This is a genomic window from Kitasatospora sp. YST-16 (genome assembly GCF_026802215.1).
GTDB classification, from domain to species: domain Bacteria; phylum Actinomycetota; class Actinomycetes; order Streptomycetales; family Streptomycetaceae; genus Kitasatospora; species Kitasatospora cineracea.
In genome coordinates this window covers 6,770,010-6,826,816 of sequence record NZ_CP113837.1, presented here as the reverse complement: position 1 = coordinate 6,826,816, position 56,807 = coordinate 6,770,010, and the positions used below count along the sequence as shown (strand labels likewise).

Annotated in this window: 51 protein-coding genes and 2 pseudogenes (2 of these 53 cut by a window edge); 9 read left to right on the top strand and 44 right to left on the bottom strand. The window is 73.4% G+C overall.

Features of this window, described 5'->3' with window-relative positions; translation table 11 throughout:
* The 6 genes from OU787_RS30715 to OU787_RS30690 form a co-directional block, all read right to left on the bottom strand.
* Positions 1-699: the beginning of a glycoside hydrolase family 36 protein gene (locus OU787_RS30715; RefSeq protein WP_063759553.1), read on the bottom strand. Its footprint begins 1,098 nt before the window's first position; only the first 699 of its 1,797 coding nucleotides appear in the window; it begins with the start codon at positions 697-699; its stop codon lies off the left edge, out of view.
* Positions 700-788: 89 nt separating this feature from the next.
* A complete protein-coding gene (locus tag OU787_RS30710; RefSeq protein ID WP_030458394.1) occupies positions 789-1,802 on the bottom strand; it encodes an ABC transporter ATP-binding protein in 1,014 nt (337 codons plus the stop codon).
* Positions 1,799-2,785: an ABC transporter ATP-binding protein gene (locus OU787_RS30705; protein ID WP_030458393.1), complete on the bottom strand. Its 987-nt coding sequence runs from the start codon at positions 2,783-2,785 to the stop codon at positions 1,799-1,801. Before OU787_RS30705 ends, OU787_RS30710 begins: the two co-directional genes overlap by 4 nt.
* Positions 2,782-3,771, bottom strand: a complete 990-nt coding sequence (locus OU787_RS30700) for an ABC transporter permease (protein WP_030458392.1) — start codon at positions 3,769-3,771, stop codon at positions 2,782-2,784. The genes OU787_RS30705 and OU787_RS30700 overlap by 4 nt, the downstream gene beginning before the upstream one ends.
* Positions 3,768-4,736, bottom strand: coding sequence for an ABC transporter permease (locus OU787_RS30695; RefSeq protein WP_030458391.1), 969 nt, complete (start codon positions 4,734-4,736; stop codon positions 3,768-3,770). Before OU787_RS30695 ends, OU787_RS30700 begins: the two co-directional genes overlap by 4 nt.
* Positions 4,737-4,752: 16 nt before the next feature.
* Positions 4,753-6,495, bottom strand: coding sequence for an ABC transporter substrate-binding protein (locus tag OU787_RS30690; RefSeq protein ID WP_030458390.1), 1,743 nt, complete (start codon positions 6,493-6,495; stop codon positions 4,753-4,755).
* Between the two features lie 241 nt (positions 6,496-6,736).
* Here OU787_RS30690 and OU787_RS30685 point away from each other — a divergent pair, with 241 nt between their 5' ends.
* On the top strand, positions 6,737-8,182 hold the full coding sequence (locus OU787_RS30685; protein WP_030458389.1) for an aminopeptidase P family protein: 1,446 nt from the start codon (positions 6,737-6,739) through the stop codon (positions 8,180-8,182).
* Between the two features lie 85 nt (positions 8,183-8,267).
* Here OU787_RS30685 and OU787_RS30680 read toward each other — a convergent pair whose 3' ends face one another.
* Positions 8,268-9,248, bottom strand: a complete 981-nt coding sequence (locus tag OU787_RS30680; RefSeq protein ID WP_442788658.1) for a nitronate monooxygenase — start codon at positions 9,246-9,248, stop codon at positions 8,268-8,270.
* Positions 9,249-9,681: 433 nt separating this feature from the next.
* Between OU787_RS30680 and OU787_RS30675 the strand changes: the two genes are divergently transcribed.
* Entirely contained in the window at positions 9,682-10,155 is a 474-nt protein-coding gene (locus tag OU787_RS30675; protein WP_030458387.1) for a carboxymuconolactone decarboxylase family protein, read from the top strand.
* 100 nt (positions 10,156-10,255) lie between these two features.
* Complete coding sequence (locus OU787_RS30670) at positions 10,256-10,702, top strand: hypothetical protein (RefSeq protein ID WP_030458386.1); 447 nt, start codon at positions 10,256-10,258, stop codon at positions 10,700-10,702.
* 73 nt (positions 10,703-10,775) lie between these two features.
* Here OU787_RS30670 and OU787_RS30665 read toward each other — a convergent pair whose 3' ends face one another.
* From OU787_RS30665 to OU787_RS34680, 4 genes and pseudogenes are all read right to left on the bottom strand, one after another.
* Positions 10,776-11,807, bottom strand: coding sequence for a hypothetical protein (locus OU787_RS30665; RefSeq protein ID WP_268661313.1), 1,032 nt, complete (start codon positions 11,805-11,807; stop codon positions 10,776-10,778).
* A 242-nt stretch (positions 11,808-12,049) separates the two neighbouring features.
* Positions 12,050-12,949 (bottom strand): AraC family transcriptional regulator, encoded by a 900-nt coding sequence (locus OU787_RS30660; protein WP_030458384.1) that lies wholly within the window; start codon positions 12,947-12,949, stop codon positions 12,050-12,052.
* 129 nt (positions 12,950-13,078) lie between these two features.
* The gene (locus tag OU787_RS30655; RefSeq protein WP_030458383.1) at positions 13,079-13,723 is read right to left on the bottom strand and encodes a response regulator; all 645 of its coding nucleotides are present in this window, start codon (positions 13,721-13,723) and stop codon (positions 13,079-13,081) included.
* 244 nt (positions 13,724-13,967) lie between these two features.
* Positions 13,968-14,411, bottom strand: a pseudogene (locus OU787_RS34680) (sensor histidine kinase); the annotation flags it as partial.
* 892 nt (positions 14,412-15,303) lie between these two features.
* On the opposite strand from OU787_RS34680, the gene OU787_RS30645 reads away from it, so the two are divergent.
* A complete protein-coding gene (locus OU787_RS30645; RefSeq protein WP_396261167.1) occupies positions 15,304-16,305 on the top strand; it encodes an FtsX-like permease family protein in 1,002 nt (333 codons plus the stop codon).
* Between the two features lie 29 nt (positions 16,306-16,334).
* Positions 16,335-17,042, top strand: coding sequence for an ABC transporter ATP-binding protein (locus OU787_RS30640; protein WP_051816593.1), 708 nt, complete (start codon positions 16,335-16,337; stop codon positions 17,040-17,042).
* Between the two features lie 74 nt (positions 17,043-17,116).
* On the opposite strand, the gene OU787_RS30635 is transcribed toward OU787_RS30640, so the two are convergent.
* From OU787_RS30635 to arc, 24 genes and pseudogenes are all read right to left on the bottom strand, one after another.
* The gene (locus OU787_RS30635; protein ID WP_030458379.1) at positions 17,117-17,836 is read right to left on the bottom strand and encodes a GntR family transcriptional regulator; all 720 of its coding nucleotides are present in this window, start codon (positions 17,834-17,836) and stop codon (positions 17,117-17,119) included.
* A gap of 148 nt (positions 17,837-17,984) precedes the next feature.
* Positions 17,985-18,887, bottom strand: coding sequence for an ornithine cyclodeaminase family protein (locus OU787_RS30630; RefSeq protein WP_268661311.1), 903 nt, complete (start codon positions 18,885-18,887; stop codon positions 17,985-17,987).
* Positions 18,884-19,933, bottom strand: coding sequence for a proline racemase family protein (locus tag OU787_RS30625; RefSeq protein ID WP_268661310.1), 1,050 nt, complete (start codon positions 19,931-19,933; stop codon positions 18,884-18,886). Before OU787_RS30625 ends, OU787_RS30630 begins: the two co-directional genes overlap by 4 nt.
* Positions 19,933-21,312 (bottom strand): aldehyde dehydrogenase family protein, encoded by a 1,380-nt coding sequence (locus OU787_RS30620; RefSeq protein ID WP_030458376.1) that lies wholly within the window; start codon positions 21,310-21,312, stop codon positions 19,933-19,935. The genes OU787_RS30625 and OU787_RS30620 overlap by 1 nt, the downstream gene beginning before the upstream one ends.
* Before the next feature lie 52 nt (positions 21,313-21,364).
* A complete protein-coding gene (locus OU787_RS30615) occupies positions 21,365-22,372 on the bottom strand; it encodes a proline racemase family protein (protein WP_030458375.1) in 1,008 nt (335 codons plus the stop codon).
* Positions 22,373-22,469: 97 nt separating this feature from the next.
* Entirely contained in the window at positions 22,470-23,333 is an 864-nt protein-coding gene (locus tag OU787_RS30610) for a dihydrodipicolinate synthase family protein (protein WP_107066474.1), read from the bottom strand.
* 541 nt (positions 23,334-23,874) lie between these two features.
* A pseudogene (locus OU787_RS30605) lies at positions 23,875-25,331 on the bottom strand (FAD/NAD(P)-dependent oxidoreductase).
* Positions 25,312-25,620 (bottom strand): (2Fe-2S)-binding protein, encoded by a 309-nt coding sequence (locus OU787_RS30600; RefSeq protein WP_030458372.1) that lies wholly within the window; start codon positions 25,618-25,620, stop codon positions 25,312-25,314. Before OU787_RS30600 ends, OU787_RS30605 begins: the two are co-directional and overlap by 20 nt.
* A gap of 46 nt (positions 25,621-25,666) precedes the next feature.
* On the bottom strand, positions 25,667-26,824 hold the full coding sequence (locus tag OU787_RS30595; protein ID WP_030458371.1) for an NAD(P)/FAD-dependent oxidoreductase: 1,158 nt from the start codon (positions 26,822-26,824) through the stop codon (positions 25,667-25,669).
* A 154-nt stretch (positions 26,825-26,978) separates the two neighbouring features.
* Positions 26,979-27,917, bottom strand: coding sequence for a twin-arginine translocase subunit TatC (tatC, locus tag OU787_RS30590; RefSeq protein WP_030458370.1), 939 nt, complete (start codon positions 27,915-27,917; stop codon positions 26,979-26,981).
* Between the two features lie 61 nt (positions 27,918-27,978).
* Positions 27,979-28,242, bottom strand: coding sequence for a twin-arginine translocase TatA/TatE family subunit (locus tag OU787_RS30585; protein ID WP_030458369.1), 264 nt, complete (start codon positions 28,240-28,242; stop codon positions 27,979-27,981).
* Positions 28,243-28,383: 141 nt separating this feature from the next.
* Positions 28,384-28,539, bottom strand: coding sequence for a hypothetical protein (locus OU787_RS30580; RefSeq protein ID WP_157852122.1), 156 nt, complete (start codon positions 28,537-28,539; stop codon positions 28,384-28,386).
* Positions 28,540-28,551: 12 nt separating this feature from the next.
* Positions 28,552-28,782 carry a hypothetical protein gene (locus OU787_RS30575; protein WP_051816592.1) on the bottom strand — a complete coding sequence of 77 codons (231 nt, stop codon included), beginning with the start codon at positions 28,780-28,782 and terminating at the stop codon, positions 28,552-28,554.
* Positions 28,783-28,787: 5 nt separating this feature from the next.
* Positions 28,788-29,714, bottom strand: coding sequence for a helix-turn-helix transcriptional regulator (locus tag OU787_RS30570; RefSeq protein ID WP_063759554.1), 927 nt, complete (start codon positions 29,712-29,714; stop codon positions 28,788-28,790).
* Positions 29,715-29,740: 26 nt separating this feature from the next.
* Complete coding sequence (locus OU787_RS30565; RefSeq protein WP_030458367.1) at positions 29,741-30,715, bottom strand: helix-turn-helix transcriptional regulator; 975 nt, start codon at positions 30,713-30,715, stop codon at positions 29,741-29,743.
* Positions 30,716-30,832: 117 nt separating this feature from the next.
* On the bottom strand, positions 30,833-31,204 hold the full coding sequence (locus tag OU787_RS30560; RefSeq protein ID WP_014139723.1) for an FKBP-type peptidyl-prolyl cis-trans isomerase: 372 nt from the start codon (positions 31,202-31,204) through the stop codon (positions 30,833-30,835).
* 59 nt (positions 31,205-31,263) lie between these two features.
* Complete coding sequence (locus tag OU787_RS30555; protein WP_268661309.1) at positions 31,264-32,541, bottom strand: FKBP-type peptidyl-prolyl cis-trans isomerase; 1,278 nt, start codon at positions 32,539-32,541, stop codon at positions 31,264-31,266.
* A gap of 113 nt (positions 32,542-32,654) precedes the next feature.
* Positions 32,655-33,653: an FKBP-type peptidyl-prolyl cis-trans isomerase gene (locus tag OU787_RS30550; protein ID WP_268661308.1), complete on the bottom strand. Its 999-nt coding sequence runs from the start codon at positions 33,651-33,653 to the stop codon at positions 32,655-32,657.
* An 82-nt stretch (positions 33,654-33,735) separates the two neighbouring features.
* Positions 33,736-35,097 carry a Pup--protein ligase gene (gene pafA / locus OU787_RS30545; protein ID WP_030458364.1) on the bottom strand — a complete coding sequence of 454 codons (1,362 nt, stop codon included), beginning with the start codon at positions 35,095-35,097 and terminating at the stop codon, positions 33,736-33,738.
* 97 nt (positions 35,098-35,194) lie between these two features.
* Complete coding sequence (prcA, locus tag OU787_RS30540; protein ID WP_030458363.1) at positions 35,195-35,947, bottom strand: proteasome subunit alpha; 753 nt, start codon at positions 35,945-35,947, stop codon at positions 35,195-35,197.
* Positions 35,948-35,979: 32 nt separating this feature from the next.
* Positions 35,980-36,825, bottom strand: a complete 846-nt coding sequence (gene prcB / locus OU787_RS30535; RefSeq protein WP_030458362.1) for a proteasome subunit beta — start codon at positions 36,823-36,825, stop codon at positions 35,980-35,982.
* A gap of 179 nt (positions 36,826-37,004) precedes the next feature.
* Positions 37,005-37,223 carry a ubiquitin-like protein Pup gene (locus OU787_RS30530; protein ID WP_030458361.1) on the bottom strand — a complete coding sequence of 73 codons (219 nt, stop codon included), beginning with the start codon at positions 37,221-37,223 and terminating at the stop codon, positions 37,005-37,007.
* 97 nt (positions 37,224-37,320) lie between these two features.
* Positions 37,321-38,832 carry a depupylase/deamidase Dop gene (gene dop, locus OU787_RS30525; protein WP_030458360.1) on the bottom strand — a complete coding sequence of 504 codons (1,512 nt, stop codon included), beginning with the start codon at positions 38,830-38,832 and terminating at the stop codon, positions 37,321-37,323.
* 115 nt (positions 38,833-38,947) lie between these two features.
* Entirely contained in the window at positions 38,948-40,714 is a 1,767-nt protein-coding gene (gene arc, locus OU787_RS30520) for a proteasome ATPase (RefSeq protein WP_268661307.1), read from the bottom strand.
* A 226-nt stretch (positions 40,715-40,940) separates the two neighbouring features.
* Between arc and OU787_RS30515 the strand changes: the two genes are divergently transcribed.
* Positions 40,941-41,228, top strand: coding sequence for a ferredoxin (locus tag OU787_RS30515; protein ID WP_030458358.1), 288 nt, complete (start codon positions 40,941-40,943; stop codon positions 41,226-41,228).
* A gap of 25 nt (positions 41,229-41,253) precedes the next feature.
* On the opposite strand, the gene OU787_RS30510 is transcribed toward OU787_RS30515, so the two are convergent.
* From OU787_RS30510 to OU787_RS30500, 3 genes are all read right to left on the bottom strand, one after another.
* Complete coding sequence (locus OU787_RS30510; protein WP_157852120.1) at positions 41,254-41,817, bottom strand: hypothetical protein; 564 nt, start codon at positions 41,815-41,817, stop codon at positions 41,254-41,256.
* Between the two features lie 146 nt (positions 41,818-41,963).
* Entirely contained in the window at positions 41,964-42,932 is a 969-nt protein-coding gene (locus OU787_RS30505; RefSeq protein ID WP_030458356.1) for a tRNA (adenine-N1)-methyltransferase, read from the bottom strand.
* Positions 42,933-42,977: 45 nt separating this feature from the next.
* Entirely contained in the window at positions 42,978-44,180 is a 1,203-nt protein-coding gene (locus OU787_RS30500; RefSeq protein WP_268661306.1) for a site-2 protease family protein, read from the bottom strand.
* A 147-nt stretch (positions 44,181-44,327) separates the two neighbouring features.
* On the opposite strand from OU787_RS30500, the gene OU787_RS30495 reads away from it, so the two are divergent.
* Complete coding sequence (locus tag OU787_RS30495) at positions 44,328-45,194, top strand: RecB family exonuclease (RefSeq protein WP_030458354.1); 867 nt, start codon at positions 44,328-44,330, stop codon at positions 45,192-45,194.
* Positions 45,195-45,866 (top strand): response regulator, encoded by a 672-nt coding sequence (locus OU787_RS30490; RefSeq protein ID WP_014139709.1) that lies wholly within the window; start codon positions 45,195-45,197, stop codon positions 45,864-45,866. It abuts the gene before it with no gap.
* Between the two features lie 86 nt (positions 45,867-45,952).
* Here the strand turns inward: OU787_RS30490 and OU787_RS30485 are convergent, their stop codons facing one another.
* The 3 genes from OU787_RS30485 to metH form a co-directional block, all read right to left on the bottom strand.
* Positions 45,953-47,548 carry an ABC transporter substrate-binding protein gene (locus OU787_RS30485; protein ID WP_030458353.1) on the bottom strand — a complete coding sequence of 532 codons (1,596 nt, stop codon included), beginning with the start codon at positions 47,546-47,548 and terminating at the stop codon, positions 45,953-45,955.
* A 340-nt stretch (positions 47,549-47,888) separates the two neighbouring features.
* The gene (locus tag OU787_RS30480; RefSeq protein WP_268661305.1) at positions 47,889-48,593 is read right to left on the bottom strand and encodes an HAD family hydrolase; all 705 of its coding nucleotides are present in this window, start codon (positions 48,591-48,593) and stop codon (positions 47,889-47,891) included.
* A gap of 189 nt (positions 48,594-48,782) precedes the next feature.
* A complete protein-coding gene (gene metH, locus OU787_RS30475) occupies positions 48,783-52,286 on the bottom strand; it encodes a methionine synthase (RefSeq protein ID WP_268661304.1) in 3,504 nt (1,167 codons plus the stop codon).
* Positions 52,287-52,433: 147 nt separating this feature from the next.
* Here metH and OU787_RS30470 point away from each other — a divergent pair, with 147 nt between their 5' ends.
* On the top strand, positions 52,434-53,546 hold the full coding sequence (locus tag OU787_RS30470) for a membrane protein (protein ID WP_030458350.1): 1,113 nt from the start codon (positions 52,434-52,436) through the stop codon (positions 53,544-53,546).
* A gap of 164 nt (positions 53,547-53,710) precedes the next feature.
* On the opposite strand, the gene OU787_RS30465 is transcribed toward OU787_RS30470, so the two are convergent.
* The 3 genes in view from OU787_RS30465 to OU787_RS30455 are tightly spaced (at most 52 nt apart) and all read right to left on the bottom strand, a layout consistent with a single transcriptional unit that may run on beyond the window.
* Positions 53,711-55,279: a glycoside hydrolase family 13 protein gene (locus OU787_RS30465; RefSeq protein ID WP_030458337.1), complete on the bottom strand. Its 1,569-nt coding sequence runs from the start codon at positions 55,277-55,279 to the stop codon at positions 53,711-53,713.
* Between the two features lie 52 nt (positions 55,280-55,331).
* The gene (locus tag OU787_RS30460) at positions 55,332-56,222 is read right to left on the bottom strand and encodes a carbohydrate ABC transporter permease (protein ID WP_030458336.1); all 891 of its coding nucleotides are present in this window, start codon (positions 56,220-56,222) and stop codon (positions 55,332-55,334) included.
* Between the two features lie 2 nt (positions 56,223-56,224).
* A protein-coding gene (locus OU787_RS30455; RefSeq protein WP_030458335.1) for a carbohydrate ABC transporter permease crosses the window boundary here: on the bottom strand, positions 56,225-56,807 show its 3' portion. Its footprint extends 371 nt past the window's final position; the window shows 583 of its 954 coding nt (coding positions 372-954); its start codon lies off the right edge, out of view — the gene reads right to left on this strand; it ends in the stop codon at positions 56,225-56,227.

Here is a 56,807-nt window from a genome sequence, read left to right as displayed (position 1 = left end):
GCCGTCGTCGACGATCAGCGTGCGGAAGCCGAGCGGGGCGGCGAGTTCGGCGAGCCGTTCGACGTCGGCGGCGGTCATCGCCAGGTGCAGTGCGTACCAGGTGCAGAACACCGGCTCGAAGGCTGCGTCGGGGACGGTCCGGGCGGGGGCGAGGGTGGCCCACCAGGCGGCGCAGTCCCTTACGGTGTCGGCGAAGTGGCGTCCGCTCAGGTCGAGGCGCAGGGCGAGGTGCGGGCCGTCCTGTTCGACCCACCAGCTGTAGCGGCCGGTCTCCTCGACGGCGCCCTCGCCGATGGTGACGGGGCGGACGGGTTCGCCGACCGCGAAGGTGCACAGGGCGGCGTCGCCGGGGCCGACCAGGCTGCCGACGGGGGCGCCCTTGGGCAGCGAGGCTTCCCGCGGCTTGGCCCAACTCGGGGGCAGCCAGCGGGTGTTGGTGTCGGGCGTCCAGTAGCCGGTGGCGCCGGTGCAGGGCAGTTGCCATTCGATCCGCAGCCGGGTGTCCGGGGTGTCGGCGGCCGCCTCGACCAGCAGCACGCCGGGGGACGGCAGTGCGGTGACGGTGACGGCGGGGGCGGTGTCGCTGCCGACGGCGGTGACCCGCAGGACGAGCGGTCCGGCGTCGACGGTGCGGGAGGTCTCGGGGCGGCCGGACGGCGGTGCGGAGCCGTCCCAGGACAGCGCGGCGTTTCCTTCCACGGGGCGGTGGTTCCTTTCACGGGGGTGGGCCCGCCCCGGCCGGCCGCGGAAGCGGTCGGACGGCCGGTCGGGGCGGGGGCGCGGTGGTGCTACTCCGGGAAGTGGCAGGCCGCTTGGCGGCCCGGGGCGGTGAGGGTGAGCAGGGGCGCTTCGGTCGTGCAGACGGCCTGGGCCTTGGGGCAGCGGGGGTGGAAGGTGCAGCCGCCGGGCGGGTCGGCGGGGCTGGGCGGGTCGCCGAGCAGGACGATGCGTTCGCGGGTGCGTTCGGCGGCCGGGTCGGGCAGCGGGACGGCGGACAGCAGCGCCTTGGTGTAGGGGTGCGCGGGGTGGTCGTAGACCTGCTGCTTGTCGCCGATCTCGACGATCCGGCCGAGGTACATGACGGCGACCCGGTGGCTGATGTGCTTGACCACGGCGAGGTCGTGCGCGATGAACACGTAGGCGACGCCGAGTTCGGCCTGGAGGCGTTCCATCAGGCCGACGATCTGGGCCTGGATGGAGACGTCGAGCGCGGAGACGGGTTCGTCGGCGACGACGAGTTCGGGGCGGGTGGCGAGGGCGCGGGCGATGCCGATGCGCTGGGCCTGGCCGCCGGAGAACTGGTGCGGGTAGCGCTCCAGGTGTTCGGGGGCGAGGCCGACCAGCCGGATCAGGTCGCGGACCTCGGAGCGGATCTTCTCCTTGGTCGCGCCCTGGGCGCGCAGCGGGGCGGCGATGATCTGCTGGACGGTCTGCCGCGGGTTGAGCGAGGCGAACGGGTCCTGGAAGATCATCTGGAACCGGCTGCGCAGCGGCCGCAGTCGGTGCTGCGGGGTCCGGGTGATGTCCTGGCCGCGGAAGTTGACGCTGCCGGCGGTCGGGTCGAGCAGCCGGACCAGCATCCGTCCGGTGGTGGACTTGCCGCAGCCGGACTCACCGACCAGGCCGAGCGTCTCGCCGGGGCGGACGTCGAAACTGACGCCGTCGACGGCCCGGATGCCGGCCTTGCGGCGCAGGGTGCCGCGCGGGCCGGGGAAGGTCATGCCGAGGTCGCGGACGCTGAGCAGGGCTTCGGGCGCGCCGGAGTCGGCGGCGTCGGCGATCGGGGCGGTCTCGGTGGTCATGCGGTCACCTCGTCGTGGACGCACGCGCTGCGGTGGCCGTCGGCGACGGTGCGCAGCAGGGGGCGGTCGCCGGTGCAGCGGGCGTCGGGCTCGGCCGCGTAGACGGCGCAGCGGGGGTGGAAGGCGCAGCCAGCGGGCGGGGCGAGCAGGGAGGGCGGGCTGCCGGGGATGGAGCGCAGTTCGGCGCCCTCTTCGGCGTCGAGGCGGGGCAGCGAGTCGAGCAGGCCGCGGGTGTAGGGGTGCCGGGGGGTGGTGAAGAGGGTGTCGGCGGGGGCCTGTTCGGCGGCGGATCCGCCGTACATGACGAGGACGTCGTCGGCGACCCGGGCGATGACGCCGAGGTCGTGGGTGATCATGACGATGCCGAGTCCGCGTTCGACCTGCAGGCGCATCAGGAGTTCGAGCACCTGGGCCTGGACGGTGACGTCGAGGGCGGTGGTGGGTTCGTCGGCGATGACCAGGTCGGGTTCGCAGGACAGCGCGAGGGCGATCATGGCGCGTTGGCGCATGCCGCCGGAGAACTGGTGCGGGTACTCCTCGGCCCGGCGGGCGGGTTCGGGGATGCCGACGTCGCCGAGGACGTCGACGGCGCGGGCGAGGGCGGCCTTGCGGCTGCCGCCGAAGTGTTCGCGGTAGGCCTCGGCGATCTGGTCGCCGACGGTGAAGTAGGGGTGCAGGGCGGTGAGGGCGTCCTGGAAGACCATCGCCATCCTGCGGCCGCGGAGCTTGCGGAGCCGTTCGGCGGGGGCGCCGATGAGTTCGGTGCCGTCGAGCCTGGCGGAGCCGGTGACGGTGGCGCCGCGGTGCAGTCCCATGACGGCCAGCGAGGTGACGGACTTGCCGGAGCCGGATTCGCCGACGATGCCGAGGGTGCGGCCGCGTTCGACGGTGAAGTCGACGCCCTTGACGGCCCGTACGGTGCCTTCCTCGGTGGTGAACTCGACGGCGAGGTCGTGCACGTCGAGCAGCGGGTGGGAGGTCATGACAGCCTCGCCCTCGGGTCGATCCAGGCGTAGACGAGGTCCACGACCAGGTTGGAGCTGACGATGAAGAAGGAGGCGAGCAGGGTGATGCCCATGATCACCGGCTGGTCGGCCTTGTTGAGGGAGTCGGCGAAGAGCTTGCCGATGCCGGGGAGGCTGAACAGCGATTCGGTGATGAGCGCGCCGGCCAGCAGCCCGCCGAGGTCCATGCCGAGCATGGTGGCGACAGGGGTGAGGGCGGGGCGCAGTCCGTGCCGGCCGACGACCCGGCGTTCGCGCAGGCCCTTGGCGCGGGCGGTGCGGACGTACGGTTCGGCCATCGTCTCGATGACGGAGTTGCGGGTCATCCGGGCGTAGAGGGCGGCGTTCAGCAGGGCGAGGGTGATCCAGGGGAGGATCAGGTTGGTGACCCAGCCGACCGGGTCCTCGCCGAACGCGATGTAGCGCGGGTAGGGCAGCAGTCCGGCGACGGTGACGACCAGGTAGAGCAGGATCATCGCGGTGAAGTAGACCGGCAGGGCGGCGATGCCGATGGTGCCGACCATCAGGGTGCGGTCGAGCCAGGTGTTGCGGCGCAGCGCGGAGAGCACGCCGGTGCCGACGCCGAGGACCAGCCAGAGCACGGACGCGCCGAGGGCGAGCGAGACGCTGGTCGGCAGCCGGTCCATCATCAGGTCCCAGACGGGCTGGGCGGACTGGAAGGAGTAGCCGAAGCAGGGGAAGTCGCACTGGACGGCGTACGGGCCGGTGCCGTAGGAGCGTCCGGCGAAGATCGCGGTGACGTAGTGCCAGAACTGGACGATCAGGGGGTCGGCCAGGCCGAGTTGCTGCCGGACGAGTTCGATCCGGTCGGCGGAGCAGTCCTTGCCGCAGAACTGGGCGGCGGGGTCGCTGGGCAGCAGGTAGAAGACCGCGAAGGTGAGGGCGCAGACCGCGAGCAGGGTGGCGGCCATCGCGAGGACGCGCCGGAGCAGGAATCCGATCACGTCCGGCTGCCCTTCGGGTCGAGGGCGTCCCGCAGGGCGTCGCCGACCAGGGTGAAGGCCAGGACCACCAGGAACAGGCAGGCGCTGGGCAGGATGAAGAACATCGGGTCGACCTTGTAGTAGAGCACCGCGTCGGAGATCATCTGGCCCCAGGAGGGCGTGGGCGGCCGGATGCCCACGCCGAGGAAGGACAGCGCCGCCTCGGTGCCGATCAGGCCGGGGACGGCGAGGGTGACGTAGACGATGACGGTGCCGGTGAGGTTGGGCAGGATCTCGCCGAACAGGATCCGGCGGTTGGTGGTGCCGCTGGCGCGGGCGGCCTCGACGTACTCGCGGTGCTTGAGCGAGAGGGTCTGGCCGCGCACCACGCGGGCGATGTAGGGCCAGGAGAACAGCGACATCACGCCGATGAGCAGGACCACCCGGTTGACGTTCCGGGCGACCGAGAGCAGCGCGATCATGAAGATCAGGCTGGGGAAGGACATCATGATGTCCATGAACCGGCTGATCACGGTGTCCACCCGGCCGCCGAAGTAGCCGGCGGTGATGCCCAGGACGGTGCCGATCAGGGTGATCAGCAGGGCGGAGACGAAGGCGACCAGCAGGCTGATCTGGGCGCCGTAGAGCAGCCGGGCGAAGATGTCGCGGCCGAGCATCGGTTCGACGCCGAGCCAGTGCTCGGGGCTGATGCCGCCGAGGGAGCCGCGGGGCAGGCCGCCGAGGTAGGGGTCGACGGCCTTCTTGTCGATGGCGTCCGGCGAGGTGCCGCTGATCGCGGTGAGCACCGGCGCCAGGACGGCCGCCAGGACGAAGAACGCGATGAGGGCGGCACCGACCAGGGCGGTCTTCTGCCGGCGGACGCGGTGCAGGGCGAGGGCCCAGGGGGAGGCGGGGGCGACGGAGGTCCTGGGAGTCTCCGGGGCCCCCGCTCCCCCGGCCGGGGCCGGGGCGAGCGGGGTGGTCATGTGGGGAACTCCCGCCTTACTTCACGGACTTGAGGCCGATGGTCGCGTAGTCGATCTGCGCGGACCAGATCGGCGAGCCGAAGGCGCCGGCGATGTTGGAGCCGACCAGCAGCGGCTTCTTCTGCCAGACCAGCGGGACGGCGGGCGAGGCGTCCATGATCTTGGCGTCCAGGTCGAGCCAGGCGGCGTTGGCCTTCTGCAGGTCCGACAGGCCGGCGATCCGGTCGAGCTCGGCGTTGACCGCGGGGTCGTTGAACCGGGTCATGTTGCCGTTGTTGCCCTTGTCGCGGACCTGGCGGCCGTCGTAGATCATCGGCAGGAAGGTGCCGGCCGACGGGTAGTCCGGACACCAGCCGAGCTGGGCCAGGCCGGGCTGCTTGTCCTTGTCGCCGACGATGGAGTTGACGGCGGTCGGGTCGACGGTGGTGATGGTGACGTTCACGCCGACCCGCTTGAGGGCGGCCTGGATCGCCTCGGCCTGCTGCTTGCCACCGGTGGAGGTGACCATCTCGGTGTCGAAGCCGTTCGGGAGGCCGGCCTCGGCGAGCAGCTGCTTGGCCTTGTCCGGGTCACCGGCGGGCTTGATCATGAAGTGGTCGACCGGGGCGCCGCTGGTGAGGGCCGGCGGCAGGTAGGTGGTGGCGATGTCGTTGAACGCCGGGCCGCCCATCGCGGCGGCGAAGGACTCCTTGTCCACCGCGTACTGCATGGCCCGGCGCACCGTGGCGTTGTCGAACGGCGCCTTGGTGGTGTTCATGTCGAGCATGGTGGTGCAGCCACCGTTCTCGCTGATCAGACGGGCCTTGACGTCCGGATTGGTGAGGACCTCGGACATCTTGGCCGGCGTCAGGTCGACGTACGAGACGGCGTTCTTGTCGTCGCCCTGGTCGGCGATCAGGCGGTCGGCGATGCCGGTGCCCTTGAGGGTCTGGTCGACGACGATCTTGTCCGGGTAGGCCTTGCGGACGGGGTCGGAGGCCGCGTCCCAGTGGGTGTTGCGGACCAGCACCATGCGCTTGCCGCGGTCGTAGGACTCGATCTTGTACGGGCCGGAGGAGACCGGGTGGTTGGAGTAGTTGGCACCGGTCTCCTTCGCCACCGGGACGGGCGAGAAGGTCGGCAGGGTGACGGTCTGGCCGAACTCGGCGACCGGGCGCTTGAGGTGGAAGACGATGGTCTTCGCGTCCGGGACCTCGATGGAGTCCTTGCCGAGGTGCTCGCCGGCCAGCGGGCCCTTGTAGCCGTCGACGCCGGCCAGGTAGCGGGCCGCGTAGTCGGGGCCGCCGGCCAGTTCGGCGGAGAACGAGCGCTCGACGTTGTACTTGATGTCGCCGGCGACGATCGGGGTGCCGTCCTCGTACGTGAGGCCGTCCTTCAGGTGGAAGGTCCAGGTCCTGGCGTCGTCGCTGGGGGTGCCGAGGTCGGTGGCCAGGTCGGGCTCGACCTTGAGGCCGTCGGCGCCGGGGGCCGCCTTGAAGGTGGTGAGGGTGCGGTAGAGCAGCCGGACGCCCACGTCCATGACCGGCATGGTCCAGTTGCGGGCCGGGTCGAGCTGGTCGAAGTCCTGGTTCGACAGGATGGTGAGGGTGCCGCCCTTCACGGGCGTCCCGCCGATGATGCCGTTGCCCTGGGTGGTCACGCCCGCCTGGTCGCCGTTGCCGCCGCCTCCGCTGTTGTTGCTGCTGCTGCACGCACCGAGGCCGAGGGTGAGGGATGCCGCGATGGCCGCCGCGAGGGCGACGTGGGAACGCCTGTTCATGTGCAACTCCGGGAATGGGGGCCGGTCTGCCGTTCAACGGGGGATCTGTGCCGCCCGGGGTCTGGCCCGCTCTGAGGTGTGACCCGTAACATAGTAATGTGAAATTGCACTACGCAATGAGGCGGCCGGACCGTTACCGAGCCGTGTCATTGCCACCCGCGGAGCAGGGCAAGTCCCCGCCCCGCCAAGCGAGTTGCCCCCTGCCCCCTTCCCCCCGCCCAGCTCGGAGGAGCCCCCGACGATGACCGACCAGCCCGCCCTGAACACCGGCAGCCACGACCTCCCCGTCACCCCCGCCCTGGCCGCCTACATGGCCGGCCAGTGGGCCGCCACCCCGCTGCCCGCCGAGGAGCGCGTCCCCGGCTACCCGTACTTCCCGGCCCGCCGCGCCAAGCTCGCCGCCGCCTTCCCCGGCGAGCGGCTGCTCGTCCCCGCCGGGCAGTTGAAGGTCCGCAGCAACGACTGCGACCACCGCTTCCGCCCGCACAGCGCCTACGCCCACCTCACCGGCCTGACCGGCGAGGAGCAGGTCGGCCACGTCCTGGTGATCGAACCCGACGGCGAACCCGTCCTCCACCTGCGCCCCCGCTCCGACCGCTCCGCCGGCTCCGCCGAGTTCTACCGCGACCGCCGCTACGGCGAGTTCTGGGTCGGCCGCCGCGCCGACCTGGCCGAGGCCGCCCGCCTCACCGGCCTGCGCACCGCCCACCTCGACGACCTGCCCAAGCTCCTCACCGGCTCCACCCCCACCCGGGTGCTCTCCGGCGTCGACCCGGCGCTCGACGCCCTGACCGGCCGCCCGTCCGCCGCCCACGCCCTGACCGACGGTCAACTCGCCGCCGCTCTCGCCGAGTTGCGCCTGATCAAGGACCCCTGGGAGGTCGAACAGCTCCAGCTCTCCGTCGACCACACCACCACCGGCTTCGCCGACGTCGTCCGCGCCCTGCCCGCCGCGCTCCGCCACCACCGCGGCGAGCGCTGGCTCGAAGGCGCCTTCAACGCCCGCGCCCGCGCCGAGGGCAACGGCACCGGCTACGAGACCATCGTCGCCTCCGGCGCCCACGCCTGCGTCCTGCACTGGATCCGCAACGACGGCCCGCTGAACCCCTCCGACCTCCTGCTGCTCGACGCCGGTGTGGAGACCGACACCCTCTACACCGCCGACATCACCCGCACCCTCCCGCTCTCCGGCACCTTCACCCCCGCCCAGCGCGACCTCTACGACCTCGTCCTGGCCGCCCAGGACGCCGCCATCGCCACCCTCCGCCCCGGCGCCTCCTTCCGCGACTTCCACCGGGCCGGCATGCGCGTCATCGCCGAGGGCCTCGCCTCCTGGGGCCTGCTCCCCGTCTCCGCCGAGGAGGCCCTGCACGAGGACTCCGGCCTCTACCGCCGCTACACCCTCTGCGGCAGCGGCCACATGCTCGGCCTCGACGTACACGACTGCGCGAAGGCCCGCGCCGAGACCTACCTGGACGGCGTCCTGGAGGAAGGCATGGTCCTCACCGTCGAACCCGGCCTCTACCTCCAGCCCGACGACCTCACCCTCCCCGCCGAACTCCGCGGCATCGGCATCCGCATCGAGGACGACCTCGTCATCACCTCCGACGGCGCCCGCCTGATGTCCGCCGCCCTCCCCCGCGAAGCCCCCGCCCTCGAATCCTGGATGTCCACCCTCCTGGGCTGACCGCCACCGCCCGGGACGCGCACCGACAGGGGCGCGGGGCACTGCGCGGCCGGATCGCCGCGCGGCCCCGCGCCCCTGCTCCCGCTCACCCCTCGCGCAGCGCGTCCCGCCACAGCTCCCGCGTCACGTCCGCCGCCCGGCCCGTCCGGGCCTTGCGGTGGGCCGTCCCCGCCCACAGGTGCATCGCCGCCAGGTCCTCCCGGCGCCCCGCGGCGGCCCTGAGCGGCTGGGTGAGGTGGTGCACCTCCGGGTACGCCGCCGGCGCGTGGGCGTCGTGCCGGTCGATGAACGCGTTGCGCAGCCCGCGCGCCGGACGCCCGGTGAAGGCCCGGGTGACGGTGGTGCCCTCCAGTTCGACCAGCGCCCTGCGGTGCGCGGCGGACGCCCCCGACTCCTCGGTGCGCAGGTACGCGGTGCCGAGCTGCACGGCCACCGCCCCGGCCCGGAGCGCCGCGGCGATCGCCGCCCCGTCCCCGAGCCCGCCCGCGGCGATCAGCGGCAGCGGCGTCACCTCCCGCACCGCGGCCAGCAGTTCGAGCAGCGGCAGCGTCCCCGGCCGGTCCTCGATGCGGTGCGTACCGCGGTGCCCGCCCGCCTCCGGGCCCTGGACGGTGAGCGCGTCGAAGCCCAGCGCGGTCGCCGCCCGGGCCTCCTCGGGACTCGTGACCGTCCCCACCTGCCGGATCCCCGCCGCCCGGACGGCAGCCGCCTCGGCCGGCTCGGGCAGCCCGAAGGTGTACGACACCCACTCCACCGGCTCCCGCAGCAGCGCCTCGATCTTGGCGTCCCAGTCGTCCCGGTCCGGCGCGATCGAGACCGGCAGCTCCACACCCCACTGCAACGCCTCGGGCAGCAGCCGCTCCCGGTACGCCGCCACCGGCCCCGGCACGGCGGCCGGCCCCGGCACGAACAGGTTCACGCCGACCGGACCGCCCGTCAACTCCCGCAGCTCCCCGATCTGTTGAAGCATCCCCAGCGCACTCCGGTAACCCGCCGCCAGGAACCCGAACCCCCCGGCCCCACCCACCGCCGCCACCAACTCCGGCGTCCCCGCCCCACCCGCCATCGGCGCAGCCACCAACGGCACCGCCCAGCCGAACTCCATCCCGCACTCCCTCGACCACACCCACCGACCCCCGCCCGCCCCACCCTACGCCGCCCGCCCGGCCACCCACTCGCACCTCACTCGCACGACCGACGCACCGACCACCACCGCGGCCGGACCGACCACCTACTCCTACGTCGGACCACCGGACATCCGCACCGCGGCCCGCGGACCGGCGCAGCGAGCACGTGGCGTGCGCGGGCGGGTCTCCCTGGTCCGGGAGGATTTCTTCGTGTGCGTCTTCTGCGACGGCGAGTTGCCTGCGCACTGGAACGTCGCTCCGCCGGTAGCGTGACGGGCGTCACATCCGGTGGCTGTCACATCGGGGGTGGCGGCGGGGTCAGAGCTTCGTCAGCACCCGCCACGCAAGCACGCACGACAAGGAGCCACCACCGTGGACGCACGTCTCAACTACTTCGGCAACCAGCTCGGCGCGAAGTTCCTGAAGTACATCAACTCGGCCGGCCACGCCCTGGGCCTGTCCTCGCTGCCGGCGGCGACCCAGGAGCTGGTGAAGATCCGCGCCAGCCAGATCAACGGCTGCGGTTTCTGCACCGACATGCACACCAAGGACGCCGCGCACGCCGGGGAGACCCAGCTGCGGCTCAACCTGGTCGCCGCCTGGCGCGAGGCCACCGTCTTCACCGAGGCCGAGCGGGCCGCCCTGGAGCTCACCGAGCAGGGCACCCGGATCGCGGACGCCGCGGGCGGGGTCTCCGACGCGGCCTGGGCGGCGGCGGCCGAGCACTACGACGAGGAGCAACTGACCGCCCTGGTCAGCCTGATCGCCCTGATCAACACGTACAACCGGATCAACGTGATCGTCCGCCAGCCCGCGGGCGACTACGTCCCCGGCCAGTACGCCTGACCCACCCCGCCCCGGGGGGCGGGCGTCCGCCCCGGACACCCGCCCCCGGCCGGCCCCGTCCCCCTCCGCACTGTCGGACGGCGCTGCCACAATCCCCGGCATGCCCCTGTGCGACTACTTCTCCGCCCTTGACGACGCCACCGCCGTCGCCGTCCTCGACGCCCCCGGCGGGCCGGGCGGGGCGGGTCTCGACACGGTGCCGCTGAAGGGCGTCGACCCGGTGGTGGTGATCGCCCGCCTGGAGGCCGTCCTGACCGGCTGCACCTACGAGGAGGCCCGCGCCCGGCCCCGCTCGGGCCGGTTGCTCTCCGACCCGCAGCACGACGAGGCGTTCGTCGTCAGCCTGACCGACACCCTGGCCGAGGCCCTCGCCGCCCTCCCGCCCGACCGCCTCCTCCCCGCCGCCACCGCCTGGTCCGCGACGGAGGAACTCCGCCTCGACGGCGCCACCCCCGACACCGCCGCCGCCATCCTGCACGCCCTGTCCACCCTCGCCCACCGCGCCCGCACCGACGGCCACCACCTGTACTGCTGGTGGTCGCTCTGACCCCGCGGCCACCCAACTCGACTGTCAGCAAGGAGGGTTGACCCCACCCTGCCCATCCCCCCGCGGCGAGCCGTCACCCCCGCCCGTCGCCGTCGCCCGTCGCCCCCGCCCGCCCCGCGCAGACCGGCCGGGTGCGGGCCGCGTAGGAGCGGGCGGCGACCAGGAGGCCGAGGCCCAGTCCGGTGAAGGCGAAGCCGCCGAAGGCGATCATCCAGATCAGGCCGGCGGCGTCGACGAAGGGCGGGGCGGGGGTCGGGCGCGGGAGGGCGCCGAGGGCGAGCAGGGGGGCGGTGGCGGTGAGGGCGAGGCCGTACAGGGTGAGCGGGACGCCGGTGAGCCAGGCCGGGACGAGCGGGAGCAGGCGCGGTACCCGGCGGCCGCCGAGCAGCGGGATCGGGCGGGGGAAGGTCTGGCCCCAGCGGTGGAGCAGGCCGAGCAGCAGCAGGACGCCGACCGCCGCGGCGAGCACCGTGAGGTCGATGCCGAGCCGGGCGAGTGTCCTGCCGGCGCCGGACGCCCCGTCCGAGGCGGTCGCCGCCCAGGCCGCGGCGGTGACGCCGAGCGCGTTGCCGCCCAGCGTCCAGAGGGTCTTGACGCCGGCCCAGGGCAGCAGGCCGAGCAGCAGCAGGTACGCGGTGGTGCGGGTGCGCCGGGTCGGCGGGGTGGGTGCGGGGTGGCGCAGCGGGCCGTCGGCGGGGCCGGTGTGGCGGTGTCCGCAGCGCGGGCAGCGGCCGGTGCGGTGGCGGTGGCGGGCGAGTGCGGTGAGGGCGAGCAGGGCGGCGCCGGCCGCGTCGAGGACGACCTGGGCCAGGCCGGTGGCGCTCTCCAGGCCGCTGAGGGTGGCGAGTTGGACGAAGTGCACGGGCAGTCCGACACCGCCCGCCGCGTACACGGGGATCGCCACCCACAGCACGACCCGCCCCCACCGGCTCCCGCTGCCGGCCCGGATCGCGGCGACGGCCAGGACGGCGAGCACCGCCAGCAGCGGGAACGCGGCGACCGGGTAGGCGAGGTGCGCGCTCCAGGGCACGGTGGTGCCGGTCGCCGCCCAGCCGAGCTGGACGGCCGCGTACAGCCCGGCCCACCACCCGCTCGCCCGGGCCACCGGCCGGGGCCACCCGTCCCCCGTCCCCCGCTCGGCCCGTCCTACCCGTCCCGCCCGTCCTACCCGTCCCGCCACGACTCCTCCAACACCCGTCCGACGCCTGTCCGTTGTCGGTCCGAGCCTCCCGCCGCCCCGCCCCCGGCCGCCTCCTCCCGCCGGACGGTCCGCCTCCCCCGCCCGGGTGACCGGGCGACCGGGCGGCGGACGACCGGGCGACCGCGGGCCGGGGCCGGGGCCCGGCGTCAGCCGGTCGTCCGCGTCACCGGGATCCACAGCTGCGCGGACGACTCCCCGGGGGCGTCCGGCGCGGGCCGGACTCGCAGGATCTCCGGGCCGGGCCGGTACTCGTAGGGGTTGGAGGGGATCCACCGGGCGGCCACCTCCGCCCACATCTGCTGGAGCGCCTGCGGGAACGGCCCGGTGTTCTCGAACACCGCCCAGCTGCCCGCGGGGCACTCCAGCACGTCGAGGTCGGCGGGCAGCCGTCCGGCGTCCGCCCCGCTGACCACCGCGTGGTAGTAGTCGAGCAGGCTGCCCTCCGCGAAGCCGTCCAGTCCGTCAGGACTCTCCTCGGGCAGCCGGACGGTCGCCGAGAGCAGGCCCTGCGGTTCCTGGTCGGACAGTTCGGTGATCCGCCGCACGGTGTCCGCCGGGATGCCCCGGACGTGTTCGGCGATGTGCGGGTTGACCCCTTCGTGGATCAACGGGACCCGGGCCTTCCTGCCCACGACCCGGAACGCTTCCTTCTCCACGATGCGGTACCGCATGGTGGTACTCCCTTCGACGACGAGGCGGAAGGAGAGCCGGGGCTGCGCGTTCAGCACCGCGCCGGAGCGCCGGGCCTCCCCGGGCCCGACCCCGTGCTGGGCCCGGAACGCCCGGGCGAACGCCTCGCCGGAGCCGTAGCCGTACCGGACGGCGACGTCCAGCAGCGACGGTTCCCCGGCCAGTACCTCGGCCGCCGCGACGGTCAGCCGCCGGCGCCGCACGTACTCGGACAGCGGCATCCCGGCCAGCGACGAGAACAGCCGCCGGAAGTGGTACTCCGACGTGGCGGTGATCCGGGCCAGTTCGGCCACCTCCAACCGCCGGTCGAGGTGCTCCTCGACGTGGTCCATCGCCTGGTTCAACCGCTCCAGCAACCCCGCTCCCCTTCCCTTTTCCGTGTCTTCGACCCTAGGGAGGGGCGAACCCCCCGCACCCGACATTCCCTGCCCGCTCCGGTCGGGTGGCCCCGCCAGTCCCCGCCGGGCCGCACCGGGCCCCGCCGCTCACCGCCCCGCAGGGCGGATCAGCCCGGCCGCGAGACCCGCGGCGATGGCGGAGGTCCGGGAGTCGACGCCGAGCTTGTCGTAGATGTGGACCAGGTGGGTCTTGACGGTGGCTTCGCTGATGAACAGGCGCTTGGAGATCTGCCGGTTCGGCAGGCCCTCGGCGAGGAGCTGGAGGATCTCCGCCTCGCGCGGGGAGAGCGAGGGGCGGCCGGCCCGGACCCGGCCGAGCAGGCGGGCGGCGACGGGCGGGGCGAGGACGGTCTCGCCGCGGGCGGTGGCCTGGATCGCGGCGGCGAGGTCCTCCGGCGGGGCGTCCTTGAGCAGGTAGCCGGTGGCGCCGGCCTCGACGGCGGCGAGGATGTCGGCGTCGGTGGAGTAGGTGGTGAGGACCAGGACGGCGGGCGGGTCGGGCAGCGCGGTGATCCGGCGGGTGGCTTCGACGCCGTGCATGCCGGTGCCCATCTGGAGGTCCATCAGGACGACGTCGGGGCGCCGGTCGGCGGGCAGCCCGGCGAGCAGGTCGAGTGCGGCGGCGCCGTCCGCGGCCTCGCCGACGGCGGTCACCTCGGGCAGGTCGTCGACCATGGCGCGCAGCCCGCGCCGGACCACGGGGTGGTCGTCCACCACCAGGACCCGGATCACCGCCGCACCCCCGCGAGCGCGAACCGCCGCCCGGCCGCCGCCCGCCACCCGGCCGCCGCCCGCAGCGCACCGCCGGGAAGCCGACCGCCGGGAAGCCGACCGTCGGCCGCCTCCCGGGCCCGGGCCGTTCCCCGGCCGCGTCCCCGGACGGCTGCGCCGCAGCGGCCGCCGGCGGGTCGATGGCGCGCAGCGGGAGCGTGGCGGCGACGGCGGTGCCCTCGCCGGGCGCGGATTCGACGGTGAGGGTGCCGCCGAGGGCGGCGATGCGTTCGTGCATGCCGTGCAGGCCGAAGGAGTCGGGGGCGGGTGCGGTGGCCGGGTCGAAGCCGGTGCCGTCGTCGTAGACGTCGAGGGTGACGGCGTCGTCGAGGTAGCCGAGGGTGACGGCGATGTGCGGGGCGGCGGCGTGCCGGACGGCGTTGGCGAGGGCCTCCTGGGTGAGGCGCAGCAGCGCGACCTCGGCCTCGACGGGCAGCGGGTACGGGTCGCCGTCGCGGTGGAAGGCGGCGTCGGCGCCGTCGGCGAGGCGGCGCAGCGCGTCGGGGAGGGTGGTGCCGTCGAGGGCGGGCGGGGTGAGGGCGTGGACGAAGCGGCGGGCCTCGGCGAGGTTGGCGGAGGCGGTGCGTTCGATCTCCTCCAGCAGCGGCGCGGCGTCGGGGGCGCTGCCGGCCTCGCGGGCCAGCAGCACGATGCCGGCCAGGCCCTGGGCGAGGGTGTCGTGGATCTCCCGGGCCAGGCGCTGGCGTTCGGCGAGGCGGCCGGCTTCGCGCTGGCTGGCGGCGAGTTCGTCGCGGGTGCGGACCAGGTCGTCGATGAGCTGCTGGCGGGCCCGGCTCTCCCGGTAGAGGGCGGCGTAGCCGTGGGCGGTGAGCAGGGCGACGGCGAGTCCGGCCAGCGGGCCGAGGACCTTGGCGGTGGTGAGTCCGCCGGGGGTGGTGGTCTGGGCGGCGACGACGGCGGCGGTGAGGGCCAGGACGGCGGGCAGCGCGAGGCGGCGCGGCAGGACGTGCAGGCAGACGAAGTACAGCGGGAAGGCGAGGTAGCTGAACTCGGGGTGCTGGAGGGTGAGTCCGATCCACAGGGCGGCGACGGCGAGCAGCCAGCCGGCGCCGAGGGCGCGCGAGGTGCGGACCGGCCGCAGCACGCCGCCGGCCGCGTAGCAGGCGGCGAGCGCCCCGGCGGTGGCCCAGCCGCCGGGGCCGAGCGCGCCGTCGGCGGCGGCCCGGGCCAGCAGGACGGCGAGCAGGGCGAGGAACAGCCCGTGCACGGCGAGGTTGGCCAGCCGCAGCGCGGGGGTGGGGCCGGTCGGGGAGCGGTGCGCGTCGGCGGTCGGGGTTTCGGTACGGGGCACGCTGTCCGAGGGTACGGGGCGGTGGCGGCGGCGGGCGGTGGCGCGGCATCAACCGTTCGATGGATTTCCGGCTGCACCTCTCGACGGGTGCGCACTCCCTCCGTCTCCCCGATGGCAGCGGGGCCTGCGCGGGCGAGTCTGGGGTGGTCTGCTCCGGTGTCCCTCCGAAAGGTTTCCCGTGTTCGTCGCTTTGCGTGACATCCGTTTCGCCCGTGGGCGGTTCGCCCTGATGGGAGCGGTGGTCACCCTGATCACGACCCTGGTGGTGTTCCTGTACGGCCTGACCGGGGGCCTGGCCTCGGCGGCGTCCTCGACGATCGCCGAACTCCCGGCGGACGGCGTGGTGTTCGGCGCGCCGGCGGGTGCGCAGGCGGAGGTGTCGTTCGCGTCCAGCACGGTCTCGCCGGCCCAGCGGGACGCGGTGGCGGCGGCGGGGGCGGGCGCGGTGCACCCGCTGGGGGTGGCGATGTCGCGATTGACGGCGGGCGGCGGCGCGGCCTCGGTGAGCGTGCTGGGCACCGACCCGGAGCTGCTGCCGCCGCTGGTCCGGGGCACCGCCCCGGCGGACGGCCAGCTCGCGGTCGGCACCGGCCTGGCCGCCGAGTACCACCTCTCCCCCGGCAGCCGGGTGAGCGTCGGCGCGCAGGAGTTGACGGTCTCGGCGGTCACCGCCGAGCGTTCGCTCTCGCACGCCCCGAGCGTGTGGACCACCCCGGAGACCTGGCAGCGGGTCTCCGGCCAGCATCAGCCCACCGCGCTCGCGGTCCGCGGCACCCCGCACGGCCTGCCCGCCGACCTGCGGGCGGTGTCGCTGGACGGCGCGCTGTCCGGCATCAACGGGTACGCGGCCGAGCAGGGCAGCCTGCAGCTGATCCAGGGCTTCCTGTTCGCGGTGAGCGCCCTGGTGGTGGGCGCGTTCTTCACGGTGTGGACGGTGCAGCGCCGCCCGGACATCGCGGTGCTGAAGGCGGTCGGCGCGTCCAGCGGCTACCTGGTGCGCGACGCGCTGGCCCAGGCGGCGGCCGTGCTGCTGGCGGGCGCGCTGCTGGGCGGGGCGCTGGGCGCGGCCGGCGGGGCGTTCGCGTCGGCCGCGGTGCCGTTCGACGTGGGCGTCCTGACCGTGGCCGTGCCGGTCGGCGCGATGGTGCTGCTGGGCCTGCTGGGCGCGGCCCTCGCGGTGCGCCGGATCACCGCGGTCGACCCGCTGGCGGCGCTGGGCGCCAACCGATGACCACCCACCCCACCCCGGAAGGCCCTGCCATGACCACCACCCCGACCGCCGGAACCGACCTGCGCACCGGCCTCGCGCTGCGCGGCGTGACGCTCGGCTACCCGGACGGCGAGAGCCGGCTGATCGCCCTGGACGAGGTCGAACTGTCCGTCGCCCCGGGCGAGTTCACCGCCATCGCGGGGCCGTCCGGCTCCGGCAAGTCCAGCCTGCTGGCGGTCGCGGCGACGCTGCTGCGACCGGACCGCGGCGAGGTGCTGGTCGACGGCGTGGACGCGGGCGCGCTGGACGAGCGCGAGCGCACCGCGCTGCGCCGCGAGCGCCTGGGCATCGTCTTCCAGCAGTCGAACCTGCTGGCCTCGCTGACCGCCGTCGAGCAGCTGCTGGTCCTGGAGTCGGTGCGCGGCCGCCGCCCGGCCCGGGCCCGTGCCCGGGCCGAGGAGCTGCTGGAGTCGGTCGGCCTGGCGGGCGCCAAGCAGCGCCGCCGCCCGCACCAGCTGTCGGGCGGCGAGCGCCAGCGGGTGAACATCGCCCGCGCCCTGTTCGGCAGCCCGTCCGTCCTGCTGGTGGACGAGCCGACCTCGGCCCTGGACCACGAGCGCGGCGCCCAGGTGGTCGACCTGCTCGCCGAGGTGACCCGCACCCACCGCACCGCCACCGTGATGGTCACCCACGACCGCGACCTGCTGGGCCGCGCCGACCGCGTCCTGACCATGCAGGACGGCCGCCTGCACGCCTGACCGCCCGGCCGGCCGACCGCCCGGCCCGCTACCGGTCTGCCGACCCGCTGACGTCCTGTCGGCCCAACAGCCCGTCAGCGGGCCGGCAGCCGCAGCGCGCTCTCCGGCTCGGCGGGCCCGGCGGCGGGCTTGCCGCCGGCCGCCCACAGGTGGCGGATGTGGCCGAGGTGCCGGGTCATGCAGGCTTCGGCGGCGTCGGCGTCGCCGGTCAGCAGCACGTCCAGCAGCTCCAGGTGCTCCTCGGCGGAGCTGACCAGTTCGCCCTGCTGGTCGAGCCGGTTGAGGCCGTACAGCCGGGAGCGCTTGCGCAGGTCGCCGACGGTCTCGACCAGGCGGGCGTTGCCGGCCAGCGCGAGCAGGTCGAGGTGGAACTGGCGGTCGGCCTCCAGGTAGCCGATCAGGTCGTGCTTGCGGGCGGCCTCGACGATCGCCGCGGCCTGCGGGCGCAGCGCCTCCAGCTGTTCGGCGGTGGCGGTCCGGGCGACCTGGCCGACAGTGGGGACCTCGATCAGCGCGCGGATCTCGGTGAACTCGTCGAGGTCCCGGTCGGAGAGCTCGGTGACCCGGAAGCCCTTGTTGCGGACGGCTTCGACCAGGCCCTCGCGGGCCAGGTCGAGCATCGCCTCGCGGACGGGGGTGGCGGAGACCCCGAAGTCGGCGGCCAGCGTCGGGGCGGAGTAGACCACCCCGGGGCGCAGTTCACCGGAGATGAGTGCCGCACGCAGGGCGTGGGCGACCTGGTCGCGCAGCCGCTCCTGGACGGAGATGAGGTTGCGGGGCTTGAGGTCGGCCATGGTGTTCCTCCGGAGGTTCAAACAGGGCCCCATTGTACAATGTCACGTTGCGGAGAGTGAATGCCCTGCGTACAGCCGTCGCTGTCCGTGTCCCGGGCCTCCAGTCCCCGGATCCGACCCCGGGTTCCCGTCCCCCCGCCGCGGCGCCCTACCTCCCGGCCGACGCGTACTGCGCCGCCGCCACCGCCAGATCCTGCCACGCCATCCCGACGCTCTTGAAGAACCTGGGACGATCATGGCGGACGGCGGCCCGGCCCGTGACCAGTTCCGCCAGATTCGCCATCCGCTCCGCCCCGGCCCCCGCCAGCAGCAGGTCCCCGGCCTCGCGCAGCGCGACCTGCCGGGCCTCCACGAACAGGTCGGCCCGCGCCACCAGCCGGGCGTCCACCTCACGGGCGTCCGGCTCGTGCGAGCCGACCGCCGCGACCACCGCCCGGTCCGGCACCAGGCGGCCGTCGAACAGCGGGGTGCGGGCGGTCGTGCAGCACACCACCACGTCAGCCTGCGCCACCGCCTCCGGCCCGCCGACGGCCGCTGCCAGGCCCAGCCCGGCCGCGTACGCCGCGACCTCGGCGGCCGGGCCCGGCCGCGCCACCACGGTGGCCCGCTCCAGGCCGGGCAGCACGGCCCGCAGCACCGCCAGGTGCCCGACCGCCTGCGGCCCGGCCCCGAACACCACCAGCTCCCGGGCGTCCGGCGCCGCCAGCGCCCGCACCGCCAGCGCGGTCACCGCGGGCGTCCGCAGCGCGGTCAGCGCGGCCCCGTCCAGCAGCGCCAGCGGCTGCAGCGTCGGCCCGTCCAGCAGCAGGTAGGACCCGGTGATCCGCGGCAGTCCGAGCGCCGGGTTCCCGGGCGCCACCCCCGCGACCTTCACCCCCGCGAAGCCCCCGGCCGCCGCGGGCATCAGCAGCAGCTCCCCCGCCGGCACCGCCACCCCGACCCGCGCCGGGCACCCCTCCACGTCCAGCCCGCCCAGCAGCACCCGTTCCAGCGCCGCCACCGCCTCGACGGGCCCGAGCGTCAGCGCCGGCTGCGCGAGGCCGCCGGTCACAGCAGGAACCCCGGGCCCAGGGCGTCCTCGGGGTCGAGGACGAAGCGGTGCTCGCCGGTGCGGTGGGCGGTGCCGGTGACCTCGGTGACGGTGCCGTCGGCCCGCGGGGCGCGGACCCGGCCGGTGAAGACGGTGCCGATGACCGAGTCGTGGCGCAGCGTGCGGCCGGGGTCGATGGCGCCCTCGGCGGCGAGCAGGGCGAGCCGGGCGGAGGTGCCGGAGCCGCACGGGGAGCGGTCGATCTGGCCGTCGGCGAAGACGGTGACGTTGCGCTGGTGCGGGCCGGACGGCGTGTCGGGCAGTTCGTCGTACAGGATGACGCCGTAGACGCCGTCGCGGTGCCCGGCGAGCGCCCGGTGGCCCGCCAGCGCGGTGCGGATCTCCCGTCCGGCGGCGGTGAGTTCGGCGATCCGGTCGGGGACGACGGACAGGCCGAGCGCGGCGGCGGGCAGCGAGGCGTAGACCGCCCCGGAGTCCGCCAGGTCGACCCGGACCGTCCCGCGCGGGGTGGCCAGCTCGACCCCGCGGGCCAGCACCCGGGTCGGCACGTTGCGGAAGGTGACCGCGGTGGTGCGGCCGCCGCTGCGGTGCACGGTGGCGCCGACCCGGCCGGAGGGGACGTCGATGCGGACCAGGGCGGTGCCGTCGTCGGGGGCGGCGACCAGGCCGGTGTCGACGGCCCACGCGCCGAGCGCCATGGTGCCGTGGCCGCACGCGGTCGAGTAGCCGTCCTTGTGCCAGAACAGCACGCCGAGGTGCGCCTCGTCGTCGTCCGGCGGCACCACGAACCCGCCGTACATGCCGGCGTGCCCGCGCGGCTCCCGGGTCAGCAGGCGGCGCACGTCGTCCAGCGCGCTCGGCCGCGGCGCGGTGGCCCGGCCGCCCGCGCCGATGGCGATCGAGCGGCGTTCGGCGACGGTGTCGCCGGGCACCGGCGGCAGGCCCGCGACGACGATCCGGAACGGCTCGCCCGCGGTGTGGTAGTCGACGGTGGAGACCAGGTTGATCAGCTCCCCGCCACGGCGGGCGGTGGGGTGACGGTCCATCAGCACTCCCCGGCGGGCAGCACGCTGACGGTGCGCGCGGCGGTGTAGAAGTCGAGCGCGGCCCGGCCCTGCTCGCGGGCGCCGTACGAAGCGCCCTTGGCGCCGCCGAACGGCAGGTGGAAGTCGACGCCGCTGGAGGGCGCGTTGATCCGGATCATGCCCGCGTCCAGCCGGTCCGCGGCGGCCAGCGCCACGTCCAGGCTGCGCGAGTGGACGGAGGCGGACAGGCTGTGCCGGGTGTCGTTGGCCAGCGCGAGCGCCGCGTCCAGGTCGGCGGCGGGCAGCAGCACGGCGAGCGGGCCGAAGAACTCCTCGGTCAGCAGCGGGTGCCCGGCGGGGACGTTCTCCAGCAGGGTCGGCTCCAGGAACCAGCCGGCCCGGTCGGCCCGCGCGCCGCCGGCCAGCACGGTGGCGCCGCCCGCCCGGGCGGTGTCGATCGCCCCGGTCAGCCGCTCCAGCGCCGGCCCGCCGATCACCGGGCCGCAGACGGTGGCCGGGGCGGCCGGGTCGGCGGCGGGGGTCTGCCCGAGGGCCTTGGCGAGGGCCTCGGCGAGCGGCTCGTAGGCGTCGCCGACGGCGATCACCCGGCTGGTCGCGGTGCACTTCTGGCCCGCGTAGCCGGCGATGGCGTTCGCCAGGTGCGCGGCGGCCTGCGCGATGTCGGCGTCCGGCAGCACCAGGGCGGCGTTCAGGCCGCCCATCTCGGCCTGCACCGGGATGCCGCGCCCGCTCGCCCCGGCGACCACCGAGCGGCCGACCCCGGTCGAGCCGGTGAACGAGACGACGTCCGCGCCGTCGATCAGCGCCGTCCCCGCCTCGGCGCCGCCCGGCACCACCGTGAGCACGCCCTCGGGCAGGCCCGCGAGTTCGGCCAGCCGCAGCGCGCAGGCCACCGCCTCCGAGGACGGCTTGAGCACCACCGCGTTGCCGACGGCCAGCGCGGGCGCGGCCTTCCAGGTCGGGATCGCCAGCGGGAAGTTCCAGGGCGTGATCAGCCCGGCCACCCCGTACGGGCGGCGGCGGGTCAGCAGCAGGCCCGGCCCGGCGGCGGGCTCGTGCACCTCCCCGGCGGGGGCGAACGGCGCCTGCGCGTAGTAGCGCCAGATCGCCACCGTCCGGGCCACCTCGCCGCGCGCCTCGGCCACCGGCTTGCCGACCTCGCGCACCGCCAGCGCGACCAGTTCCTCGGCCGCCGCCTCGATCGCCGCCGCGGCCCGGCCCAGCGCCAGCGAACGCCCGGCCGCCCCCAGCGCCCACCACCCGCGCTGCGCCTCCCGGGCCCCCGCGATCGCCGCCGCGACCTCGGCGGCCCCCGCCGCCGGCACCGAGGCGACCAGGTCGTCGGGGTCGGCGGGGTTGTACGAGTCGATGGTGCTCATGCTCAAGGGCCTTTCGCGGAGGGATGGTTGACGGAGCCGGGGCGGCCCGGCGCTACAGCAGGAAGCCGGCCGGGAACGGGTCCGTCGGGTCGAGGAAGTACTGCGCGGTGCCGGTCACCCAGGCCCGGCCGGTGACGGTCGGGACGACGGCGGGCAGTCCGGCGACGGTGGTCTCCTCGACCAGGCGGCCGGTGAAGGTCGTCCCGATGAAGGAGTCGTTGCGGAACTCGGCGCCGATCGCCAGCTCGCCGCGCGCGTGCAGCTGCGCCATCCGCGCCGAGGTGCCCGTCCCGCAGGGCGAGCGGTCGAACCAGCCGGGGTGGATGGCCATCGCGTGCCGGGAGTGCACCGCGTCCGAGCCGGGGGCGAGCAGCTGGACGTGGTGGCAGCCGTGGATGGACGGGTCCTCGGGGTGCACCGGCCGGTGCGCGTCCGAGGCGTTGACGGCGTCCATCATGGCCAGCCCGGCGGCCAGGATCTCGTCCTTGCGCCCGCGTTCGAACGGCAGGCCGAACTGGTCGAGCGGCAGGATCGCGTAGTAGTTGCCGCCGTACGCGAGGTCGTAGGTGACCGTCCCGTACCCGGGCACTTCCAGCTTCCGCTCCAGCGCGACCGCGTACGAGGGCACGTTGCGGATGGTGACGCCGACCGCCGCGCCGTCCCGCACCGCGACCTCGGCGACCACCAGCCCGGCGGGGGTGTCCAGCCGCACCGTGGTGACGGGTTCGACCACCGGCACCATGCCGGTCTCCACCAGCACGGTGGCCACGCCGATGGTGCCGTGGCCGCACATCGGCAGCAGCCCGGACACCTCGATGTACAGCACGCCGAAGTCGGCGTCCGGCCGGGTCGGCGGCTGCAGGATCGCGCCGCTCATCGCGGAGTGGCCGCGCGGTTCGTACATCAGCAGCGTGCGGAACTCGTCGAGGTGCTGCTGGAAGTGGGTGCGCCGTTCGGCCATGGTGGCGCCGGGGACGGTGCCGAAACCCCCGGTGACCACCCGGGTGGGCATGCCCTCGGTGTGCGAGTCGACGGCGTGGAAGACGTGACGGGTCCGCATCGCGGTGCTCTCTCCAGTCGGCTGACAACGGGTCCTGGCCTGCGGCGGCCCGGACCGGATCCCCCCGGGTCCGGCCCGGACCGCCGTACGGCGACGGCTACTTGTGGCCCTCGGCGAGCGCCTTCCCGGTCGCGGCGCGCACCGCGGCCTCGATCTCCGGGACGAGCGGCAGGCGCGGGGCGCGGGTCGGTCCGCCGGGGCGGCCGGCGATGTCCATCGAGAGCTTGATCGACTGGACGAACTCGGTCTTGGAGTCCCAGCGCAGCAGCGGGTGCAGCGACTTGTAGAGCGGCACGGCGGTGGCCAGGTCGCCGGAGACGGCGGCGTGGTACAGCTCGGCGCAGGTCGCGGGCAGCGCGTTCGGGTAACCCGCGATCCAGCCGACCGCACCCGCGAGCGCCAGCTCCAGCAGCACGTCGTCGGCCCCGATCAGCAGGTCCAGCCCGGGCGCCAGCTCACCGATCTCGTACGCCCGGCGGACGTCGCCGGAGAACTCCTTGACCGCCACGATCGAGCCGTCCGCGTGCAGTTGGGCGAGCAGCGCGGGCACCAGGTCGACCTTGGTGTCGATCGGGTTGTTGTACGCGACGACCGGCACCCCGACCCGCGCCACCTCGGCGTAGTGGGCCCGCACCGCAGCCTGGTCGGCCCGGTAGGCGTTCGGCGGGAGCAGCAGCACCGACCCGGCCCCCGCCTCGGCGGCCTGCTCGGCCCAGCGCCGGGACTCGGCACTGCCGTAGGCGGCCACCCCGGGCATCACCCGGGCCCCGTCGCCGGCCGCCTCGACCGCGGTCGTGACGACCTTGGCGCGCTCCTCGGGCGTCAGGGTCTGGTACTCGCCGAGGGAGCCGTTGGGGACGACGCCGTCGCAGCCGTTGTCGATCAGCCAGCGGACGTGCTCGGCGTAGGCGTCGTAGTCCACCGTGAGGTCGTCACGGAAGGGCAGGGTGGTGGCGACCATGATGCCGCGCCAGGGACGGGCGGGGTCGTGCGGGGTGCGGGTCACGGGGGATCTCCCTTGATATGATGTGTGACATTTTACAAGTGGGCGACGCGGCTCCACAAGGGGGACCCGCCGCCCGAGTCGATCCGGCACCCGCCTCCCGACGGGCCGACCGAAAACCTTCCCGAGCCCCGACCCGCCAACAGGCGGGCCGGGAGCCCGATTTTCCCGCCGAGGACGGCACCCCGCCCCGGCGCCGACCGCGCACCGGACCCGGGCCCGGCACCGGCCACGCTCTGCCGGACCACCCGGCCCCGGCCCGCCCGACGGACGGCCCCGGAGCCCCGGCCCCGCCGAAGACGCCCCCGGCAGCGGCCAGCCGGCCCGGCACCGCGCCGGAGGCAGCCCCGGCACGGCCCCTCCCGACCGCCCGAAGCAACCCGGCCCCGGCCCACCCCGGAAGCCGCGCTTCCCCGCCGCCGCCCGGCCGAAGCACCCGGCCCCACGCCGAAGACGGCAACCGCCCTCCCCGGCACCGGCCCGACTCGGCCGCCGCCCGCTAGTCCGGTTCCGGCCCCGCCCGCTCCACCGACCGCACCGGCTCCGCCAGTTGCGCCAGCGGCACCGGACAGGACAGCGGCCGACTGTCCGGCCGCCCCGCCGCGCCCCCGCTGCCGCCGGACAGGCAGGCCACCGCGGGCCCGCACATCCGGCCCTGGCACCAGCCCATGCCGGCCCGGGTGAGCAGCTTGACCGTCCGGGCGTCCCCGGCGCCGAGTTCCGCGACAGCCTCCCGGATCTCCCCGGCCGGGACCTCCTCGCACCGGCAGACGTCGGTGTCGTCGGTGACCCAGCCGGTCCAGTCCGGCCCGGGCGCGTGCGCGGCGGCCATCAGCGCGGCGAACGCGCGCCGCCGCCGCCGGACGGCCGTCTCCCGTCCCCCGTCCGGGCGTCCGGCGATCGCCCGGGCGGCCAGCACGCCTTCGGCCAGCGCCAGGTCCGCGCCGCCGACGCCGCAGGTCTCCCCGCCGCCCACAGCCCGGGCACGCTGGTGCGCTGCCGGGCGTCGACCTTCAGGGCGACCGCGCCGTCCGGCCCGGTGACCGTCTCGGCGCCCAGTTCGGCGGCCAGTTCGATCTGCGGCACCAGCCCGTGCCCGATCGCCACCGCGTCGCAGGCGATCCGCCGTTCGCTGCCGGGCACCGGTTTCCAGCGGGCGTCGAGCCGGGCGACCGTGACGGCGGTGACCCGGTCGGTGCCGTGCGCCTCGACCACCGCGCTGCTGCGGCGCAGCCGCACCCCGTGCCGCAGCAGCCGGGCACCGTGCGCGGCGCCCTCGGCGAGCTTGCCGGGGTTGCCGGCCAGGACCGGCAGCCCGCGGGCGTAGCCGAGGTACGAGGTGGCCTCGACGATCGCGGGGACCTCCGCCCCTGCCGCGACCAGCGAGGAGGCGGCGGCCAGCAGCAGCGGGCCGCTGCCGGCCACCACGATCCGGCGGCCGGGCAGCACCAGGGAGGACTTGAGCATCGCCTGCGCGCCGCCCGCGGTGACCACGCCGGGCAGCGTCCAGCCGGGGAAGGGCAGGTGCCGCTCGTAGGCGCCGGTGGCCAGCAGGACGGCGCGGGCCCGGACGGTGGCCCGGTCGGCCGCCGCGGGGCCGCGGGTGGCGTGCAGGCGCCAGGGCCGCCGCTCGTCGCCGGGGACGCCCGCCTCGGCGGCCCACACGTGGTGGCCGGGCAGGTGGTCGACCAGCGGCGAGGCCGCCAGCCGCGCGCGCAACCGGGCGAAGACTGCCCAGCCGTGGTGCAGCTTCTCCGGCCGGGCCGCGCCCAGTTCGGGTGCGGGGTGCCGGTAGTACTGGCCGCCGGGGCGGCTCCCGGCGTCCAGCAGCGCGACCCGCAGGCCGAGTCCGGCGGCGGTGTCGGCGGCAGCCAGTCCGGCGGGGCCGGCGCCGACCACCGCGAGGTCGTACACACCTTCGCGGCCGGCGCCCGGCTCAGACTTCGAGGTCGGCATGGCCGTGCCCCTCCTGGGTGGTGACGGTGTCGCCGGGCTCGGCGGGCAGCAGGCACAGGCGCTGGTTGGGGCGGCCGTTGACGGTGGCCAGGCAGTCGAAGCACTGGCCGATCCCGCAGAACGCGCCGCGCGGGCGCCCCCCGTTCCGGGTGGTGCGCCAGGCGAGCACGCCGTCGGCCCACAGCGCGGCGGCCAGCGTCTGCCCGGGCAGCGCGGGCACCGGCCGGCCGTCGAACAGGATGGTGCGGGCGGGTCCGGGTTCGGCGCCCACCAGGTCGAGCGGGTCCATGGCTACTCCTCTCCTCCACGACGTGTGCGGCACCGCACCGGCCCCCTCAACGCTCACCCTCCCCGTCCCCGAACCGCTCCGGCCGGAACGGTGCCAGGTCAAGGCCGGGGTCGGCCCCGGTGAGCTGGCGGCTGATCAGCAGCCCGGTGGCGGGCGCCAGCCCGATGCCCGCGCCCTCGTGCCCGCAGGCGTGGTAGAGCCCGGGCACCCGGGCGTCGTGGCCGAGGGCGGGCAGGTGGTCGGGCAGGTAGGGGCGGAAGCCCCGGTAGTAGCGCTGCACCTGGACGGTGCGCAGCACCGGGAAGAGCGCGGCGGCCTGGGCGGCGAGCCGGTGCAGCACCTCGGGGGCGAGGGTGCGGTCGAAGCCGACCCGTTCGCGGCTGGCGCCGATCAGCACCGGTCCGGCGGGGGTGCCCTCGACCACGGCGGAGGACTGCAGGTCGGCCGAGCCGGAGGCGACGTCGGCGACGTAGTCGGCGGCGTAGACCTTGTGCCGGACGATCCGCGGCAGCGGTTCGGTGACCAGCACGAAGCCGCGCCGGGGCAGCACCGGCAGCCGGACCCCGGCCAGCGCGGCGATCTCGCCGCCCCAGGTGCCGGCGGCGTTGACCACGGCGGGGGCGGCGATCTCGCGGCGTCCGGTGACCACGCCGGTGACGGCGCCGCCGGGGCCGCGCAGCAGTCCGGTGACGGCCTCGCCGAGGTAGCGGTCGGCGCCGGAGGCGCGCAGCAGGTGGGCGGCGGCCAGGGCGGGCTGCACCTGGGCGTCCTGCGGGTACAGGTAGCCGCCGGGCAGGTCCTCGGCCAGGTGCGGTTCGAGGTCGCGCAGTTCGCCGGCGGCGACCGGGACGGCCTCGACGCCGGCGGCGCGCTGGGCGGCGGCGAAGCCGTGCAGCAGGTCGAGTCCGGCGGGGGCGGTGGCGACCACCAGGCCGCCCTTGGGCTCGTACTCGACGCGGTCGCCGAGTTCGGCGGCGAGTTCGCGCCACAGGCCGGTGGAGAGCAGGGCGAGGTCGAGTTCCGGGCCGGGTTCCTTGTCGGAGACCAGCAGGTTGCCCTCGCCGGCGCCGGTGGTCCCGCCGGCCACCGGCCCGCGGTCCACCACGGCGACCGCCAGGCCGGACCGGGCGGCGTAGTAGGCGCAGGCGGCGCCGACCACGCCGGCCCCGACCACCACGACGTCGTAGGGGTTTCGCTTGAGCACCTCAGTAATATGTCACATGGCTCGAACCCCGGGCAAGCCCCCCACCAGCGCCGATCACCCCCCACCCGGAAGCCCGGCCGCCCCCGGAAACGCCGGACGGCCCCGGACCGCAGGGGTCCGGGGCCGTCCACCGCCTCGACGGGCAGTCAGCTCATCAGGTGATGTCGTCGTCGATCTGGTCGCGGCGCGCGGCCGGGACCGGCGCCGGGGCCTCCACCGCCTCGACCCCGCCGACCGACTCGGCGTCCGCCACGTCCTCGACCGTCAGGTCGACGTGCGAGGCCTCCTCGTCGCTCAGCCCGGCGTCGGGGTTGCGGGCGGCCTTGCGCTTGTCGTTGAGCAGCGCGAAACCCGCGGCCAGGAAGTACAGCGCCCAGATCGGCGCGGCCAGCGCCAGCATCGACAGCGGGTCGGTGGACGGGGTGGCGAAGGCCGCGAACACCGTGATGCCCATGACCATCGCGCGCCACCAGCCGAGCAGCCGCTTGCCGCTGAGCACCCCGACCAGGTTCAGCATCACCAGGAACAGCGGCAGTTCGAAGCCCGCGCCGAACACCAGCACCATGCGGGTGATCAGGTCCAGGTAGGTCTCCACCGGCACGATCGAGGTGACGCCGTCCGCGGTGAAGCTGATCAGCATCTCCGCGGTCAGCGGCATCACCACGTACGCGAGCACCGCGCCGGCCAGGAACAGCGGGGTGCCGAGCAGCAGGAACGTCACCGAGTAGCGCTTCTCGTGCTGGTGCAGGCCCGGCGAGACGAACTTCCACAGCTGGTACAGCCAGACCGGGGTGGCGGCCACCGCACCGGCCGTGAGGCTGACCTTCAGCATCACGGTGAACGGGGTGGTCAGGCCGATGTTGGAGATCTGCGCGCAGTGCTTCAGCCCCTCCGGCAGCGTGCCGTCCGGGTGGCAGGCGGGCAGCGGCTTGATCAGGAAGTCCAGCAGGGCCTTGTGGTAGAGCGCCGCGACGATCGTGAAGACGATGATCGCCAGCAGCGACTTGACCAGCCGGTTGCGCAGTTCGCGGAGATGGTCGGCGAGCGCCATCCGCCCCTCAGGGTCCTTGGCCTCTTTGGTCGTCTTGCTCAACCCGGTCCTCGAATCGTGCGCTCGTCGTAGTCGGAGTGGTGCGGGAGCCCGACGTGAGTGTTCAGGCACCCCGGTCGGTGCGGGACGCGCCCGGGGCGGCCTTGACCACCCGGTCCGGTTCGGCGGCGGGCCGCGCGGCCGGGGCGGGGGCAGCCGGCGCCTGCCGGCCGGAGTCGAACTCCCGGCGCAGCGCCTTGCCCTCGCTCTTGAGGATCCGCAGCGACCGGCCCAGCGCCCGCGCCGCGTCCGGCAGCCGCTTGCCGCCGAACAGCAGCACCGCGAACACCGTGATCAGCAGCAACGAGCCGGGCGAAAGGAGACGCATCTCCGGAGCACCGCCTTCCTTGTCCGGGAGGTCCGGGAGGTCCGGGAGGCAGGGCTCCCCCTCTGCGGGCGATGGTAGCCGCTCGGAGTGTCGCCGCGGGAACCCGGTACCCAACGATCGGATACCGGTCCTCCCCCGCCCTCAGCCGCCCTCGCCCGCCCGCTGCAGCGCGCCGACCGCGCCGTCCACCTCGCGGGCCAGCGCCCGGACGTCCAGCCACAGCCGCAGCGCGAGCACGCCGAGCACCAGCAGGCCCGCGGTGGAGAGCAGGACGGCCCCGACCAGGGTCCAGTTCACGTGCGGGCCTTCCTATCCGTCCACCGGCAGCAGCCGCATGGTGTGCACGCCGGCCTCGGTGAGCGCGGCGACGATCTTCTCCCCGGCGATCTTGCGGACGACCGCTCCGCAGGCCGGGCAGGTGAAGCTGTAGAAGGTGCGCTCCTTGCTGGCGCCGAGCGCCAACCGGAACTCGGGGGCCGGGAGTTCGACCTTCTCCCGGCACTGCGAGCAGTACACCTTGAATCTGGTGCCGTCGGCCACGTGGTTCAGACCTGTCCGTCCCGGTAGTGCTCCAGCGCGGCCAGCGCGGCGGTGCGGGCCTGCTCGGCGAGCTGGGCGGGGGCGGTGATCCGGCCGTCCCGGCCCAGCCGCAGGGCCAGGGTGCGCAGGCCGGACGGCTCCGCGGAGCGCAGGGTGATCCGCAGGCCGCCGTCGGGGAGTTCCTCGGCGCTGTCGTGGGTGTAGTACTCGGCGACCCAGCGGCCGCCGGGGCCGACCTCGACCACCACCTCGGGGTCGTCGGCGGTGGGGGCGACCAGCCCGGCGGACAGGTCGCGGGGCTGCAGCCGGGGCGGGTTGGCGGGCTCGTCGAGCACCTTGATCTCGGCGATCCGGTCGAGCCGGAAGGTGCGCCGGTCCTCGGAGGTGCGGCACCAGCCCTCCAGGTAGGTGTGGCCCTCGGTGACCAGCCGGATCGGGTCGACCTCGCGCTCGGTCAGCTCGCCGCGGCCGTGCGACCAGTAGCGCAGCCAGATCAGGCGGCCCTCGCTGAGCGCGCGGTCGATGTCGGCGAAGACGGTGCCCTCGGCCTCGAAGGTGACGCCGACCCGGGCCGCGGACTCGGCGCTCTCGCCGGCCGCGTCCTCGATCTTGGCGACGGCTCGGGTGAGCGCCTGCCGGTCGCGCTCGCGCAGCCCGGGCAGCCCGGCCACCGCGCGGGCGGCGACCAGCAGCGCGGTGGCCTCGTCGGCGGCCAGCCGCAGCGGCTGGGCGACGTCGTCCACGTTGTGCCACCAGATCCGCTCGCCGTCGGTGTCGATGTCGAGCAGGTCGCCGCCGCGGAAGGAGGTGCCGCACATCGGCAGCACGTTGAGGTCGCCGATCAGTTCCCGCTCGGTGATCCCGAACGCCCGTGCCACCTCGGCCACTTCGGCCCCGGGCCGCTCGCGCAGGTAGGTGACCAGCGACAGCATCCGGCGCGTCTGGTCGATCGCATTGCTCACTGGGAAACCTCCGCGAGGCCGGCGACGGCGCGCAGCCGGTCGATGACGTCGGCCCGCAGGTCCTCGGGGCCGATCACGATGACGTCGGGGCCGTACTCGGCCAGGTCGGCGCCCAGGCCGTTGCCGTACGGGATGTCCAGCTCGTCCCAGTCGGCGTCCACCGGCCGGGTCTCCAGGGCGCGCTGGCGCACCGGGTAGGCGGCGCCGGAGCGCACCTTGACGGTGGCGACCGCGGTGGCGCCCTCGCCGGCGAACCGGGCCACCACGGCCCGGACGTCCACGTGCTCGGGCACCTCGCCGGTGAACGCGCCGGCCCGGGAGCGGACCTTGCCGGTGATCCGGGAGAGCCGGAACACCCGGGCCGAGCCGCGGTCGCGGTCGTAGCCGGCCAGGTACCAGTGGCCGCGCCAGCACTCCAGCGCCCAGGGCTCGACCGAGCGCGGCCCGGCGGTGGCGGCGCCGGCCTTGCGGTAGTCGAAGGTGACCGGGCGGCGGTCCCGGGCCGCGGTGAGCAGCGGCTCGAACGCGGCCTCCCGGCCGGGGATCCGCGGCTCCAGCGCGCCGTGCTCGCGCTCCTCGGCGAACGGGACGCCGGCCGCGCGCAGCTTCTGCAGCGCGCCGCTGGCGGCGCCGGACATCTTGGCCTGCTGCCAGACCCGGGCGGCCAGCGCCAGCGCGGCGGCCTCCTCCGCGTCCAGCGCGATCTCCGGGAGGCGGTTGCGGTCGCGGCGGGCGAGGTAGCCGACCTCGCCGTCGAGCGCGTTCTCGTCCACGTCGATGATCAGGCCGAGTTCCCGCAGGTCGTCCTTGTCGCGCTCGAACATCCGGTTGAAGGCGTCCTCGGAGCCCTGCTGCCAGGCCTCCCGGTACGCCTCGACGGATTCGCGCAGCTCTTTCTTGGAGAGCGGACGCCGGGTGTTCATCAGGCACAGGGCGAGGTTCATCAGCCGCTCTGCCTTGGCGATCGCCATCGGTGACCCTTCCTCCGATCGGGGGTGACCTGCCTGACCGTACCGGTACGGGCACGTTCAGAGAAAGCCGCACCCCCGGCTCCTGGCGGAACCGGGGGCGCGCGGGTGCGTCCGAGGTCAGACGCCCAGCAGGTCCACCACGAAGATCAGGGTGGAGCCGGCCGGGATGAGCGGGCTCGGCGACTGGTTGCCGTAGGCCAGGTGCGGCGGGATGACCAGCTCGCGGCGGCCGCCGACGCGCATGCCCTCGACGCCCTGGTCCCAGCCCTTGATGACCCGGCCGCCGCCCAGCGGGAAGCGGAAGGTCTGGCCGCGGTTCCAGGAGGCGTCGAACTCCTCGCCGGAGGCGAAGGTGACACCGACGTAGTGGACCTCGACGGTCGCCCCGGCCTTGGCCTCGGCGCCGTCGCCGACCACGATGTCGCGGATCTGGAGCTCGGTCGGGGCGTCGCCGCCCGGGAAGTCGATCTCCGGCTTGGTCAGGCTCACGATTGCTCTTCTCGTTCGGTTGCGTGAACGGGACTCATCCTAGGCGCACCCGGGGTGCGTCAGCCCTCGCTGCCGCCGACCCCGGCGTCCAGGATGTCGACCACGAACACCAGGGTGGAGTTGGCCGGGATGCTCTCACTGGCCTGGTCCTTGTAGCCCATCGAGGCGGGGATGACCAGTTCGACCCGGCTGCCGATGTTCTGGCCGACGATGCCCTTGTCCCAGCCCTCGATGACGCTGCCGGCGCCGGTGGTGAAGGTGAACGCCTGCCCGCGGTCGAGCGAGGAGTCGAACTTCTTGCCGTCCTTGTACAGCGCGCCGGTGTACTGGACCAGCACCTTCTCGCCGGACTCGATCTTGCGGCCCTTGCCCTGGATCAGCACGTGGCTCTTCAGCTCGGTCGGGTCGGCCGCGCCCTTGACCGGGGTGATCTCGGCGGGCTTGGTGCCGTTGTCCTTGACCTGCGGGAAGTCCGCGGGCGGCGCGGTCACGTCACCGGAGAGCACCGCGTTGGGAGCGGTGGCCTGCCGGATGTCCAGCACGAAGACCAGGCTGTCGGTGCCGGCGATGCCCAGCTGGGTGTTGCCCTGCGCGCCGAACGCGGCCCCGGGCGGGGCGACCACCATCAGCCGGCTGCCGGCCTTGTGGCCCTCGACGGCGTTGTCCAGCGCGGGGATCAGCGACCCGCCGCCGGCCTGGTAGAGCTGCGGCTTGCCGTTCTGCTCCCCGTACGAGCCGGGGATCTCCTTGCCGGTCTGCCAGTCCATCGCCGTGTAGTCGACGGAGACCCAGTTGCCCTTCTCGACCTTCGCGCCGCTGCCCGCGGACAGCTCCTTGACCACGAACGTCCCGTCCGGGGCGTCCTTGGGCAGCGTGATGGTCGCCTTGGAGCCGAAGTCCCCGGCGACCGTCGGCAGCACCTTGGCGCTGTCCTTGATCGGCGGCACCGGCTCCTGGCTCGGGGCCGAGGCGCTGGGGCTGGCCGAGGCCGAGTCCGCCTTCGCGGTCGGCTTGCCGTCGTCCTTGTTGACGTAGTACATCGTCACCGCGGACGCGACCAGCAGCACCGCCAGGACCGAGCCCAGGATCACCCCGAGCCGGCCCGCCCCGCCCGGGTCCTCGTCGTAACCCGCCTCGGAGAGCGGCGCCTTGCGCTGGTTGGACGCGAAGACCTGCGGTGCCTGCTCGGTCCTGGCATCGGGACCGGCGGGGGCGGTGGGCGGGGCCCAGCCCGCCTGGGTCAGCATCTCGGCGGGGACGACGATCGACTCGCGGTCCACCGAAGGCTTGTTCCCGGTGTTGTCGGCCTCGCCCGGGCTCGACGCTTTCTCAGACATGACTCCCCATTCGACTCGCCCGACGACGCGTGTACCACTGGTGCGGGGCAGCAGTATGTCAGGTCGGCATGAGAGCGGGTCAGCCCGGCCCTGGCCGGGCTGTCAGGCGGTTCTCAGACGGCTTCCAGGATGTCGATCACGAACACCAGCGTGGAGTTCGCCGGGATCGCCCCGCTGGCCTGGTCGCCGTAGCCCAGCGACGGCGGGACGACCAGCAGCACCCGGCTGCCGACGTTCTTGCCGACCAGTCCCTGGTCCCAGCCCTTGATCAGGCTGCCGGTGCCGACCTGCAGGGCCTGCGCGCCGCCGTGGTTCCACGAGGAGTCGAACTGCTTGCCGTCCGCCCAGGTCACGCCGGTGTACTGGACCACCAGGGTCTGCCCGCTCTTCACCTCCGGGCCGGTGCCCTTGACCAGCACGTACTGCTGCAGGTCGGTGGGCGGCTGCTGGCCGGAGGGGATGGTGATGGTCGGCGCGGCCTTGCCGTTGTCCTTGACCTGCGGGGCGCCTGCGGGCGGCTGGGTGAGGTCGCCGGGGATGGTGGTGTCCTGCGGCACCGCGCTCATCACGTCCAGCACGAACACCACGGTGTCGTCCTTGCCGACGCCCAGCGCGCTGGAGCCCTGGCTGCCGAACCCGGCGGCCGGCGGGGCCACCACCAGCACCCGGCTGCCGGTCTTCTTCCCCACCACGCTCTGGTCGAAGGCGGGCACCAGCTGCCCGCTGCCCGGCTGGTAGAGCTGCGGCTTGCCGCCGGAGTCGTAGGAGCTGGACAGGTCCTTGCCGCTGGTCCAGTCCTTGACCGTGTAGTTGACGGTCACCCAGTCGTTCTTGTTGACCACCGCCCCGGAGCCCTCGCTCACGGTGCTCACCACGAACTGCCCGGACGGCTGCTGCCCGGCGGGCAGCGTGATGGTCGCCTTCGAGCCGAACTCGCCGGAGACCTCCGGCATCGGCGAGGCGGACGCCACCGGGCTCGGCACCTGGGCCGCGGACGCCGAGGAGGCCGCCGGCGCCGTCGCGGCGGACTTGCCGGAGCCGCCCGAACTGCTGCACCCGGCGAGCAGCGCGACGGTCAGGGGAACGGTGAGCAGGCAGGCGGTTCGACGCATGGCGTCAGCCTATGACCCGATTCGTCCGGTCCGTCGGAGGCGCTCGGCGCGCCCCCGACGGACCGTCAGCGGGCCGTCCCGGTCACATCCCGGCGATCAGCTTCTCCACCCGCTCGTCCACCGAGCGGAACGGGTCCTTGCACAGCACGGTGCGCTGCGCCTGGTCGTTCAGCTTGAGGTGCACCCAGTCGACGGTGAAGTCGCGGCGCTGCTCCTGGGCGCGGCGGATGAAGTCGCCGCGCAGCCGGGCCCGGGTGGTCTGCGGGGGCACCGACTTGCCCTGGAAGGTCAGCAGGTCGGTGGTGACCCGCTGGGCCTGGCCGTTCTTCTGCAGCAGGTAGAACAGGCCGCGGCGGCGGTGGATGTCGTGGTAGGCGAGGTCGATCTGGGCGACCCGCGGGTTGGACATGGTCATCTGGTGCTTGGCCCGGTACTTCTCGATCAGCTGGTACTTCATGATCCAGTCGATCTCGGTGCCGACCTTGGCCAGGTCCTCGCTGCGCACCGCCTCCAGGGTGCGGCCCCACAGGTCCAGCACCCGGGCCACGGTGCCCTCGTTGAGGCCCTTGCGGTCGGCGAACTCCAGCGCCTTGGTGTAGTACTCCTCCTGGATCTCCAGGGCGGAGGCCTCCCGGCCGTTGGCGAGCCGGACCTGGTGGGTGCCGGTCAGGTCGTGGCTGACCTCGCGGATCGCCCGGATCGGGTTCTCCAGCGTCAGGTCGCGCATCACCACGCCGGCCTCGATCAGCCGCAGCACCAGGTCGGTGGCGCCGACCTTGAGCAGCGTGGTGGTCTCCGACATGTTGGAGTCGCCGACGATGACGTGCAGCCGCCGGTAGCGCTCGGCGTCGGCGTGCGGCTCGTCCCGGGTGTTGATGATCGGCCGGGAGCGGGTGGTCGCGGAGCTGACGCCCTCCCAGATGTGCTCGGCGCGCTGGCTGACGCAGTAGACCGCGCCGCGCGGGGTCTGCAGCACCTTGCCGGCGCCGCAGATCAGCTGCCGGGTGACCAGGAACGGGATCAGCACGTCCGCCAGCCGGGAGAACTCGCCGTGCCGGGCCACCAGGTAGTTCTCGTGGCAGCCGTAGGAGTTCCCGGCCGAGTCGGTGTTGTTCTTGAACAGGTAGACGTCGCCGGCGATGCCCTCCTCGTGCAGCCGCCGCTCGGCGTCCACCAGCAGCCCCTCGAGGATCCGCTCGCCGGACTTGTCGTGGGTGACCAGCTCGGTGACGTCGTCGCACTCGGGGGTCGCGTACTCGGGGTGGGAGCCGACGTCGAGGTAGAGCCGGGCGCCGTTCTTCAGGAAGACGTTGCTGCTGCGGCCCCAGGAGACGACCCGGCGGAAGAGGTAGCGGGCCACCTCGTCCGGCGACAGCCGGCGCTGGCCGCGGAAGGTGCAGGTGACGCCGTACTCGTTCTCGATCCCGAAAATTCGACGGTCCATGTGCGACTCTTCTCTGTTCGAAGCTCGGTGGAACCCCTCGGTGGCGGTCGGTGGACCGTCGGGCGGCCCGCTGCCGGCAGCGGGCCGCCCGGGTCGGTCATTCGGTGTCGGCGCCCTCGTCGTTGCCGTCCTCGGCGGCGGCCGACTCGTCGCCGCTGAGCAGCCGGGCCAGCTGGCCGCCCAGGATGCGCTTGAACTTCCGCTGCTGGGGGCGCTTGCGGTCCAGGACGGCGACCTCCAGCTGCTCCGGCGTCATGGTGCGGGGGCTGCCGCCGTTGGGGTCGCGGGCCAGGCCGTCCACCGCCAGCTTGAGCGCCTCGGCCAGGCTCAGCCCGGCCCGGTGGCGCTGGCCGAGGTAGCTGCCGATGGAGTCGGCGTTGCCGCCGACCACCACGGCGTTCTTCTCGTCCACCACCGAGCCGTCGGGGGTGAGGCGGTAGATCTGGTCGTCGGCGTCGCTCCGGCCGACCTCGGCGACGATCAGCTCGACCTCGTAGGGCTTCTCCCCGACCGAGGAGAAGATCGTGCCCAGGGTCTGGGCGTAGACGTTGGCCAGGCCGCGGGCGGTGACGTCGGCCCGGTCGTAGGAGTAGCCGCGCAGGTCGGCGTAGCGGACGCCGCCGATCCGCAGGTTCTCGAACTCGTTGTAGCGGCCGACCGCGGCGAAGGCGATCTTGTCGTAGATCTCGGAGACCTTGTGCAGGGCCCGGGAGGTGTTCTCCGCGACGAACACGATGCCGTCGGCGTAGGTGAGCACGACCACGCTGCGGCCGCGGGCGATGCCCTTGCGGGCGTACTCCGCGCGGTCCGCCATGGCCTGCTGGGGCGAGACGTAGAACGGCGTGGACACCGCCGGTCTCCCTTCAGTGATGTGGGGCGGACTCAGAGGAGCGGGGCCTGCGGCCCGTTGGGGTGCTCGCGGCGCTGGTCGGTGATGGAGACCGCGATCTCGGCGACCTCTTCCTCGGTGAGCCGGCGGAAGCCGTCCTCGGTGATCAGCGTGACGATCGGGAAGATCTTGCGGGCCAGGTCGGGGCCGCCCGTCGCGGAGTCGTCGTCGGCGGCGTCGTACAGCGCCTGGACGGCGAGGGTGGCGGCCTGCTCGCCGGTGAGGCCGTCCCGGTAGAGCTTCTTCATCGAGCCGCGGGCGAACACCGAGCCCGAGCCGGTGGCGGCGAAGCCGGCCCGCTCCTCGGAGCGGCCGCCGGTGACGTCGTAGGTGAAGATCCGGCCCCGGCCGAGGTCGAGGTCGTAGCCGGCGAAGACCGGGACGACCGCGAGGCCCTGCATGGCCATCGCCAGGTTGGAGCGGATCATCGTGGTGAGCCGGTTGGCCTTGCCCTCGAAGGAGAGCACGGCGCCCTCGATCTTCTCGTAGTGCTCCAGCTCCAGCTGGAACAGCCGGACCATCTCGACCGCCAGGCCCGCGGTGCCGGCGATGCCGACGGCGCTGTACTCGTCCGCCGGGAAGACCTTCTCGATGTCCCGCTGGGCGATGACGTTGCCCATCGTGGCGCGGCGGTCGCCGGCCAGCACCACGCCGCCGTCGAAGACCGCGGAGACGATGGTGGTGCCGTGCGGCGCCTCGACCGTCATCCCCTCCGGGAGGGGGCGCCGGCCGGGGAGCAGCTGGGGCGCGTGGCTGTCGAGGAAGTCGAGGAACGAGGAGGAGCCGGGGGTGAGGAAGGCGGCCGGCAGACGCCCGGTGCCACTGAGGTTGGCTTCCACACGTGTCCTTCCGGATCGAAGATCGAAAGTTGCTTGGTGCCCCGGACCCTACCCGCTTCCGGGGCCGGTTCCACGCGCTGCGCGCAGGAGCTTGCGGGAACACGAGGCCGCAGGCGCGCTCAGGGCACACCTGCGGCGCTCGTGGTGCTCTTTTCGGTGGCGGAGGGGGTTTCCCCCTCTCACTCACCGCCCTTCTGCACGAATCCGCGCACGAAATCCTCGGCGTTGGATTCCAGTACCTCGTCGATTTCGTCGAGTACCGAGTCGACGTCGTCGCTGAGCTTTTCCTGGCGCTCCTTGAGCTCGTCCGAAGCCTGCGTTTCCGCGGCCTGCTCCTCGACCTCCTCGGAGGAGCGGTTGGCCCGCTGCTGGCCGCCGCCGGTGTCCTTCTCCGCCATTTCCCTCACCCCGCTCGTTCGGTGTTCTCGTTCAACGCTGGCTGCTCACCGGAATGATTCCCCGTCCGGGAAACGTTCACCCTCGGTGATCGAAAAGTTACCCGCCGGAGAGGACGCGCACCAGGTCCTCGGCGGTGCGGCACCGGTCCAGCAGGTCCTTCACGTGCGCCCGGGTGCCGCGCAGCGGCTCCATGGTCGGGACGCGCTGGAGGCTGTCGTGGCCGGGCAGGTCGAAGATGACGGAGTCCCAGGAGGCCGCGGCCACGTGGTCGGCGTACTGCTCCAGGCAGCGGCCGCGGAAGTAGGCCCGGGTGTCGTCGGGGGGCTGGGTGACGGCCCGGCGGACGTCCTCCTCGGTGAACAGCCGCTCGAACCGCCCGCGCGCCTCCAGCCGGTTGTACAGGCCCTTGTCGGCCCGCACGTCGCTGTACTGGAGGTCGACCAGCTGGAGCCGGGGGCTGTCCCACTGCAGGGCGTCGCGCTGCCGGTAGCCCTCCAGGATCTCCTTCTTGGCGATCCAGTCGAGCTGCCGGGACAGGCTCATCGGGTCCCGCTCCAGCCGGCCCAGCACGTCCTCCCAGCGGGCCAGCACGTCCATGGTCTGGTCGTCGGCGTCCTGCCCGTAGCGGTCCTCGACGTACTTGCGGGCCAGCTCGCAGTACTCCAGCTGGAGCTGGACGGCGGTCAGCTTGCGGCCGCTGCGCAGCTGGACCAGCTGCTTGAGGTCGGGGTCGTGGGAGACCCGGTGCAGGGTGCGCACCGGCTGGTCGACGGCGAGGTCGACGGCGATGAAGCCGTCCTCGATCATCGACAGGACCAGCGCGGTGGTGCCGAGCTTGAGGTAGGTGGAGATCTCGGAGAGGTTGGCGTCGCCGATGATGACGTGCAGCCGGCGGTACTTCTCGGCGTCGGCGTGCGGCTCGTCCCGGGTGTTGATGATGGGGCGCTTGAGGGTGGTCTCCAGGCCGACCTCGACCTCGAAGTAGTCGGCGCGCTGGCTGATCTGGAAGCCGTGCCCGCCGCCCTCCTGCCCGATGCCCACCCGGCCGGCCCCGCACACCACCTGGCGGGAGACGAAGAACGGGGTGAGGTGGCGGACGATGTCGGCGAACGGGGTGGCCCGCCGCATCAGGTAGTTCTCGTGGGTGCCGTAGGAGGCGCCCTTGTTGTCGGTGTTGTTCTTGTAGAGCAGGATCCGCTGCCCGTTGGGCAGTTCCAGGGCGCGCTCGGCCGCCTCCGCCATGATCCGCTCGCCGGCCTTGTCCCAGAGCACCGCATCGCGCGGGTTGGTGACCTCGGGCGAGGAGTACTCGGGGTGCGCGTGGTCGACGTAGAACCGGGCGCCGTTGGTGAGGATGACGTTGGCCAGGCCGATGTCCTCGTCGGTGAGCTGGCTGGCGTCCGCCACGTCCCGGGCCAGGTCGAAGCCCCGGGCGTCGCGCAGCGGATTCTCCTCCTCGAAGTCCCAGCGGGCGCGGCGCGCCCGGTGCATCGCCGCGGCGTACGCGTTGACGATCTGGGACGAGGTGAGCATGGCGTTGGCGTTCGGGTGGCCGGGCACGGAGATGCCGTACTCGGTCTCGATCCCCATCACGCGCCGTACGGTCATGCGGCCCTCCTGACCTGTGGGTACTGCTGGGTGCTGCTCGGTACTGCCGGTGCAGACGCGCCGTCCGGCTGCGGTGCCCTGCCGAGCGCCGCAGCCGGACGGGATGGTGCGCGTGCTACAGGTACTGCCCGGTGTTGGCGACGGTGTCGATGGAGCGGCCGGACTCGGCGCCCTGCTTGCCGGTGACGAGGGTGCGGATGAAGACGATCCGCTCGCCCTTCTTGCCGGAGATGCGGGCCCAGTCGTCCGGGTTGGTGGTGTTGGGCAGGTCCTCGTTCTCCTTGAACTCGTCCACGCAGGCGGCGAGCAGGTGGGAGACGCGCAGGCCCCGCTGGCCGTGGTCGAGGTAGTCCTTGATGGCCATCTTCTTCGCCCGGTCGACGATGTTCTGGATCATCGCGCCGGAGTTGAAGTCCTTGAAGAACAGCACTTCCTTGTCACCGTTGGCGTAGGTGACCTCCAGGAAGCGGTTCTCCTCGGTCTCCGAGTACATCCGCTCGACCACCGACTGGATCATGGCGGCGACGGTGACCGAGACCGAGCCGTCGTGCTCCTTGAGGTCGTCCGGGTGGAACGGCAGGGTGTCCCTGAGGTACTTGGAGAAGATGTCCTTGGCCGCCTCGGCGTCCGGCCGCTCGATCTTGATCTTGACGTCCAGGCGGCCGGGCCGCAGGATCGCCGGGTCGATCATGTCCTCGCGGTTGGAGGCGCCGATGACGATGACGTTCTCCAGGCCCTCCACGCCGTCGATCTCGGCGAGCAGCTGCGGGACGATGGTGTTCTCCACGTCCGAGCTGACGCCGGAGCCGCGGGTGCGGAACAGCGACTCCATCTCGTCGAAGAAGACGATGACGGGCGTGCCCTCGCTCGCCTTCTCCCGGGCCCGCTGGAAGACCAGGCGGATCTGCCGCTCGGTCTCGCCGACGTACTTGTTGAGCAGCTCGGGGCCCTTGATGTTCAGGAAGTAGCTCTTGCCCTGCGGCCGGCCGGTCACCTCGGCGACCTTCTTGGCCAGCGAGTTGGCCACCGCCTTGGCGATCAGCGTCTTGCCGCAGCCGGGCGGGCCGTAGAGCAGGACGCCCTTGGGCGGCCGGAGCTCGTACTCCTTGAACAGGTCCGCGTGCAGGTACGGGAGCTCGACCGCGTCCCGGATCTGCTCGATCTGGCCGGCCAGGCCGCCGATCTGCCGGTAGTCGATGTCCGGGACCTCCTCGAGGACCAGCTCCTCGACCTCGGCCTTCGGCACCACCTCGTACACGTAGCCGGAGCGGGGCTCCAGCAGCAGCGCGTCGCCCGCCCTGATCGTGACGCCGTGCAGCGGTTCGGCGAGCCGGACCACCCGCTCCTCGTCGGTGTGGCCGACGACCAGCGCGCGGTCGCCGCCCTCCAGCACCTCCTTGAGCGTGACGATCTCGCCGATCCGCTCGAACGCCATCGCCTCGACGACGTTCAGCGCCTCGTTGAGCATCACCTCCTGGCCGCGGCGCAGCTCGTCCAGCTCGACGCTGGGGCTGACGTTGACCCGGAGCTTGCGGCCGCCGGTGAAGATGTCGGCGGTGCCGTCCTCGTTCTTCTCGAGGAAGGTGCCGAATCCGGCCGGCGGCTGGGCGAGCCGGTCGACCTCCTCCTTGAGGGCCACGATCTGGTCGCGGGCCTCGCGGAGCGTGGAGACGAGCCGCTCGTTCTGGGCGGTCACGCCGGCCAAGCTGGTCTGGAGCTCGACGATCCGCTCCTCAAGAACCCTTGAGCTGCGCGGAGAATCGGCGAGCCTGCGCCGCAGGACGGCGATCTCCTGCTCGAGGTACGAGACCTGTGCGGCCTCGTCGGACCCCCGTGCGGGCCTGCCGGCGCTGCGGTCGTAGTCGTCATCGTGGGCTGCCACGGTCCTCACCTCCTCCTGGGGGAGCTGGACGACCCAAACCTACCTGGCACCAGGGTCATGTAAACCCCTAGATCAGAAAGATGGATCGGGCGTGTCCGATGTCCGCCCCGCTCGCTTCCCCTCTGCAGAGGAGATGCCCACCGCTCAACGGTTCAAAGCAGCGCGGATGTATCGTGACAGGAATGTCCCCGAATGCGGGGCGACGAGCGCAGAAACGGCAGGGGCAATGGCGGGCACGGGCGAGGCACTCGAAGTCTGGATCGACCAGGATCTGTGCACCGGCGACGGCATCTGCGCGCAGTACGCGCCCGAGGTCTTCGAGCTCGACATCGACGGACTGGCCTATGTGAAGGGCGAGGACGACGAACTGCGCCAGCAGCCGGGCCAGAGCGTGCCGGTGCCGCTGACGCTCCTTCAGGACGTGGTGGACTCGGTCAAGGACTGCCCCGGCGACTGCATCCACGTCCGCCGCGCGGCGGACGGCGTCGAGGTCTACGGGCCGGACGCCGAGTAGCGCCGGGGCGGCCGCTGAGGGGCCGTCAGGCGCCCTGGACGGAGCTCTTGGTCTCGGTCTTCGTCCACGCCCCGCCGGAGCGCTTCCAGGACAGCTCGACCTCCAGGTCGGGCGAGAAGCGCGGCACGTCCGGCGAGGAGTAGCCGCGGGCCCGGCCGCGGATCGAGCCGTCGCTGCGGATCGCCAGTTCGGTGACGGTCAGGCCCTCGCTGTCCGGCAGCAGGGCGACCGGCGCGCCGTCCGCGCCGACCAGGAACACGCCGTCCGGCGGGGTGCCCATGTCGGCCTGGCAGTGCGCGGCGGCGACGGTCAGCGGCTTGCCGTCCAGCACCGCGGAGGTCTTCAGGCTCACCGCGACCGGGAACGGCCCGCACTCCAGCGGTAGCTGCACCTTGCTCAGGTCCGCCTCCGGGGCCGGTTCGGGGGCCGGCGCCGCGACCGGGTCGCCGGCCGGCTGACCGGCCGTCACCGCCCCGGTCGCCGAGGTCGCCCCCAGCGCCCCGCCCACCACCGCGGCGCAGCCCGCCGCGACCAGCACCCAGTGCTTCAACCCCGAGCGCGCGTGCCCGGGTATCCGACGCTCCGTCACCACGAGACTCCCCTTTCCGGTCCGCGCATCCTTCCACACCGGCCCGTGAGGGCCCGCGTCAGGGCGCGGGGCGGGAGGCCCCGAACGCAAGGATCGCGGCGCCGGCCGTGGTCCGGCCGTCCGCCGCGATCCTCCGGTGCCCGGTGCTACTGCGGGAGTTCCCGCGCGTCGTGCGAGGCGGCCTCGCGCTGCGCCTTGCGGATCGCGGCGCGCTCGGCGAGCGTCAGTTCGCTCTCCGGGCCGGTCTCGTAGTCCTCGCCGTAGGAGCCCTTGGCGGGGCGGCGGCGGCGCAGCGGGGGCTCGACGCCGTCGGCGAGGCGGCGGGCGGTGAGCAGGAAGCCGGTGTGGCCGATCATCCGGTGGTCCGGGCGGACGGCCAGGCCCTCGAGGTGCCAGGTGCGGACCATGGTCTCCCAGGCCTGCGGCTCGGTGAAGGTGCCGTGCTCGCGCAGCGCCTCGACGGTGCGCGACATCTGGGTGGTGGTGGCCACGTAGCAGCAGATCAGGCCGCCGGGGACGAGCGCCTTGGAGGCGACGTCCAGGCACTCCCAGGGGGCGAGCATGTCGAGGATGACGCGGTCGACGTCGGTCTCGACCAGGTTGTCCTGGAGGTCGCCGACGGTGAGCTTCCAGGCCGGGTGCGGGCCGCCGAAGTAGCGCTCGACGTTGCCCTTGGCGATGTCGGCGAAGTCCTGCCGGCGCTCGTAGGAGGCGAGCGAGCCGGTGTCGCCGACGGCGCGCAGCAGGTAGGTGGAGAGGGCGCCGGAGCCGACGCCCGCCTCGACCACCCGCGCGCCGGCGAAGATGTCGGCCATGGCCAGGATCTGCCCCGCGTCCTTGGGGTAGATCACGGCCGCGCCGCGCGGCATGGACAGGACGTAGTCGGGGAGCAGGGGGCGCAGCGCGAGGTACGGGACGTTGCCCGTCGTGCGGACGACCGTGCCCTCGGGAGCGCCGATCAGCTCGTCGTGCGGGAACATACCCTTGTGGGTGTGGAACTGGTTCCCGGCCTGGAGCGTGAACGTGTAGTGGCGGCCCTTGGGGTCGGTCAGCTGGACCTGGTCCCCGACCTTGAAGGGCCCGCGTCGGCGGGCGGCACCGGTCGGTTCGGACATGGGGGCCATCCTACGGGAGCCGGAGGGCTGCCCCCGACCACATGATCAGTCCGCTCCGGCGGCCCGGCCGAGCAGGGCCGCGGTGAGCCGGCGTTCGAGGTCGGTGAGGGAGAGCACGCCGTAGACCGTGCCGTCCGGGCGGACCACCAGGTACTCGGTGGCGGGGGCCCGGCGCAGGGTGTCGAGGATCTGCTCGCCGGCCAGGTCGACGGGGACGGTGAGGCCGGGTTCGAGGTCGCGGGAGACGGCGGTGACGGCGATCCAGGGGCGGCGGTGCTCGGGGACGGCGCTGACCGCGGACTCCTTGACCACGGCGATCGGCTCGCCGCGGCCGTCAACCACCACGATCGCCCCGGCGTGCGCCTCGCGGGCCCGGCGCATGGCTTCGCCGAGCGGGGTGTCGGCGGGGACGTCGATGCTGCGGCGGGCCAGTTCGCGGACCTTGAGCCGGGGCAGCACCTCCTTGAGGCGGGCGTTGCGCAGCGAGTTGCCGGCGCCCTGCCAGATGATGAAGCCGAGGATGGCGGCGAGCACGCCGTCGACCATGGCCTCGGTGGTGGAGCGCTCGATGTCCTGGGAGGAGCTGAAGATCGGCAGGCCGAGGACGACGGCGACGGCCAGGGCGCGGCCGACCCAGACGGCGGCCAGGGTGCCCTTCATCGGGTTGCCGGTGAGGGCCCAGACGACGGCGCGCAGCATCCGGCCGCCGTCCAGCGGGAGGCCGGGCAGCAGGTTGAAGGCGGCGACGACCAGGTTGGAGACCATCAGTCCGGCGAGCAGCACGCCGGGGACGGTGGCGGGTTCGACGGCGCGCAGGCCGAGCCAGAAGGCGCCCCCGAGCAGCAGCGAGAGCAGCGGGCCGACGAAGGCGAGCCAGAACTCGCGCCAGGGCCGGTCGGCCTCCTTCTCGATCTCGGAGACGCCGCCGAGGAACTGGAGCTGGATCCGGCGCACGCCGAGCTTGTAGCGCAGTCCGACGACGGTGTGGGCGAGTTCGTGGACCAGGACGGAGCCGTAGAAGGCGACGGCGAAGGAGAAGGCCAGCAGGTAGCGGGTGGCTCCGAGGTCGGGCAGGACGTCGGCGAGGCGGCTGCCGAAGATCCAGGTGATCAGGGCGGCGACCAGGAACCAGGACGGGGTGACGTAGACGGGCACGCCGAACGGACGGCCCATCAGGATGCCGCCGCGCGGCTGGTCGTCGGGCTTCGGCTTCGGCCTCTCCGGTGCCCGCCCCTCGGTGTCGTTCACCGTGCTCCTCTCTCGCCGTCCGCTGGTGCCCCGTACGCTACGTGATCTCCGGCCCGGAACGGCGCTGGCCCCGCTCTCCCCCTTGTTCATACCCAGCTCTTCGACCCGTTCGCCCCTGCTGCCGGTCCGGTGCAATAGGGTCGTGGCATGCAGCAGACCGACCCCCCGCCCGCTCCGCGTCCGGCCGCCCGGCCGACCGGGCTGTCGCCGTCCCGGGCGGGCGACTTCATGACCTGCCCGCTGCTGTACCGGCTGCGGGTGATCGACCGGTTGCCGGAGCCGCCGAGCGCGGCCGCGACCCGGGGGACGCTGGTGCACGCCGTGCTGGAGCGGCTGTTCGACCACCCGGCGGCCGAGCGCACGCCGGAGCGGGCGCTCGGGCTGCTGGGCCCGCAGTGGGAGCGGTTGCTGGGGGAACGGCCGGAGCTGGCGGAACTGTTCCCGGGCGAGCCGGAGAAGTTGGCGGACTGGCTGGCGGACGCCGAGAAGCTGGTGCGCCGCTGGTTCCGGCTGGAGGACCCGACCCGGCTGCACCCGGTGGAGCGGGAGCTGTACGTGGAGACCGCGCTGGCCTCGGGGCTGCTGCTGCGCGGGTACATCGACCGGGTGGACGTCGCGCCGTCCGGCGAGGTGCGGCTGGTGGACTACAAGACCGGCCGGGCGCCCTCGCGGGACTTCGAGGGCAAGGCGATGTTCCAGATGAAGTTCTACGCGCTGGTGGTGTGGCGGTGGAAGGGCGTGGTCCCCAAGCGCCTGCAGCTGGTGTACCTGGGCGGCGGCGGGGACGTGGTGACGTACGACCCGGACGAGGCCGACCTGCTCGCGGTGGAGCGCAAGCTGGAGGCGCTGTGGGAGGCGATCTCGGCGGCGGTGGCCACGGGGGACTTCCCGGCGACCCGCAACCGGCTGTGCGACTGGTGCGACCACCAGGCGTCCTGTCCGGAGTTCGGCGGCACTCCCCCGCCGTACCCGCTGCCCCTGGCTACTGAGACCATTCCTGGCAAGGAGTCGTAGGTGACGATCCGTGTGCTGCTGGTGGACGACCAGCCGCTGCTGCGTACCGGTTTCCGGATGATCCTGGAGGCGGAGTCCGACCTGGTGGTGGTCGGCGAGGCGGGCGACGGGCAGCAGGCGCTGGACCAGGTCCGCGCGCTGCAGCCGGACGTGGTGCTGATGGACATCCGGATGCCGCGGATGGACGGCGTGGAGGCGACCCGGCGGATCGCCGGGCCGGACCGGGACGGCCCGGCGAAGGTGCTGGTGCTGACCACCTTCGACCTGGACGAGTACGTGGTGGAGGCGCTGCGCGCGGGTGCCAGCGGCTTCCTGCTGAAGGACGTGCCGGCCGAGGAGCTGGTGCAGGCGATCCGGGTGGTGGCGGACGGCGCGGCGATGCTGGCCCCGTCGGTGACCCGCCGGCTGCTGGACATGTACGCCACCAAGCTGCCCTCGGGCGACGAGGCGCCGCCGCAGGCGCTGACGGTGCTGACCGAGCGCGAGGTGGAGGTGCTGCGGCTGGTGGCGCGCGGGCTGTCGAACGCGGAGATCGCCGCCGAGCTGTTCGTCTCGGAGACCACGGTGAAGACGCACGTGGGCCACGTGCTGACCAAGCTGCAGCTGCGCGACCGGGTGCAGGCGGCGGTGTACGCGTACGAGAGCGGCCTGGTGCGCCCGGGCGCGCTGTAGTCCGGCGCCGGAGGACGCCGAACGGCCCGTCACCCCCTCGGGGGCGGCGGGCCGTTCGGCGTTCCGCTCGGTGCTCCGGCGGATCGTTACTTCGCGGTGCGGCCGATCTCCCAGAACCGGAACACGCCGGTGTTGTCCACGGTGGAGTCCACGCCGGTGATGGCGGGCTGGTACACGTAGAAGGACTTGTTCTGGAACAGCGGGACCATCGGGACGGCGTCGGCCAGGATCTTCTGGATCTGGTCGTAGGCGCCGCCGCCGGAGCGGTCGGTGAGCTTGATGGAGTCCGGCACCAGCTTGCCGCTGATCTGCGGGTTGTCCCAACCGTTGTGGTAGGCGCCGCCGTTGACCACCAGCGGGCTGATGTAGTCGTCCGCGTCGGCGTAGTCGGGGGTCCAGCCGACGGTGTACGCCTGGTAGCTGCCGTTCTTCCAGCCGGCCTGGTAGGCGGTCCAGTCGGCCTCCTGCTGGACGGTGACCTGGAACAGGCCGCCGTTCTCCAGCTGCTGCTTGACCGACTCCAGCTCGGCGGCGCCGGCCCGGGCCCGGGACCAGGTCAGGGTGAGCTTGACCGGGGTGGCGACGTGGGCGTTGGCGAGGATCCGCTTGGCCTTGGCCGGGTCGGGCTCGCCGTACTTGTCGAAGAAGGCGGTGGTGTGGCCGGCGATGCCCGCCGGGACGACCGAGTACAGCGGCTGCACGGTGCCCGCGTACACGTCGTGGGCGAGCGCCTTGCGGTCGACCAGCTGGGCGGCGGCCTGCCGGACGGCCTGGTTGCCGCCGGTCTCGTCCTTGGTGTTGAAGACCAGGTAGCGGGTGTCGCCGGAGGCGCCCTCGGCGACCCGGAGCTTGCCGGTGCCGGCCAGGTCGTCGTTCTTGATCTGGGCGGCCGCGGTCGGGTCGAGGCTGTTGTCGGTGAGGTCGACCTCGCCGCTGTCCAGGGCTGACTTCAGCTGCTCGGGCTTGTCGAAGTAGCGCACCGTGAACTTGCTGTTCAGCAGGTTGGCGGTGCCCTGGTAGTTCGGGTTGGCGCTGAGCGCGATCTTGCTGGGCGCCTTGCCGTTCATCTCGACCGAGTCGATCTTGTACGGGCCGGAGCCGACCAGCGAGCCGTTGCCGAGCAGCTTGTCGGCCGGGAACACCTGGTGGTCGACGATCGCGCCGGCCGCCGAGGCCAGCTTGGCCGGGAGCACCGCGTCGGGGCTCTCCAGGTGGAAGGTGACGTCGCGGTCGCCGGAGGTCTCCACCGAGGCGATGGTGGACAGCAGCGGGCCGGGGCCGGACGGGTCGGCGATCTTCTTGACCCGGTCCACGGAGAACTTGACGTCCGCGGCGGTCAGCGGGTGCCCGTTGGAGAACTTCAGGCCGGTGCGCAGCTTGCAGGTGTAGGTGAGCGCGTCGGAGCCGGTGAACTGGCAGGACTCGGCGGCGTCGGGCTGCGGCTCGGTCGCGCCGGCCGGGAAGCTCAGCAGCGACTGGAAGGCGTTGTTGAGGACCAGCCAGGAGCCCGCGTCGTAGGCGCCGGCCGGGTCGAGCACGCTGGTCACGCTGGTGGTGCCCATGGTGATCGCCGTGCTGCCGCCACCGCCGCCGGCGACCTTCTCGACGGAGGCGCAGCCCGCGGCCGTGGTGGCGACGAGAGCGGCGCAGCTGAGCACGGCCAGGCGGTTGGGCGTCGTCATGCGGGGTGGTCTTCCTCACTGCGTGCGGCCGGCTGTCGCCGGTGCCCGCCGCCCGGCGCCGGGGTGGGGCGGGGCCGCGGGTCTGCTACGGCCGCGGCCCGTTCTCCCGGGTTTCCGGTGGTGGGCGGCGCGGCACGGGGACTGAACGGGAGTTAGCGTGCCACATCGCTTCCGGTCGCTCACCGAGGGTTCGAACGGTGGTCGCGCGGGGTTCGGACGATCTTGTCCGGGCAGCCGACGAGTTGTCAGCCAATGCCCGTTTTCACCCGCGGCGGCGGACACGTTCCGCATACCACCGGACGCGGAACGAAACCGGCAAAGGCCGCGAGGGAGACGAACCTCACACCCGGGCGCCGGCCAGGGTGCGCAGCAGGCCGAGGTCGACCTGCTCCAGCGAGGGCAGCACCAGGCGGCCGGGGGCGGGCTCGATCGCGGCGATGGAGGGGACGGCGATGACCGGGCAGCCGGCCGCCTCGGCGGCGGCGACGCCGGTGGGGGTGTCCTCGACGACCACGCAGCGGGCCGGGTCGGCGCCCAGCCGGGCGGCGGCGGCCAGGTAGGGGTCGGGGTGCGGCTTGGTGCGGGCGACCTCGTCGCCGGCCACCGTGAAGGCGAAGTGCTGGGCGCCCAGGCTGCGCAGCACGATGTCGATGATGTGCCGGTGCGAGGCGGAGACCAGCGCGGCCGGGACGCCGTGCGCGGCCAGCGTGTTGAGCAGCCGCTCGGCGCCGGGCATCAGCGGGACGCCGCCGGCCAGCAGGTCGACGAAGCGCTGGTTGATCAGGACGGTCAGCTCGGCCGGGCTGAGGGTGACCGCGGTGCGGGTGATCAGGTAGTCGATCACCCGGCTCATCGGGCCGCCGACCACGTGGGTGCGGTCCTCGGCGGTGAGCCGGTGGCCGAGTTCGGCGAACAGGTCGACCTCGGCCTGCCACCAGAAGTCCTCGGTGTCGACCAGGGTGCCGTCCATGTCGAGCAGGACGGCCTGCAGGCCGCTGTCCTCGCCGTCTCCGCCGATGCGGACCGGGGTCGAGACCGTCGTCATGCGCGCCGTCCTTCCGGGTGGGTGGCCGGGCGCGAGCGCGTCCGGGGCCGGGCGCGGACGCGTCCGGGGATGGCACGGGCCGGCCCGCTGGTCTGCGGACCGGCCCGTTCAGGATCATCAAGGATACGCCCGCCCGGTCGGATTGCACCGGACGGCGGTGCGGCGAACGGATGATCCCCGGTTGAAGACTTACCGCGCGTTGAAGTACTTGGCCTCGGGGTGGTGCAGCACGATGGCGTCGGTGGACTGCTCGGGGTGCAGCTGGTACTCCTCGGAGAGGATCACGCCGACCCGCTCGGGCTTGAGCAGCTCGGCGATCTTGGCCCGGTCCGACAGCTCGGGGCAGGCGCCGTAGCCGAGCGAGAAGCGGGCGCCGCGGTACTTGAGCGCGAACATGTCCCGCACGTCCTGCGGGTCCTCGTCGCCGAAGCCCAGCTCGTAGCGGACCCGGGCGTGCCAGAACTCGGCCAGCGCCTCGGCGAGTTGGACGGACAGGCCGTGCAGTTCGAGGTAGTCGCGGTAGGAGTTGCCGGCGAACAGCTCGTTGGCGGCCTCGGAGATCCGGTTGCCCATGGTGACCACCTGCAGGCCGACCACGTCGCGCTCGCCGGACTCCTCCGGGCGGAAGAAGTCGGCCAGGCACAGGCGGCGGCCGCGGCGCTGGCGCGGGAAGGTGAAGCGGGTCAGCTCGGAGCCGTCCTCGCGGTAGAGGATCAGGTCATCGCCCTTGGAGTTGGCCGGGTAGTAGCCGTAGACCACGGCGGGCTCCAGCCAGCCCTCGGTCTGCAGGCGGTCCAGCCAGCCGCGCAGCCGCGGACGGCCCTCGGTCTCCACCAGCTCCTCGTACGTCGGGCCGCCGCTGCGCCCGCCCTTGAGGCCCCACTGGCCCTTGAACAGGGCGTCCTCGTCGAGCCAGGAGGCGTAGTCCTGGAACGGGACGCCCTTGATGATCCGGTCGCCCCAGAACGGCGGGGTCGGGACCGGGTTGTCGACGGACACGTCGGAGCGGATCTGGCCGAGGTTGACCTCCTCCGGCTCCTCGACCTCGACCCGGGCGTGCCGGCGCTTGCGCAGCTCGGGCAGGGCGGCGCCGGGGACGCCGCGCTTGATGCCGATCAGCGCGTCCATCAGGCGCAGGCCCTCGAAGGCGTCCCGGGCGTAGCGGACCTCGCCGTCGTAGATCTCGTGCAGGTCCTGCTCGACGTAGGCGCGGGTGAGGGCGGCGCCGCCGAGGATCACCGGGTAGTCGGCGGCCAGCGCGCGCTGGTTGAGCTCCTCCAGGTTCTCCTTCATGATCACCGTGGACTTGACCAGCAGGCCGGACATGCCGATCACGTCGGCCTTGTGCTGCTGGGCGGCCTCCAGGATCGCCGAGACCGGCTGCTTGATGCCCAGGTTGACCACGTTGTAGCCGTTGTTGGACAGGATGATGTCGACCAGGTTCTTGCCGATGTCGTGCACGTCGCCCTTGACGGTGGCCAGCACGATGGTGCCCTTGCCCTCGCTGTCGGCCTTCTCCATGTGCGGTTCGAGGTGCGCGACGGCGGCCTTCATCACCTCGGCGGACTGCAGCACGAACGGCAGCTGCATCTCGCCGGAGCCGAACAGCTCGCCGACCACCTTCATGCCGGACAGCAGCGTGTCGTTGATGATCTCCAGCGCGGGGCGCTCGGTCAGCGCGGCGTCCAGGTCGGCCTCCAGGCCGTTGCGCTCGCCGTCGATGATCCGGCGCTGCAGGCGCTCCTCGAGCGGGAGGGCGGCCAGCTCCTCGGCCTTGGACGCGGCGGAGGAGGCGGCGGAGACGCCCTCGAACAGCTGGAGCAGCTTCTGCAGCGGGTCGTAGCCCTCGGAGCGGCGGTCGTAGACCAGGTCGAGGGCGGTCTGCCGGCGGTCCTCGGGGATCCGGTTCATCGGGAGGATCTTGGCGGCGTGCACGATCGCCGAGTCCAGGCCGGCCTCCACGCACTCGTGCAGGAAGACCGAGTTGACCACCTGGCGGGCGGCCGGGTTGAGGCCGAAGGAGATGTTCGACAGGCCGAGGGTGGTCTGCACGTCCGGGCGGCGGCGCTTGAGCTCGCGGATCGCCTCGATGGTCTCGATGCCGTCGCGGCGGGACTCCTCCTGGCCGGTGGCCAGGGTGAAGGTCAGGCAGTCGACCAGGATCGAGCCCTCGTCGATGCCGTACTCGGTGGTGAGCTGGTCGATCAGGCGCTCGGCGATGGCGACCTTGGTCTCGGCGGTGCGGGCCTGGCCCTGCTCGTCGATGGTCAGCGCGATCAGGCCGGCGCCGTGCTCGCGGGCCAGCGCGGCGATCTTCCCGAACCGGGTGTCGGGGCCGTCGCCGTCCTCGTAGTTGACCGAGTTGAGCACCGCGCGGCCGCCGAGCATCTCCAGGCCGGCCTTGAGCACCGGCGGCTCGGTGGAGTCCAGCACGATCGGCAGGGTGGAGGCGGTGGCCAGCCGGCCGGCGATCTCCCGCATGTCGGCGACGCCGTCGCGGCCGACGTAGTCGACGCACAGGTCGAGCAGGTGGGCGCCCTCGCGGATCTGCTCGCGGGCGATCTCCACGCAGGTCTGCCAGTCCGCGGCGAGCATCGCCTCGCGGAACTTCTTCGAGCCGTTGGCGTTGGTGCGCTCGCCGATCGCCAGGTAGGAGGTGTCCTGCCGGAACGGCACGGACTGGTAGAGCGAGGCGGCGGACGCCTCCGGCCGCGGGTCGCGCGCCGTGATCGGCAGGCCCTGGACCCGCTCGACCACCTGCCGCAGGTGCTCGGGGGTGGTGCCGCAGCAGCCGCCGACCAGGGCCAGGCCGTAGTCGCGGACGAAGCCCTCGTGCGCGTCGGCGAGCTCCTCGGGGCTGAGCGGGTAGTGCGAGCCGTCCTTGGTGAGCACCGGCAGGCCGGCGTTCGGCATGCAGGAGAGGCCGACCTTGGCGTTCTTCGCCAGGTAGCGCAGGTGCTCGCTGTACTCCTCGGGGCCGGTGGCGCAGTTCAGGCCGATGAAGTCGATGCCCAGCGGTTCGAGCGCGGTCAGCGCCGCGCCGATCTCCGAGCCCAGCAGCATGGTGCCGGTGGTCTCCACGGTGACCTGGGCGAGGATCGGCAGGTTCACGCCCGCCTCCGCCAGGGCCGCCCGGCAGCCCAGCACGGACGCCTTGGTCTGCAGCAGGTCCTGGCTGGTCTCGATCAGCAGCGCGTCGACGCCGCCCGCGATCAGGCCGGCCGCGTTCTGCCGGAAGCCCTCGCGGACCACCTCGAAGGTGGTGTGGCCGAGCGTCGGCAGCTTGGTGCCGGGGCCCATCGAGCCGAGCACCCAGCGGGTGCGGCCGTCCTTCGCGGTGAAGGCGTCGGCCGTCTCGCGGGCGAGCCGGGCGCCCGCCTCGGACAGCTCGAAGATCCGCTCGGGGACGTCGTACTCGCTCAGCGCCCAGTGGTTGGCGCCGAAGGTGTTGGTCTCCACGCAGTCCACGCCGACCGCGAAGTACGCCTCGTGCACCGAGCGCACGATGTCGGGGCGGGTGACGTTCAGGACCTCGTTGCAGCCCTCGAGCTGCTGGAAGTCCTCCATCGTCGGCTCCTGCGCCTGGAGCATGGTGCCCATCGCCCCGTCGGCCACCACGACTCGGGTGGCGAGGGCCTCGCGCAGGGCGTCGGCGCGGTCCTGCTGGGCGGACGTGGGTACAACGGTGGCCATGTGGCTGCTCCCTGAGTGCGACGGCTGTCGGCTATGCGGCCCCACCTGGACCGGGGACGCACCCGGCCAGGGTATCGGTCCCACCGGGGCGGGACGGAACCCGTTCCGCATCCTGGGCGTCCTTGTCCACCGGAAGGGAGCACGATCATGCCCACTTCGGGGGAACAGAGCCGGTGGAAGCGCGCCGCGCACGCCCTACGAGCGTCCGAATGGCGGACACTCCCGGGCCGGGCGCGCCGCCGCTGGCGCGGGCGGAACCGCTGGAGCCGGCGCCGCCGCGTCCTGACCGTGCTCACCGCGGCGCTCGTCCTGCTGGTGGTGCCGGTGCTCGGCGCCGCGGCCGCGCTGCGCTGGGAGTACGCGGGCGAGCCGGCCGCGGACGCCCGCACCCGCGGCAAGGACGCCATCTGGCTGGGCCACGCCTGGGTCGACGGGCGGCGCACCCCGGAGGAGCTGACCTCGCTCGCCGCGAAGGTCCGCAGCACCGGCATCCACGACCTGTACGTGCACACCGGGCCGCTGGAGCACGACGGCTCGCTCGACCCGGCGCTGGCGCCCGGCGCGGCGGACTTCCTGGCCCGGGCGCACGCGGCGATGCCCGGGGTGCGGATCCAGTCCTGGCTGGGGGACGTGGTCGCCCCCGAGAAGGTCGGCCTGCACCTGGAGCGCGCCGACGTCCGGGACCGGATCACCGCCTCCGCGAAGCAGGTCCTCGACCTGGGCTTCGACGGCGTCCACTTCGACCTGGAGCCGGTGCACTCCGGCTCGTCCGGCTTCCTCGCCCTGCTCGACCAGGTGCACGCGCTGACCGCCGCCCGCTCGGTGCCGCTGTCCATCGCGGCCCCGCAGATCGACCCCGTCCCCGGGCTGGGCCGGGTCGCCTTCGCGCTCAGCAACCACGGCAAGTACTGGTCCGCCGGGTACTTCGCGGCCGCGGCCCGGCGGGTCGACCAGGTCGCGGTGATGTCGTACGACACCTCGATGCCGGTCGAGTCGCTGTACGGCGGCTACGTCGCCCGGCAGACCTCGCTGGCCCTGGCCAGCACCCCGCCCGGCGTCGACCTGCTGATGGGCCTGCCCGCGTACTGGGCGGACACGCCCACGCACCGGGGCGACGCCGAGACGGTCCGCGCGGCGGTCCGCGGGGCCCGGCTGGGCCTCGGCGCGGGCGGACGGCAGAACTTCGGGCTCGCGCTGTACGTGGACTTCGCGGCGACGCCGGACCACTGGGCGGCGTACCGGGACGGCTGGTGCAACTAGGTTGCGGCAGCAGGGGCGCGGGGAACTGCGCGCGGCGGGAGGAGCACGTCAGCGAGGTCGCGGGACAGTGCAAGTGGCTGTCCTGCGAGGCGATCTGGCTGTGCGTGCTCGGTTGGCCGCGCAGTTCCCCGCGCCCCTGGCGGGGCGCTTTCTGTAGGTGCGCTTTAGCGGAGCCAGGCGGCGGTGTCGGTGGGGAGGTGGTTGTCCGTCAGGGGGGCGGAGGTGAGGAGGGGTTCGCCGTCGAGCGGGAGCGGCGAAGGGGAGAGGTTGACCAGGCAGCGGATGTCGCCGCGGCGGAAGGCGAGGACGTTCTCGGGGGCGTCCTCGTCCCAGTGGAAGGGGCCGTCGAGTTCGTGGCGGAGCCGGAAGGCCCGGCGGTAGAGGGTCAGCATGGAGGCGGGGTCCTCGGCCTGGGCCTCGGCGGTGAGGGCGGCCCAGTCGAGCGGTTGCGGCAGCCAGGGGGCCTTGCCGTCCCGGGTGAAGCCGTAGGGCGGGCGGGCGCCCTCCCAGGGCAGCGGGACGCGGCAGCCGTCGCGGCCGGGGTCGGTGCCGCCCGAGCGGAAGTGCATCGGGTCCTGGAGGGTGTCCAGCGGCAGGTCCTCGACCTCGGGCAGGCCCAGTTCCTCGCCCTGGTAGAGGTAGAGGGCCCCGGGCAGGGCCAGGGTGAGCAGGGCGGCGGCCCGGGCGCGGCGGCGGCCGAGCGCCAGGTCGGTGGGGGTGCCGAAGGTCTTGGTGGCGAACTGGAAGCGGGTGTCCTCGCGGCCGTACCGGGTGACGGTGCGGGTGACGTCGTGGTTGGCCAGGACCCAGGTGGCGGGGGCGCCGACGGGGGCGTGCGCGGCGAGCGTGGTGTCGATGGACTCGCGCAGGGCGGCGGCGTCCCAGGGGCGGCCCAGGAAGTCGAAGTTGAACGCGGTGTGCATCTCGTCCGGGCGCAGGTAGCGGGCGAAGCGTTCGGCGTCGGGGACCCAGACCTCGCCGATCAGGACGCGCGGGGGGTCGTAGCCGTCGGCGACGGCGCGCCAGCTGCGGTAGATGTCGTGCAGGTCGTCGCGGTCGAGGTAGGGGTGCGGGCGGCCGGGTTCGACGTCGGCGAGTTCCGGGTCCTTGGTGAGCAGGCCGGCGGAGTCGATGCGGACGCCGGCGGCGCCGCGGTCGAACCAGAACGCGAGGATGTCGAGGTGCTCCTGCCGGACCGCGGGGTGGTCCCAGTTGAGGTCGGGCTGGGCGGCGGCGAACAGGTGCAGGTACCACTGGCCGTCGGGGAGGCGGGTCCAGGGGCAGCCGCCGAACTCGGACTTCCAGTCGTTGGGCGGGAGTTCGCCGTCGGCGCCGCGGCCGGGCCGGAAGTGGAAGAGTTCGCGCTCGGGGCTGCCGGCGCCGGCGGCCAGGGCGGCCCGGAACCACGGGTGCTGGTCGGACACGTGGTTGGGGACGATGTCGACGATCGTCCGCAGGCCCAGTCGGGCGGCCTCCTCGATGAGCTGCTCGGCCTCGGCGAGGGTGCCGAAGAGGGGGTCCACGCCCCGGTAGTCGGCCACGTCGTAGCCGCCGTCGGCCATCGGGGAGGGGTACCAGGGATTGAACCAGATGGCGTCCACGCCGAGTTCGGCGAGGTACGGCAGCTTCGCGCGCACTCCGGCGAGATCCCCGATGCCGTCGCCGTTGCCGTCGGCGAAACTGCGCGGGTACACCTGGTAGATCGCCGCGTTCCGCCACCACTGCTCTGACACGGTCAGGGTTTCCTTTCAGAAGGTTGTCGGTCCGGGGGTCGTCGGGCGGGGCTCAGCCCTTGAGGCTGCCCGCGGTGAGACCGGCCATGATGTTGCGTTGGAAGACCAGGAACAGGGCGATGGTCGGGATCGAGGCCAGGAACAGGCCGGCGATCAGGGTGTTCTGCGGCATCGAGGTGGCCGCGGTGTTGACGCCGACGTTGAGCGTCTCGTGCTCGGGCACGGTGATCAGCGGCCACAGGAAGTCCTTCCAGACCGCGACCAGGCCGAAGATCGAGACCACGCCGAGGATCGGCCGGGACAGTGGCAGGACCACCGACCACAGCGTGCGCAGCGGTCCGGCGCCGTCGATGGCGGCGGCGTCCAGCAGTTCGTTCGGGATGGAGTCGAAGAACCGCTTGAGCAGGAAGACGTTGAACGCGTTGGCCACGGTGGGGAGCCAGATCACCCACGGGGTGTTCATCAGGTTCCAGTGCACCAGCGGCAGGTCGAGCACCGTCAGGTACTGCGGGATCACCAGGGCGGCGGCCGGGATCATCATCGAGGCCAGCATCATGCCGAGGATCACGTTGCCGAGGATCGGGCGCAGCTTGGACAGCGAGTAGGCGGCGGCGACGCAGAAGGTCAGTTGGAGCAGCAGGGCGCCGCCCGCGTAGACGACGGTGTTCAGCAGCAGCTGGGCCATCCCGAGCCGGTCCCAGGCCTCGGTGAAGGCGTGGGTGCTGGGGTGGGTGGGGATGATCGTGGGCGGGGTCTGGACGAGTTCCTGGGAGGACTTGAAGCCGCCGGTGGCCATCCAGTAGAGCGGGCCGACGAAGACGAGGGTGGCGACGGCCAGGGTCAGCACCAGGACGGTCCAGTAGGCGCGGCGGCCGCCCGGCTGGTTCAGCCGGACCGGGGAGATCAGGGTGCGGGTGGCGCTGCTTCGGACGGTCTTGCTCATCGTCACTCCTCCCCGCCCCGGCGCTCCAGCCACAGGTAGACGGCGGAGAAGGCGCCCAGTACCAGCAGCAGGACGACGCCCAGTGCGGCCGCGGTGTTGAACTTGTCGAAATTGAACGCGTAGTTGTAGAGCATGTAGACCACGGTGGTGGTCGAGCCCTGCGGGCCGCCGCCGGTGAGCACGAAGGACTCGGTGAACATCTGCATGGTGGCGACGACCTGCAGCATCAGCATCAGCGAGAGGATCAGCCGGGTCTGCGGGATGGTGACGTGCCAGATCCGGCGCAGCAGGCCGGCGCCGTCGAGTTCGGCGGCCTCGTAGAGCTCGCCGGGGATGCTCTGCAGGGCGGCCAGGTAGACCAGGGTGGCGCTGCCCATGTTGGCCCAGGTGGAGACGAGGACCAGGGAGAGCATCGCGGTGTCCGGCGAGGTCAGCCAGGACGAGGTGGGCAGGTGCAGGAACTCCAGGATCTGGTTGAACAGGCCGTAGCCGGGGTCCATGAAGTACTTGAACAGCAGGATGCCCGCGACCGGGGGCAGCATCACGGGCAGGTAGACCAGGATCCGCAGGTAGCCCTGGGCGTGC

Excerpts from the sequence above, each read along its gene's own strand:
- OU787_RS30710 (WP_030458394.1), bottom strand. The coding sequence starts at position 1,802 with ATGACCACCGAGACCGCCCCGATCGCCGACGCCGCCGACTCCGGCGCG.
- OU787_RS30705 (WP_030458393.1), bottom strand. The coding sequence starts at position 2,785 with ATGACCTCCCACCCGCTGCTCGACGTGCACGACCTCGCCGTCGAGTTC.
- OU787_RS30695 (WP_030458391.1), bottom strand. The coding sequence starts at position 4,736 with ATGACCACCCCGCTCGCCCCGGCCCCGGCCGGGGGAGCGGGGGCCCCG.
- OU787_RS30690 (WP_030458390.1), bottom strand. The coding sequence starts at position 6,495 with ATGAACAGGCGTTCCCACGTCGCCCTCGCGGCGGCCATCGCGGCATCC.
- OU787_RS30685 (WP_030458389.1), top strand. The coding sequence starts at position 6,737 with ATGACCGACCAGCCCGCCCTGAACACCGGCAGCCACGACCTCCCCGTC.
- OU787_RS30680 (WP_442788658.1), bottom strand. The coding sequence starts at position 9,248 with ATGGCGGGTGGGGCGGGGACGCCGGAGTTGGTGGCGGCGGTGGGTGGG.
- OU787_RS30670 (WP_030458386.1), top strand. The coding sequence starts at position 10,256 with ATGCCCCTGTGCGACTACTTCTCCGCCCTTGACGACGCCACCGCCGTC.
- OU787_RS30645 (WP_396261167.1), top strand. The coding sequence starts at position 15,304 with ATGGGAGCGGTGGTCACCCTGATCACGACCCTGGTGGTGTTCCTGTAC.
- OU787_RS30640 (WP_051816593.1), top strand. The coding sequence starts at position 16,335 with ATGACCACCACCCCGACCGCCGGAACCGACCTGCGCACCGGCCTCGCG.
- OU787_RS30635 (WP_030458379.1), bottom strand. The coding sequence starts at position 17,836 with ATGGCCGACCTCAAGCCCCGCAACCTCATCTCCGTCCAGGAGCGGCTG.
- OU787_RS30625 (WP_268661310.1), bottom strand. The coding sequence starts at position 19,933 with ATGGACCGTCACCCCACCGCCCGCCGTGGCGGGGAGCTGATCAACCTG.
- OU787_RS30620 (WP_030458376.1), bottom strand. The coding sequence starts at position 21,312 with ATGAGCACCATCGACTCGTACAACCCCGCCGACCCCGACGACCTGGTC.
- OU787_RS30615 (WP_030458375.1), bottom strand. The coding sequence starts at position 22,372 with ATGCGGACCCGTCACGTCTTCCACGCCGTCGACTCGCACACCGAGGGC.
- OU787_RS30610 (WP_107066474.1), bottom strand. The coding sequence starts at position 23,333 with ATGGTCGCCACCACCCTGCCCTTCCGTGACGACCTCACGGTGGACTAC.
- OU787_RS30600 (WP_030458372.1), bottom strand. The coding sequence starts at position 25,620 with ATGGACCCGCTCGACCTGGTGGGCGCCGAACCCGGACCCGCCCGCACC.
- OU787_RS30585 (WP_030458369.1), bottom strand. The coding sequence starts at position 28,242 with ATGCGTCTCCTTTCGCCCGGCTCGTTGCTGCTGATCACGGTGTTCGCG.
- OU787_RS30570 (WP_063759554.1), bottom strand. The coding sequence starts at position 29,714 with ATGCTGTCGCTGGTCACCTACCTGCGCGAGCGGCCCGGGGCCGAAGTG.
- OU787_RS30565 (WP_030458367.1), bottom strand. The coding sequence starts at position 30,715 with ATGGCGATCGCCAAGGCAGAGCGGCTGATGAACCTCGCCCTGTGCCTG.
- OU787_RS30555 (WP_268661309.1), bottom strand. The coding sequence starts at position 32,541 with ATGTCTGAGAAAGCGTCGAGCCCGGGCGAGGCCGACAACACCGGGAAC.
- OU787_RS30550 (WP_268661308.1), bottom strand. The coding sequence starts at position 33,653 with ATGCGTCGAACCGCCTGCCTGCTCACCGTTCCCCTGACCGTCGCGCTG.
- pafA (WP_030458364.1), bottom strand. The coding sequence starts at position 35,097 with ATGGACCGTCGAATTTTCGGGATCGAGAACGAGTACGGCGTCACCTGC.
- OU787_RS30530 (WP_030458361.1), bottom strand. The coding sequence starts at position 37,223 with ATGGCGGAGAAGGACACCGGCGGCGGCCAGCAGCGGGCCAACCGCTCC.
- dop (WP_030458360.1), bottom strand. The coding sequence starts at position 38,832 with ATGACCGTACGGCGCGTGATGGGGATCGAGACCGAGTACGGCATCTCC.
- OU787_RS30515 (WP_030458358.1), top strand. The coding sequence starts at position 40,941 with ATGGCGGGCACGGGCGAGGCACTCGAAGTCTGGATCGACCAGGATCTG.
- OU787_RS30505 (WP_030458356.1), bottom strand. The coding sequence starts at position 42,932 with ATGTCCGAACCGACCGGTGCCGCCCGCCGACGCGGGCCCTTCAAGGTC.
- OU787_RS30495 (WP_030458354.1), top strand. The coding sequence starts at position 44,328 with ATGCAGCAGACCGACCCCCCGCCCGCTCCGCGTCCGGCCGCCCGGCCG.
- OU787_RS30485 (WP_030458353.1), bottom strand. The coding sequence starts at position 47,548 with ATGACGACGCCCAACCGCCTGGCCGTGCTCAGCTGCGCCGCTCTCGTC.
- OU787_RS30480 (WP_268661305.1), bottom strand. The coding sequence starts at position 48,593 with ATGACGACGGTCTCGACCCCGGTCCGCATCGGCGGAGACGGCGAGGAC.
- metH (WP_268661304.1), bottom strand. The coding sequence starts at position 52,286 with ATGGCCACCGTTGTACCCACGTCCGCCCAGCAGGACCGCGCCGACGCC.
- OU787_RS30470 (WP_030458350.1), top strand. The coding sequence starts at position 52,434 with ATGCCCACTTCGGGGGAACAGAGCCGGTGGAAGCGCGCCGCGCACGCC.
- OU787_RS30460 (WP_030458336.1), bottom strand. The coding sequence starts at position 56,222 with ATGAGCAAGACCGTCCGAAGCAGCGCCACCCGCACCCTGATCTCCCCG.